At 37.6% G+C, this 57,671-nt stretch carries 52 protein-coding genes and 3 pseudogenes (1 of these 55 running past the window's edge); 6 read left to right on the forward strand and 49 right to left on the reverse strand.

Going from position 1 to position 57,671, the window contains the following annotated elements; all coding sequences use genetic code 11:
* Nucleotides 1–347 precede the first annotated feature (347 nt).
* The 5 genes from yjeM to lepA all read right to left on the reverse strand — a co-directional run bounded on the left by yjeM (nt 348) and on the right by lepA (nt 7,390).
* Nucleotides 348–1,856, reverse strand: a complete 1,509-nt coding sequence (yjeM, locus tag EJK17_RS00865) for a glutamate/gamma-aminobutyrate family transporter YjeM (protein WP_103661780.1) — start codon at nt 1,854–1,856, stop codon at nt 348–350.
* A 116-nt stretch (nt 1,857–1,972) separates the two neighbouring features.
* Nucleotides 1,973–2,500 (reverse strand): adenine phosphoribosyltransferase, encoded by a 528-nt coding sequence (locus EJK17_RS00870; RefSeq protein ID WP_103661781.1) that lies wholly within the window; start codon nt 2,498–2,500, stop codon nt 1,973–1,975.
* A gap of 81 nt (nt 2,501–2,581) precedes the next feature.
* Nucleotides 2,582–4,861 carry a single-stranded-DNA-specific exonuclease RecJ gene (recJ, locus tag EJK17_RS00875; protein WP_103661782.1) on the reverse strand — a complete coding sequence of 760 codons (2,280 nt, stop codon included), beginning with the start codon at nt 4,859–4,861 and terminating at the stop codon, nt 2,582–2,584.
* Entirely contained in the window at nt 4,861–5,550 is a 690-nt protein-coding gene (locus EJK17_RS00880) for a class A sortase (protein WP_103661783.1), read from the reverse strand. Before EJK17_RS00880 ends, recJ begins: the two co-directional genes overlap by 1 nt.
* 1 nt (nt 5,551) lies before the next feature.
* Entirely contained in the window at nt 5,552–7,390 is a 1,839-nt protein-coding gene (gene lepA / locus EJK17_RS00885) for a translation elongation factor 4 (protein ID WP_103661784.1), read from the reverse strand.
* Between the two features lie 116 nt (nt 7,391–7,506).
* Here lepA and EJK17_RS00890 point away from each other — a divergent pair, with 116 nt between their 5' ends.
* Nucleotides 7,507–7,818 (forward strand): hypothetical protein, encoded by a 312-nt coding sequence (locus EJK17_RS00890; protein WP_103661785.1) that lies wholly within the window; start codon nt 7,507–7,509, stop codon nt 7,816–7,818.
* Between the two features lie 33 nt (nt 7,819–7,851).
* On the opposite strand, the gene dnaJ is transcribed toward EJK17_RS00890, so the two are convergent.
* From dnaJ to EJK17_RS01000, 22 genes are all read right to left on the reverse strand, one after another.
* Complete coding sequence (gene dnaJ, locus EJK17_RS00895) at nt 7,852–8,994, reverse strand: molecular chaperone DnaJ (protein ID WP_103661786.1); 1,143 nt, start codon at nt 8,992–8,994, stop codon at nt 7,852–7,854.
* Nucleotides 8,995–9,076: 82 nt separating this feature from the next.
* Nucleotides 9,077–10,927, reverse strand: coding sequence for a molecular chaperone DnaK (dnaK, locus tag EJK17_RS00900; RefSeq protein ID WP_127796134.1), 1,851 nt, complete (start codon nt 10,925–10,927; stop codon nt 9,077–9,079).
* A 17-nt stretch (nt 10,928–10,944) separates the two neighbouring features.
* Nucleotides 10,945–11,523, reverse strand: coding sequence for a nucleotide exchange factor GrpE (gene grpE / locus EJK17_RS00905; RefSeq protein WP_103661788.1), 579 nt, complete (start codon nt 11,521–11,523; stop codon nt 10,945–10,947).
* A gap of 21 nt (nt 11,524–11,544) precedes the next feature.
* Complete coding sequence (gene hrcA / locus EJK17_RS00910; RefSeq protein WP_103661789.1) at nt 11,545–12,588, reverse strand: heat-inducible transcriptional repressor HrcA; 1,044 nt, start codon at nt 12,586–12,588, stop codon at nt 11,545–11,547.
* 169 nt (nt 12,589–12,757) lie between these two features.
* Nucleotides 12,758–13,702 carry a riboflavin biosynthesis protein RibF gene (ribF, locus tag EJK17_RS00915; RefSeq protein WP_103661790.1) on the reverse strand — a complete coding sequence of 315 codons (945 nt, stop codon included), beginning with the start codon at nt 13,700–13,702 and terminating at the stop codon, nt 12,758–12,760.
* Nucleotides 13,703–13,722: 20 nt separating this feature from the next.
* Complete coding sequence (gene truB, locus EJK17_RS00920; protein WP_103661791.1) at nt 13,723–14,616, reverse strand: tRNA pseudouridine(55) synthase TruB; 894 nt, start codon at nt 14,614–14,616, stop codon at nt 13,723–13,725.
* A 46-nt stretch (nt 14,617–14,662) separates the two neighbouring features.
* On the reverse strand, nt 14,663–15,028 hold the full coding sequence (locus tag EJK17_RS00925; protein WP_103661792.1) for a ribosome-binding factor A: 366 nt from the start codon (nt 15,026–15,028) through the stop codon (nt 14,663–14,665).
* 20 nt (nt 15,029–15,048) lie between these two features.
* Nucleotides 15,049–17,685, reverse strand: a complete 2,637-nt coding sequence (infB, locus tag EJK17_RS00930) for a translation initiation factor IF-2 (RefSeq protein ID WP_103661793.1) — start codon at nt 17,683–17,685, stop codon at nt 15,049–15,051.
* A 4-nt stretch (nt 17,686–17,689) separates the two neighbouring features.
* Nucleotides 17,690–18,001, reverse strand: a complete 312-nt coding sequence (locus EJK17_RS00935; RefSeq protein ID WP_103661794.1) for a L7Ae/L30e/S12e/Gadd45 family ribosomal protein — start codon at nt 17,999–18,001, stop codon at nt 17,690–17,692.
* A 2-nt stretch (nt 18,002–18,003) separates the two neighbouring features.
* On the reverse strand, nt 18,004–18,300 hold the full coding sequence (gene rnpM, locus EJK17_RS00940) for an RNase P modulator RnpM (RefSeq protein WP_103661795.1): 297 nt from the start codon (nt 18,298–18,300) through the stop codon (nt 18,004–18,006).
* Nucleotides 18,301–18,314: 14 nt separating this feature from the next.
* Nucleotides 18,315–19,514, reverse strand: a complete 1,200-nt coding sequence (gene nusA / locus EJK17_RS00945) for a transcription termination factor NusA (protein WP_103661796.1) — start codon at nt 19,512–19,514, stop codon at nt 18,315–18,317.
* 18 nt (nt 19,515–19,532) lie between these two features.
* Nucleotides 19,533–20,012, reverse strand: a complete 480-nt coding sequence (gene rimP, locus EJK17_RS00950) for a ribosome maturation factor RimP (protein ID WP_127796135.1) — start codon at nt 20,010–20,012, stop codon at nt 19,533–19,535.
* 111 nt (nt 20,013–20,123) lie between these two features.
* On the reverse strand, nt 20,124–24,425 hold the full coding sequence (locus EJK17_RS00955) for a PolC-type DNA polymerase III (RefSeq protein WP_103661798.1): 4,302 nt from the start codon (nt 24,423–24,425) through the stop codon (nt 20,124–20,126).
* A gap of 5 nt (nt 24,426–24,430) precedes the next feature.
* Nucleotides 24,431–26,128 carry a proline--tRNA ligase gene (locus EJK17_RS00960; protein WP_103661799.1) on the reverse strand — a complete coding sequence of 566 codons (1,698 nt, stop codon included), beginning with the start codon at nt 26,126–26,128 and terminating at the stop codon, nt 24,431–24,433.
* 15 nt (nt 26,129–26,143) lie between these two features.
* The gene (rseP, locus tag EJK17_RS00965; protein WP_103661800.1) at nt 26,144–27,400 is read right to left on the reverse strand and encodes an RIP metalloprotease RseP; all 1,257 of its coding nucleotides are present in this window, start codon (nt 27,398–27,400) and stop codon (nt 26,144–26,146) included.
* Nucleotides 27,401–27,409: 9 nt separating this feature from the next.
* Complete coding sequence (locus tag EJK17_RS00970; RefSeq protein WP_103661801.1) at nt 27,410–28,207, reverse strand: phosphatidate cytidylyltransferase; 798 nt, start codon at nt 28,205–28,207, stop codon at nt 27,410–27,412.
* Between the two features lie 12 nt (nt 28,208–28,219).
* On the reverse strand, nt 28,220–28,954 hold the full coding sequence (locus EJK17_RS00975; protein WP_103661802.1) for an undecaprenyl pyrophosphate synthase: 735 nt from the start codon (nt 28,952–28,954) through the stop codon (nt 28,220–28,222).
* Nucleotides 28,955–28,956: 2 nt separating this feature from the next.
* Entirely contained in the window at nt 28,957–29,514 is a 558-nt protein-coding gene (gene frr, locus EJK17_RS00980; RefSeq protein WP_103661803.1) for a ribosome recycling factor, read from the reverse strand.
* Entirely contained in the window at nt 29,507–30,241 is a 735-nt protein-coding gene (pyrH, locus tag EJK17_RS00985) for a UMP kinase (protein ID WP_103661804.1), read from the reverse strand. Before pyrH ends, frr begins: the two co-directional genes overlap by 8 nt.
* A gap of 140 nt (nt 30,242–30,381) precedes the next feature.
* The gene (tsf, locus tag EJK17_RS00990) at nt 30,382–31,407 is read right to left on the reverse strand and encodes a translation elongation factor Ts (protein WP_103661805.1); all 1,026 of its coding nucleotides are present in this window, start codon (nt 31,405–31,407) and stop codon (nt 30,382–30,384) included.
* Nucleotides 31,408–31,442: 35 nt separating this feature from the next.
* Nucleotides 31,443–32,219, reverse strand: a complete 777-nt coding sequence (gene rpsB, locus EJK17_RS00995; protein WP_103661806.1) for a 30S ribosomal protein S2 — start codon at nt 32,217–32,219, stop codon at nt 31,443–31,445.
* A gap of 155 nt (nt 32,220–32,374) precedes the next feature.
* A complete protein-coding gene (locus EJK17_RS01000; protein ID WP_103661807.1) occupies nt 32,375–33,406 on the reverse strand; it encodes a GIY-YIG nuclease family protein in 1,032 nt (343 codons plus the stop codon).
* 57 nt (nt 33,407–33,463) lie between these two features.
* Here EJK17_RS01000 and EJK17_RS01005 point away from each other — a divergent pair, with 57 nt between their 5' ends.
* Together EJK17_RS01005 and EJK17_RS01010 are read left to right on the forward strand one after the other, a co-directional pair.
* Complete coding sequence (locus EJK17_RS01005; protein WP_103661808.1) at nt 33,464–34,078, forward strand: lysophospholipid acyltransferase family protein; 615 nt, start codon at nt 33,464–33,466, stop codon at nt 34,076–34,078.
* An 11-nt stretch (nt 34,079–34,089) separates the two neighbouring features.
* Entirely contained in the window at nt 34,090–34,485 is a 396-nt protein-coding gene (locus EJK17_RS01010) for a hypothetical protein (protein ID WP_103661809.1), read from the forward strand.
* A gap of 39 nt (nt 34,486–34,524) precedes the next feature.
* Here EJK17_RS01010 and EJK17_RS01015 read toward each other — a convergent pair whose 3' ends face one another.
* Nucleotides 34,525–36,105 carry an ATP-binding cassette domain-containing protein gene (locus tag EJK17_RS01015; RefSeq protein WP_103661810.1) on the reverse strand — a complete coding sequence of 527 codons (1,581 nt, stop codon included), beginning with the start codon at nt 36,103–36,105 and terminating at the stop codon, nt 34,525–34,527.
* Complete coding sequence (locus EJK17_RS01020; RefSeq protein ID WP_103661811.1) at nt 36,105–37,688, reverse strand: ATP-binding cassette domain-containing protein; 1,584 nt, start codon at nt 37,686–37,688, stop codon at nt 36,105–36,107. Before EJK17_RS01020 ends, EJK17_RS01015 begins: the two co-directional genes overlap by 1 nt.
* A 497-nt stretch (nt 37,689–38,185) precedes the next feature.
* Here EJK17_RS01020 and EJK17_RS01025 point away from each other — a divergent pair.
* Nucleotides 38,186–39,015: pseudogene (locus tag EJK17_RS01025) on the forward strand (AAC(3) family N-acetyltransferase).
* A 37-nt stretch (nt 39,016–39,052) separates the two neighbouring features.
* On the opposite strand, the gene EJK17_RS01030 reads toward EJK17_RS01025, so the two are convergent.
* From EJK17_RS01030 to EJK17_RS11950, 5 genes and pseudogenes are all read right to left on the reverse strand, one after another.
* Nucleotides 39,053–39,454, reverse strand: a complete 402-nt coding sequence (locus tag EJK17_RS01030; RefSeq protein WP_103661812.1) for a type II TA system antitoxin MqsA family protein — start codon at nt 39,452–39,454, stop codon at nt 39,053–39,055.
* A gap of 13 nt (nt 39,455–39,467) precedes the next feature.
* Nucleotides 39,468–39,761: a type II toxin-antitoxin system MqsR family toxin gene (locus EJK17_RS11360; RefSeq protein ID WP_161494905.1), complete on the reverse strand. Its 294-nt coding sequence runs from the start codon at nt 39,759–39,761 to the stop codon at nt 39,468–39,470.
* Between the two features lie 182 nt (nt 39,762–39,943).
* On the reverse strand, nt 39,944–42,694 hold the full coding sequence (locus tag EJK17_RS11690; protein ID WP_236629351.1) for an SLAP domain-containing protein: 2,751 nt from the start codon (nt 42,692–42,694) through the stop codon (nt 39,944–39,946).
* Nucleotides 42,588–43,166 (reverse strand): annotated as a pseudogene (locus EJK17_RS11945) (S8 family serine peptidase); the annotation flags it as partial. The pseudogene EJK17_RS11945 and the gene EJK17_RS11690, both read right to left, overlap by 107 nt.
* 26 nt (nt 43,167–43,192) lie before the next feature.
* The gene (locus tag EJK17_RS11950) at nt 43,193–44,173 is read right to left on the reverse strand and encodes a S8 family serine peptidase (protein WP_161494906.1); all 981 of its coding nucleotides are present in this window, start codon (nt 44,171–44,173) and stop codon (nt 43,193–43,195) included.
* A gap of 315 nt (nt 44,174–44,488) precedes the next feature.
* Here EJK17_RS11950 and EJK17_RS01055 point away from each other — a divergent pair, with 315 nt between their 5' ends.
* Nucleotides 44,489–45,916 carry a hypothetical protein gene (locus tag EJK17_RS01055; protein ID WP_103661816.1) on the forward strand — a complete coding sequence of 476 codons (1,428 nt, stop codon included), beginning with the start codon at nt 44,489–44,491 and terminating at the stop codon, nt 45,914–45,916.
* Nucleotides 45,917–46,090: 174 nt separating this feature from the next.
* Here EJK17_RS01055 and EJK17_RS01060 read toward each other — a convergent pair whose 3' ends face one another.
* The 3 genes from EJK17_RS01060 to EJK17_RS01070 form a co-directional block, all read right to left on the reverse strand.
* The gene (locus tag EJK17_RS01060; protein ID WP_369823607.1) at nt 46,091–47,455 is read right to left on the reverse strand and encodes an ATP-binding cassette domain-containing protein; all 1,365 of its coding nucleotides are present in this window, start codon (nt 47,453–47,455) and stop codon (nt 46,091–46,093) included.
* A gap of 346 nt (nt 47,456–47,801) precedes the next feature.
* Nucleotides 47,802–48,425, reverse strand: coding sequence for a non-canonical purine NTP pyrophosphatase (locus EJK17_RS01065; protein WP_103661817.1), 624 nt, complete (start codon nt 48,423–48,425; stop codon nt 47,802–47,804).
* Nucleotides 48,426–48,806: 381 nt separating this feature from the next.
* Nucleotides 48,807–49,622: a Fic family protein gene (locus EJK17_RS01070; RefSeq protein WP_168180700.1), complete on the reverse strand. Its 816-nt coding sequence runs from the start codon at nt 49,620–49,622 to the stop codon at nt 48,807–48,809.
* Nucleotides 49,623–49,935: 313 nt separating this feature from the next.
* Here EJK17_RS01070 and EJK17_RS01075 point away from each other — a divergent pair, with 313 nt between their 5' ends.
* Entirely contained in the window at nt 49,936–51,159 is a 1,224-nt protein-coding gene (locus EJK17_RS01075; protein WP_127796136.1) for an MFS transporter, read from the forward strand.
* A gap of 55 nt (nt 51,160–51,214) precedes the next feature.
* Here the strand turns inward: EJK17_RS01075 and EJK17_RS01080 are convergent, their stop codons facing one another.
* The 12 genes and pseudogenes from EJK17_RS01080 to EJK17_RS01130 all read right to left on the reverse strand — a co-directional run.
* Nucleotides 51,215–51,505: a hypothetical protein gene (locus EJK17_RS01080; RefSeq protein ID WP_103661016.1), complete on the reverse strand. Its 291-nt coding sequence runs from the start codon at nt 51,503–51,505 to the stop codon at nt 51,215–51,217.
* A 382-nt stretch (nt 51,506–51,887) separates the two neighbouring features.
* Nucleotides 51,888–52,280: a histidine phosphatase family protein gene (locus tag EJK17_RS01085; protein WP_236629296.1), complete on the reverse strand. Its 393-nt coding sequence runs from the start codon at nt 52,278–52,280 to the stop codon at nt 51,888–51,890.
* The gene (locus EJK17_RS01090; protein WP_103661015.1) at nt 52,277–52,774 is read right to left on the reverse strand and encodes a kinase; all 498 of its coding nucleotides are present in this window, start codon (nt 52,772–52,774) and stop codon (nt 52,277–52,279) included. The genes EJK17_RS01085 and EJK17_RS01090 overlap by 4 nt, the downstream gene beginning before the upstream one ends.
* 49 nt (nt 52,775–52,823) lie before the next feature.
* The gene (locus EJK17_RS11955) at nt 52,824–53,168 is read right to left on the reverse strand and encodes a histidine phosphatase family protein (protein WP_255409164.1); all 345 of its coding nucleotides are present in this window, start codon (nt 53,166–53,168) and stop codon (nt 52,824–52,826) included.
* On the reverse strand, nt 53,134–53,421 hold the full coding sequence (locus tag EJK17_RS11960; RefSeq protein WP_255409163.1) for a histidine phosphatase family protein: 288 nt from the start codon (nt 53,419–53,421) through the stop codon (nt 53,134–53,136). Before EJK17_RS11960 ends, EJK17_RS11955 begins: the two co-directional genes overlap by 35 nt.
* 111 nt (nt 53,422–53,532) lie before the next feature.
* Nucleotides 53,533–54,258: a coenzyme F420-0:L-glutamate ligase gene (locus EJK17_RS01100; protein ID WP_103661014.1), complete on the reverse strand. Its 726-nt coding sequence runs from the start codon at nt 54,256–54,258 to the stop codon at nt 53,533–53,535.
* A gap of 15 nt (nt 54,259–54,273) precedes the next feature.
* Entirely contained in the window at nt 54,274–54,543 is a 270-nt protein-coding gene (locus EJK17_RS01105; protein ID WP_103661013.1) for a hypothetical protein, read from the reverse strand.
* A 36-nt stretch (nt 54,544–54,579) separates the two neighbouring features.
* A pseudogene (locus tag EJK17_RS01110) lies at nt 54,580–55,340 on the reverse strand (nucleoside phosphorylase).
* Nucleotides 55,341–55,354: 14 nt separating this feature from the next.
* Entirely contained in the window at nt 55,355–55,987 is a 633-nt protein-coding gene (locus EJK17_RS01115; RefSeq protein ID WP_103661012.1) for an SAP domain-containing protein, read from the reverse strand.
* Nucleotides 55,988–56,029: 42 nt separating this feature from the next.
* Complete coding sequence (locus EJK17_RS01120; RefSeq protein ID WP_103661011.1) at nt 56,030–56,791, reverse strand: nucleoside phosphorylase; 762 nt, start codon at nt 56,789–56,791, stop codon at nt 56,030–56,032.
* A 65-nt stretch (nt 56,792–56,856) separates the two neighbouring features.
* A complete protein-coding gene (locus tag EJK17_RS01125) occupies nt 56,857–57,480 on the reverse strand; it encodes an NUDIX hydrolase N-terminal domain-containing protein (RefSeq protein ID WP_103661010.1) in 624 nt (207 codons plus the stop codon).
* A 2-nt stretch (nt 57,481–57,482) separates the two neighbouring features.
* Nucleotides 57,483–57,671, reverse strand: partial view of a nucleoside phosphorylase gene (locus EJK17_RS01130; protein ID WP_103661009.1) — the final stretch only. The gene runs 573 nt beyond the window's last position; the window shows 189 of its 762 coding nt (coding positions 574–762); the start codon falls outside the window, past its right edge; its stop codon occupies nt 57,483–57,485.

Below are 57,671 nucleotides of genomic sequence, written 5' to 3' on the forward strand. Positions count from 1 at the left end.
ATTATAAAACTAAGCTTACAAAAATTATAGATTTGCAGGCTTATTTGTCATACTTTCGTTTAAAAATAAATCGACACAATTTTAATTAAGTCGTTAAATTATACAAAATAATAAAGCAAAACATACGATGATGCTTGACTTTACGTAGAAAAAAGTGTCAGATCATGAATCCGTCGATTCATGATCCAACACTAGGTTAGTATGTTTTGCATTCTCCATTCCAGAATTATCGTGGTCAGAAACAGAAATAGCCGACTATAGCTACAACATGACTTGAATACTTCGTATTCTAAGTCAGTTGTACGCTATCTCGGCTATTTCTCGAGAAGTTTCTTCCCACTCACTTATTATTCTTCTAAAGCGCGATCTTTGCGGGCTTGTACGTCATAATAGATCCAAGCGACAACTCCAAAGGCAACTGGTCCAATTGCCGTCCAGAATGAAGTCTTGTAGTCACCTGTAAAGAGTGGCTCGATACAAGTAAAGATAATTCCGATCGCAACAACTAGCCAGACCACAATGGTCATACTCCAGATCTTCTTTTTACCATTGATAAAGACAAATGGACGATCCAAATCCTTCTTCATCTTAAAGAATGGAAAGGCACCAATTAAGAACAAGTAAGGTGCAGCTGAAGAGACATTCATCATATCCATTAAGATGGTATAGAACTGACTAGCAGCATCCCCACCAAAGGAAATAAAGAGAATGATCAAACTAACAATCACCGCTTGGGTCCACATTGAACGCTCAGGCATGCCATGCTTATTCAATTTAACCAAGTTCTTTGGCAATAAGCGCGGATCACAACCTTCAATGAAGGACTTAATTGGTGAATAAACCATCAAGAAGGCAGCTGAAATACCTGATAACACATCAGCCAGTCCAGCAAACCGTGAAAAGGCCGCACCCAGACCGATTGCAGCTGAATGTGACAAACCTAAGCCCTTACCAGTTTCTACCCCTAAATTATTAATCAAAACATATTCAACATTAGCTAAGTTGACATTTTTACCACCCAATTGACTATGCCAGTTAGCGGCAATCCCACACATTAAAATGTTCAAGACATAAAAGCCAGTCATGGTAATCATGGCAATAATCAAAGCCTTGGGGAAGGTCTTCTCTGGTTTATCAACTGAGTCAATTACTCCAGCTGAAGTTTCCAAACCACCATAAGCGAACAAGGCATACACAATGAAGGATACCACGGCAATTGGTGACTGAAAGGCTGGATTGGGTGAGTGCACTAAGGATTGAGCCGTAATTGGTTCAGCTAATTGACCGTGCTTTAAGAAAAAGACGATCACTGAGACCAAAGTAAAGCCAATGGTTACTGCTAAAGTAAAAATCCCACCGATGTTGGAAACAGCAGCAATCTTATCAACCCCTTTGGCGGCAAAAAAAGTAACAATTACTAAGAAAGCTACTTCTAAGATCCCTAATAATTGCGTTGAGCTTAAGAAGCCTAAATGCCAATTTTGGGTCGTATCATGACCATAAATCGCCGTTGAAACTGACACCAAGAAGAACTGGGTTGAGGAAACTAGCCAAACTACCCAAGCAGCTAGCCAGATAAAGGTCCCGATAAAGGCTGTCTTTTCGCTAACTGATCCCTTTAACCAGGAAAAAATCCCACCACGTACACCTTTAAACGCAGCTCCGTATTCAGCAAAAATCAATGCTGAAGGTAAGAAAAACAAGAGAGCGGTTAAGATATACCAAATGATACTGGCATACCCCATTTGGTAATAGGCCGTGAGTGAATTACTAAAGCCAAAAATGGCCGAAAAAATCATTAAGACTAAACTACCTAGTTTAATCTTAACCGAATTACCAGAATTATCTGATTCCATACTTTCAAAAACTCCTTTTTAATCAACAAACATGTTCTATTATGAACTTTTTTAAAGGAGCATGCAAAAAAGGTTCTGGGAAATTCCCAGAACCCCTAATTTTTTAATTCAGATATTTAAGCACCGTGATATTTTACAAGACTGTAAATGTCAACGTCTGGTAACTTTTCGCGACCCTTAAGATCAGGCAATTCAACATAAAAGGCTGCCCCAACTAGCTTACCACCTAAGTTTTCAATCAATTCCTTAGATGCTCTTAAAGTCCCAGCAGTAGCTAATAAGTCATCACAGACCACTACTCTTTGGCCTGGTTTAATGGCATCCATGTGCATTTCCAAGCTGTTAGAACCGTATTCTAGGTCGTAAGAAGCACGTTCAACTTCACGAGGCAACTTATGAGGCTTTCTTGCAGGAACAAAACCAATTCCTAGTTCTGCTGCCACTGGACAACCGACAATAAAGCCACGAGCTTCTGGACCAACAATGACATCCGCATTTCTGCTCTTAGCGTATTCAGCTAGTTCATGAGTTGCAGCACGAAATAGTTCGCCATCTTGCAAAATAGGTGTAATATCACGGAAAACAATTCCCTTGTTAGGGAAATCTTGAACACTAGCAATGTGTTTACTAAAATCAATTGCCATAAGAAGAAAAAACCTCCATAATTTCTGAGCTGATTAATAATTTCTGCCCTTGACTCGTCTATTTTACCAAAAAACAGAACATTAATCATTTGATTTCATCAAATTATTAACATAAGTAATCAATTGTTGACTTGGCATATTGCGTAATTGCCGAACAAATTTAATTTGGGAATTAGTGGCCATTAAATATTTAGAAGCAGTTAAAGGCTTATTTTCCGGATCTTTAACGCCCATTAATTTACCTTGATCTAAAGTCACAAAGTCTAATTCAAAGAAGACTCTTAAAATAAACAACACACTATCGTAGTCAAGCCCGAGATAAGGAGCAACTGTCCGGTAATCTTCTGGCTTCAAAGTCGGATGAGCATAAATATACTTCAAAACTTTGGCAAAATAAGACTTAGCAGGAATACTTTCAACTGGTAAATTGTCCAGTAAAAACCGTAAATATAATTGTTGGTAATTATTGGCCAAGGCTTGATCTAATTGCATTTGATTCTTTGGTACATCAAGTAAGACGGCCGTTTCATCACTTGCTTGATAGTCTTCAACTAACGAAATCTTCTTAGGATCGATGCCATAGCTATTTTGCACATATGAGAGATTGTTTTTATCAAAGAGCAAATAGCGGTCAGCAAAACCCATGACATAATCTTCAGAACGCAGATCAATGATTGAAGTTGGGACTGCTAATTTCGGTGCAGCAAAATCAATACCATCCATAATCCCTTGCAGCGTGACCTTATTACGAAAAATATTTAAGGACAAGGTGACAAAGAGCTGGTTCACAAACGGTAATAATTGATTATTTAAGAAGCCTTTGTTAAAACCTACAATGCTAAGACTACCGCCATTCTTATTAGCGGTAAACTTGACATGATTTTTGGTCTTTCCCATCTTGAAGAAGTGGGTAATTTGCGGCTCAGTAATACTAAAAATTGGTTGCGGATCACCTGTGCCAAAGGGACCAACTTGCTTAATTTCAGTCATCGTCTCGGCTGACAGGTTTTGCATCGGTAATTCCATATCAAAATCTTTTGTTTCTAATTCGCCATCAACCTGGAAATTATCTTCAAAAGTCTTTCTTAATAAGTTGATCTTGTCTTCCGTCATCGATAAACCACAAGCAAAATCATGCCCGCCAAACTTGGTAAAGAGTTCGTCTTTTAACGGGTTTAAGGCATTAAACAAATTAAATCCACTAATGGACCGGCCAGAACCCTTGATTTCGCCAGCTTTATTCTTCGTCAAAACAATCGTTGGCTTATGTGTAGCTTCGACCACCTTGTTGGCAACTAAACCTAAGACCCCTTCATGAAAACTAGGATCGTAAATCACCAAGGTATTAGCGCGACGCCAACTATTTTCCTTAATTTGCTGCAAGCATTTTTCATAAACTTCGGTTGTTAATTCCTTGCGCTTTTCATTTAAATCTTCAATCTGATCAGCAATCTTTTGGGCAGCGACATCATCATCACTCAGTAATAATTCAACGGCTAAATTGGCATTGGCCAAACGGCCCACGGCATTCAATCGCGGAGCAATGTTAAAACCAACATCAGTTTCATCAATTTGTCCTAAAGTCAGCCCCGCATTTTTAATTAACGCCCGTAAGCCCGGACGATCAGTCTGGTTCAGTACTTCTAAGCCCCGCTTAACAATAATGTGCCCTTCACCGGTAACTTTAACCATATCGCCAATCGTGCCAATCATCGCCAAGTCAAGTAGTTCTGGCATGGTATCTTGCATAAGGCAGCGACAGATCGTATAAGCTACCCCAGCACCGCAATAGTCATCAAAGGGATATTTTTGTCCAGGATAATTACAGTGCACGAGCGCTACTGGCTTAGGTACTTCTTCTTGGAAGGTGTGGTGATCGGTTAAAATGACATCCACACCATGTTCTTGGGCATACTTAACTTCTTCGACCCCAGTTACCCCATTATCAACGGTAATGATCAATTTTGTACCATCAGCGACAATGTCCTGATATCGCTTGAGATTCGGACCATAACCATCCTCAAAACGATCGGGAATAAAATAGTGTACGTCCGCGCCTAAAATACTGAGCGTTTCCGTCATAATCGTTGTTGCCGTAATGCCATCTGCGTCGTAATCGCCATAGATGGTAATTTTTTCACCATTGTCAATCGCCTGATTGATCTGCTCAACGGCTTTGTCCATATCATGCATTAAAGAAGGATCAGCTAAATCTTCTTCTGTTGCATTAAACCAGAATTCTAGCTTTTCGTCTGTATTAATTCCTCGCAAAGAAAACAACTTAGCCGCTAATGGACTAAGTTGATATTTTTCAATTAAAGTTGGATCTAACTCTTCTGCAGTTTTTTCTTTCCACTTCATTATTTAAGATTAAACACCTTTATATTATCTGCTGTTGCTTTTTCCGTCTTAATTAGTTTACCACGAACAGCCCAGCGATTAGTACCACCGTCAGCACAAGTAATCAAAGTTACGATTGGCTTTTTAGTATTGTTAACGAGGTAAACGGCATAAGGATTAACAACCTTTTTCATATAAATCTTGTAAACAAAAACCTTTTTCAAGTTAGTTAGGTAAACCAATTGGCCCTTTTTCGTATCTTCTAATGGAGAGAAGAGAATTCCTTTAGAAGTCATATAGTGACCAGCAAGCGGGTAATTGCCCTTACCCATCTTTTGATCAGGACGCATTGTCCCACCACCAGTGGCCATCGCGTCATCTGACATCCCGAGCAAAATCGGCAAATGCATATTGACATCAGGAATGGCCAAGGCCCCAATAACGTGAGCCCCATTTTTGGTCCGCGATTTAGCTACCTGACCAAAGTCGACTTCTTTGACCTTGCTGAAATTGAACATCCCCTTCTTCTTTTGGTTCTTTTCAATTTCTTTTCTCGTTAAAGAGGTCATCGCTTGCGTTTGGTTCTGCGTAATCAAATGATTGCGAATCTGTTTATTAAAAATTAAAGCCAATCCGACTAATAACAGAATAACTGCTATTACTCGCATCACAATGGTCTTCACATCACGTTTTTTCTTTTGTTCAGCCATGTTACTTTCCTTTGATGTCATCGTCGTTCATCTTCAAAACGGCCATAAAGGCATCTTGTGGTACTTCAACCTTACCGACAGCCTTCATCCGTTTCTTACCACGCTTCTGCTTTTCTAGCAATTTAGCCCGCCGGTCAGGGTCACCGGTGTGAATCTTCCAAGTAACATCTTTACGATATGGCTTAATCGTTGCCCGCGAAATAATCTTAGCGCCGATTGCCCCTTGGATATCAACTTCAAAGTTCTGCCGTGGAATCAACTTCTTCAGCATTGAAGTCATCTGTCGTGCTCGGTCTTGGGCTTCTGAACGGTGAGCAATAAAGCTCAAAGCATCGATCGGTTCCTTGTTAAGCAGGATATCAATCTTAACTAAGTCAGTTGCCCGGTAACCAGTAATATCATAGTCAAGGGAAGCATAACCCTTAGTAGAAGACTTCAAGTCATCGAAGAAGTCAAAAATAATTTCAGCTAATGGCATATTATAGATGACATTCACGCGATACTTATCGAGGTAATCCATGGTTACGAATTCGCCTCGTTTTCTTTGACAAAGTTCCATTACTGGACCAACGAAGTCATTTGGTACCATGATTTCCGCCTTAACGTAAGGCTCTTCAACTTCTTTATATTCACCTGCACTTGGCAAATCTGATGGGTTATCAATCACCTTAGTTGAGCCATCGTTCATAATTGCGTGGTAGTCAACACTTGGGGCCGTCATGATTAAATCCAAATCAAATTCTTGTTCAAGTCGCTCTTGAACTACGTCCATATGCAATAAACCAAGAAAGCCACAACGGAAACCAAAACCTAAAGCAGTTGAAGTTTCAGGTTCAAATTCCAACGCCGCATCGTTTAATTGCAATTTTTGTAAGGCTTCCTTTAAATCTTCGTAATCACGGTTATCAACGGGATACATCCCTGAGTAAACCATTGGTGGAATCTGCCGGTAACCTGGAAGTGGCTCTGCAGTTGGATTTTCAACTGAAGTAATCGTGTCACCTACACGGGTTTCACGAACCGACTTAATGTTAGCCGTGATATAACCTACATCCCCGGCAACTAAAATGTTCTTTTTAATTGGATGCGGACTAGAAACACCGACTTCGGTTACTTCATATTCCTTACCGGTGTTCATAATCTTGATCTTGTCACCTGGTCTGACATAACCATCTTCGATCTTCACTGACATGACTACCCCGCGGTAGTCATCATACTTAGAGTCAAAAATCAAAGCCTTAAGTGGAGCTGATAAGTCGCCCGTTGGTGCCGGGATGTACTTAACTACCTTTTCCAACATGTCTTCGATTCCTTGACCAGTTTTACCAGAAACTTCGGCTGCTTCAGAAGCATCTAGTCCTAACATTTCTTCAATTTCTTCCTTGGTCTTAGGAATGTCAGCAGATGGTAAGTCAATCTTATTGATAACTGGCAAAATTTCCAAATCATCATCAATTGCCAAATAAGTATTAGCTAAAGTTTGCGCTTGGACACCTTGTGAGGCATCAACGACCATTAATGCTCCTTCACAAGCAGCAAGTGAGCGTGATACTTCATAAGAGAAGTCAACGTGCCCTGGGGTATCAATTAAGTGAAAAATATAATCTTCCCCATCCTTGGCATGATATTTTACTTCGACAGAGTTCATCTTGATGGTAATTCCACGTTGACGTTCAAGTGGCATATCATCAAGCATTTGATTTTTAAGTTGGCGTTCACTGACAGTATCAGTTAATTCAAGAATTCGGTCAGCAATCGTCGATTTACCATGGTCAATGTGGGCAACGATGGCAAAGTTACGAATGTGCTTTTGATAATCTTTTAGTTTTTCTAAATCCATAAAATTTTTCACCCTTTACTATCTTAATTATTATAGCAAAGCTCACTAATCTTATAAAACGAATAGGTGCAGAAAAATCGAAAGTATTTTATAGTAAATTGAGTGAGGTTAATATCATGAAAATCAGGTTTGAAAGTAGTTGTAAGTCTTTTTTTAAAAAGCATCCCCATACGCAAAAATTAGCTGAACAGAAAATCGCTGCTGCAATTGATAAAGAAATCAAAACTGGCATGACCAAAGTTAAATTAGCTATCAGAGAGAAAATAAATGGCTTAGCTTGTTATGAGTTCAGACTAAATTTAGGCAAAATAGGTTCTGTACGAATTGCTTTTACTTTTCATCAAGAATTAGCTACAATCTATTTCATTACGACCGATTTACAAAAATCTACTTTTAGTAATGAAATTCAACACGTTTTTAAAAAATAAAAATGGCACTGCACTACTGCAATGCCATTTTCTTTAATCTTCGCCACTTAACTTATCTTTAAGTCGTTCAAAGAAGCCCTTGCCTTGTGGTGTAATTGATTCACCACTAGCCTTGACAAAGTCAACCAAAGCTTCCTTTTGCTTTTCATTAACTTTCTTAGGAATCTTAACTTCAACGGTCGTGATTTGATCACCATTACCGCCGCCGCGAATATATGGAACCCCTTCACCACGTAAAGTGAATTTCTTATTAGGCTGAGTTCCGGCTGGAATCTTCAATTCCTTTTCACCGTGCACAGTCTTAACCTTAATTTCGTCACCTAACGTAGCTTGAGCAAAGGAAATTGGAACGGTAGTGTAAATGGTATTACCACGTCTTTCAAATTCCTTAGAAGGCTTAATGCGGTAACTAATGTACAAGTCACCATAAGGGCCGCCATTCTTACCAGCTTCACCTTGACCTTCATAACGCAATTGTTGGCCATTATCGATACCGGCTGGAATATCAACTTCAATGGTATTCTTCGCTTCAACCACACCAGCGCCATGACAAGTCTTGCATGGATGTTCAATAATGACACCTTTACCATGACATTTATCACAAACAGTTTGTCTTTGAATCATCCCAAAGGCTGATTGTTGGGTAACTGTCATATAACCACTACCGTGACACTTGTCACAAGTGATCGGATGGGTACCTTTTTCAGCACCAGTACCATGACAAGTACCACAAGTTTCATTACGAGTGTAAGAAACTTGCGTCTTCTTACCGTTAATGGCATCCATAAAGTCAATTGTTAAAGTGTAATCTAAGTCTTCACCACGTTGCGGTGCAGTAGGATCCACTCGTTGTCTTTGGCCACCAAAGCCTTGACCAAAGATATCACCAAAGATATCGCCGAAATCACCAAAGCCGCCAAAGCCTTGGCCAGCGCCATTAAAGCCACCTTGGCCATTGACACCAGCAGAGCCAAATTGGTCATACTGTGCCCGTTTTTGCTTATCATGCAAAACTTCATAAGCTTCGTTAACTTGCTTATATTTTTGCTCAGCCCCAGGCTCATGATTCAAGTCGGGGTGATACTTTTTGGCTAATTTACGGTATGCTGTATTAATTTCTTGCTCACTGGCATTACGATCAACGCCAAGAACTTTATAGTAATCTTCTTGTGCCAAAACCTAAACTCCTCACATTTAAAAGAAAAGAACTACCCTTAAGCAGTTCTTTTCTTAATAGGTTATTTAAATTATAAACCCTTTACTTGTCTGGGTCTACTTTGTGGAAACTACCATCTTGAGCTCCACCATTGTTACCTGGGTTTGGATTACCACCTTGCGGGCCTTGAGGACCTGCTTGACCAGCAGCACCCTGGGCACCACCATTTTGTTGGTAAAGCTTAACGGCTAAATCTTGAGCAGCCTTGGATAAGGCATCCTTCTTTTCCTTCATTTCATCCAAGTTGTTGTCCTTTTGAGCCTTCTTCAAAGCTTCAAGGGCATCTTCAACTGGCTTGCGGTCACTGTCAGAAAGTTGATCCTTAGTGTCCTTCAAAGTCTTGTCAGTAGTGAAGATCAATTGGTCAACTTCATTTCTAAGGTCTGCTTCTTCCTTACGCTTCTTATCTTCGTCAGCGTGTTCTTCAGCATCCTTTTGCATCCGCTTGATTTCTTCATCTGACAAACCGGATGAACTCTTAATGGTAATCTTTTGTTCCTTACCAGTACCCATATCCTTAGCAGATACGTTAACAATACCGTTCTTGTCGATATCAAAGGTAACTTGAATTTGAGGAACACCACGTGGTGCTGGTGGAATATCAGTTAATTCAAAGCGGCCAAGAGTCTTGTCGTCAGCAGCCATTGGACGTTCACCTTGCAAAACGTGAACATCTACAGCTGGTTGGTTATCAGCAGCAGTTGAGAAGATTTGACTCTTTGAAGTTGGGATTGTAGTGTTTCTGTCGATTAACTTAGTGAAGACACCACCCATGGTTTCAATACCAAGTGACAATGGAGTAACATCAAGCAAAACGATGTCCTTAACATCACCTGAGATAACCCCACCTTGAATAGCTGCACCTAAGGCAACAGCTTCGTCAGGGTTAATTGAGTGGTCTGGTTCCTTGCCAGCCCATTCCTTAACAGCCTTTTGAACTGCAGGAATACGAGTTGAACCACCGTTTAAGATAACTTTATCAATGTCGTTAACAGTTAAACCAGCATCCTTTAAAGCATTGTCAAATGGGATCTTAGTCTTGTCAACTAAGTCACTAGTCAATTCATCAAACTTAGCACGAGTAAGGTCTGCTTCAAGGTGTAATGGACCAGCTTCACCAGCTGAGATGAATGGAAGTGAAATGTGGGTTGAAGATACACCTGACAAGTCCTTCTTAGCCTTTTCAGCAGCATCCTTTAACCGTTGCATTGCCATCTTGTCCTTAGACAAGTCAACACCATTTTCATCCTTAAAGTTCTTGATTAACCAATCCATGATCCGGTTATCAAAGTCATCACCACCAAGGTGAGTATCACCGTTAGTTGACAATACTTGGAAGACACCGTCACCTAATTGAAGAACAGAAACATCGAAAGTACCACCACCAAGGTCGTAAACTAAGACCTTTTCATCTTGGTCTTTGTTCAAACCGAAGGCTAAAGCTGAAGCAGTTGGTTCGTTAATAATTCTCTTAACGTTTAAGCCAGCAATCTTACCAGCATCCTTAGTAGCTTGACGTTGAGCATCGTTAAAGTAAGCAGGTACAGTAATAACTGCATCAGTTACTTCTTCACCCAAGTAGTCTTCTGAGAACTTCTTGATGTATTGCAAAATAAAGGCTGAAATTTCTTGTGGAGTGTATTCCTTGTCGCCAACCTTTACTTTGTAATCAGCTTCACCCATGTGACGCTTGATAGAAACGATCGTGTTAGGGTTAGTAATCGCTTGACGCTTTGCAACGTCACCAACTTGGATATCGCTATCTTTGAAAGCAACTACTGAAGGAGTAGTCCGGTTTCCTTCTGGGTTAGTAATAATCTTTGGTTCTTTACCTTCAAGAACTGCAACTGCTGAGTTAGTAGTCCCAAGGTCAATCCCAATAACTTTTGACATGTATATTTCTTCCTCTCTTATTGTGCAACTACAACCATTGCTGGTCTTAATGTCCGATCTTTATACTGATATCCTTTTTGCAAAACCTGAACAACGTGATCTTTTTGATCATCATTTTCGGCTGCAACAGTTTGTACAGCTTGATGTAATGTCGGATCAAATTTTACGCCGTCAGCCTCAATCTCAACAATGCCATGATCCTTCATTGATCTGACAAGTGATTCCAGGGTCATTTCGACACCCTTCTTCAATTGCTTAGAAGCATCATCATCTGCTTTAACACCTAAGGCCCGTTCCAAATTATCCATTGCTGGCAAAACGTCCTTAGCTAAGCTTTGAGATTCATACTTAATCAGTTGAGCTCGTTCTTTTGAATAGCGATTTTGCGCATTTTGAATTTCTGCTTCGCTACGCAAATATTTATCTTCAAGCTCCTTATTCTTAGCTTCAAGTTCTTTGATTTGAGCTAAAAGCTTTTCCTTGTCGTCAACTTCTTTTTTGGGCTTTTCCTCTTTAGTTTCAGGTTTAGCCTTCTTTTTAGGAGCAACGTCTTTTTCATCTAAATTCTTTTCGCTAGGAAATTCTTCCTTACTCACGCGGCTAACCTCCTTTTATTTTTATTGAAATTTTCCGTAATAATCGAGCAATTTCTTGGCTAGCTCGTTTCTAAAGTATTCAAGTAATCCAATCATCTGCGAATATGGCATATTAGTTGGACCAAGTAAGGCAATTGTTCCTTTTCCGTGCTCACCGACATTATAAGTAGCAGTTAATAAACTGTAATTCTTCAGCAGTTCATTTGGTAATTCTGAACCTAAACGAACTTGGACTGGAAAATCACTGTCTTTACTTTCGCTATTCAGCAAGCTTGGAAAGAGATCATTCTTGTCAACTAATTCATAAAGCGACCGTAAATCTTGGACATCCTCTTTAGAACTATTGTTAAGCAAATTAATTTGACCATCAACATACATCTGCTCACTAGCGGCATCTTTTAAAACATCTTCCACTAAGCTTAACAATTCACCGGTATGTTCACCACCAATTTGGTAATTAGACAAACCTTGTAATAGTTGAGGTGTAATTTGCTTTAAGCTCTTACCGACCAACTCATCATTAATCATGCGAACGGCTTTTTCAATTTCATCCCCATGAATATTGTGTGGTAAGGCATAAACTTGATTCTGCACATTACCATCATTGGTTACCAGAATCGCCATCACCTGCCGATTAGACAAAGGGACAATTCTAAAACCTGTAACAGTAACATTGTGGCTCTCCGGTCCTTCCGCAAAAGCAGTATAATTAGTCAAATCTGACAAAATCTTAGCTGCTTCTTGGACTATTTCATTTACCTGGTGGAAAGGACGATCCAATTGATAACCAATTTGATTATAAATTGAATCTGGCAACTTTAAAGGTTCAACTAAGTTATCTAGATAATAGCGATAACCTTCAGTTGAGGGTACCCGACCACTTGAGGAGTGCGTCTTTTCAATCAAGCCTTTTTCTTCCAAGACGGCCATTTCATTTCGAATGGTTGCACTTGAAACTTTAATTGGTAATTGTTTCATCACTGTCTTTGAACCAACAGGTTCATGCTCTTGTGTGAAATCTCGAATAATTGTTTTTAAAATTAATTTTTGACGCTCGGTCAACATAAATATCGCCCTCACTTTTAGCACTCGAAATTCTCAGGTGCTAACAAATAATATTATACTAAAAACTAGCAGAAATACAAGACGAGTGCTAATTGTTTTTGAAATTTATGCAAATTGACCAAAAAAAGAGGAACAGTAGCCTTTTCAGCTCTGTTCCTCTTTAAAAATTCTATTTTTTATCTAATCCTTCAGCGAAATTCTGTTTGATTTCAGCTTGATCTTTTTGAAGTTGTTCTTTTAACTGTTCCAGACTATCAAACTTAATTTCACCACGCGTATATTTATACCATTTGATCGCAATCGGTTGATCATAAATGTCTTCATTAAAATCAAAAATATTTGATTCAATATAGATTTTACGTTCTTGATCAATTGTGACATTATAACCAACACTGGTCATCGAGTTGTACCAATGATTGTTAACTTTGGTCTTGGTAGCATAAACACCAACTTTAGGAATGGCCTTTTTATCAGTCCAAACCAAGTTAGCCGTTGGAAAGCCCAATTTATGACCATTGCGCTTGCCATGGCCAACCGTTCCACTCATCACATAGTGACTGCCAAGTAGATCATAAACTTCTTCCATTTTACCCTCAGTAATCGCCCGACGAATTTCAGTTGAACCAATCTTTTCGCCGTCCACCGTTTGCTTGGCAACTTTCACAATTTCAAAGCGTCCCTTAGCAAAAGCAGGTAAATGATCCATATTAGCCAAGTCTTTTCGGCCATAAGTATAATCAAAGCCAGCCACAACTGTATTAGCCTGCAGCTTGATAATCACATTATCAACAAATTCTTGCCCAGATATTTGACTAAAAGCAGTCGTAAACTTCATCACTACTAAATAATCTACGCCTAACTTTGCCATTTTTGCAGCTTTTTCTTCTAAGGTATCAATATAAATGAAACTCTTATTTTTGGCATAAACCTCGCTAGGATGGCGATCAAACGTCATCACCATTAATGGTAAGTGTTTTTCATCAGCAAGTTTGCGGGCAGTGGCAATTAAGTGTCGATGACCTAAATGAACGCCATCGAAAAAGCCTAGGGCTAAAACAACTTGACCCGTAGTAATTTTATTTTTAACTGGATAAGTTAAATGGACAATTTCCATCCTATCTTCCTTCGTTTCACTCATTCATTTGCTAGTAACATTAAATCGGGGCGATATCCATCTTTAGTTTTCTGATAAATCGCCTTAACTTTTCCATTGTACCGTAATGCTACTTTTTTTGCATCCGTTTTCAGGTCTATTCTGGCACCATTTTTTACTTTTAGCCACTTTCCTGCATTCAAATCAATCATTTCATAGTCTTTAAAGAAAGCATCAATCGGTTGAATCAAGGCACTGGCTTGGTCGGGATTTGCTTCAATCGTACTTAATTTAACTGCCTGACTTAAGTCAAAACCAGAACTTGCCGTACGACGTAACTTAGTCATGACAGCGGGAACATTAAGCTTTTCACCCAAGTCATTGACTAATGATCTGACATAGGTCCCTTTACTGCATTTAATTTCAAAATCAAAGCTTTCTTGTCCTTTTTCTGCATCAAAGCTTGGATCATTGATTAAACGATAATCATAAATGTCAACACTTCTTTTAGGACGTTCAACGGGAACTCCTTCCCGTGCATATTCATAAAGGTGTTTGCCATTAACTTTGACGGCTGAATAAATTGGTGGCACTTGTTCAATTTTTCCTTTGAACAAGTCCATCCCTGCTTGAATTTCCGTTGCAGAAAAAGCCGTAGTTAACTTCTGTTCACGCAAAATTTTGCCATCAGTATCATAAGAATCTGTCGCAAAACCAAACAAGCCTTCACCTCGATATGCCTTTGGTCTAGTATGCATCAATTCGATTAGTTTAGTGGCTTGCCCAATGGCAATTGGTAATACCCCAGTTACTTTAGGATCTAAGGTGCCAGCGTGACCAATTTTTCTAATATGTAGCGCCTTACGTAGATGATACACAACATCAGCACTGGTCATGCCCTGATCTTTATCAATTACTAAAATTCCATTTAACATAAATTATCCCTGTCTATAACAAAAAAGCGCCTTAACAGCGCTTTTTTTAATTACCATTTCTTTCAGCGTCTTGCTTCTTAACTTGAGCAATCAACCGATCAATCTTGCTACCGTATTTAACTGAGTTATCTCGCTTAAAAATTAATTCAGGGACTTTATAAACCGTTAACACTTGTCCTAGCAAGTGACGGATCATACCCTTAGCTTTTTCAAAACCTGCAGCCACTTCTTCTTCTTTAGCTGCATCTTCAGTTAAAAGACTGTAGTAAATCGTGGCATAAGATAAATCATTAGTGCATTCCACCGCTGTGATTGTAACTTCACTTAAACGGGGATCACGAATGTTCTTTTGCAAGATTTTAGTTGTTTCGCGGAGGATTTCTCCTTCAACACGACCAATTCTGTGTTTCATGTTTTCCTCCTTAAAAAGGTCTACTTAGGTTCAACTTGTTGCATTTCGTAAACTTCGAATTCGTCACCGATCTTAATATCGTTGTAATCCTTGATGGTCAAACCACAGTCGTTACCTTCTTTAACTTCCTTAACGTCATCCTTGTAACGCTTAAGAGAAGCAATTTCACCGTCATACTTAACGATGCCGTCACGAATAACTCTAATCTTAGCATCGTTCTTAACTAGACCCTTATCAACGAAGGAACCAGCAATAGTACCAACCTTGGATACCTTCCAAGTTTCACGAACAGTAAGGTTACCAATAACTTTTTCTTCGTAAGTTGGTTCAAGCATACCCTTCATAGCTGAAGTTACGTCGTCAATTGCCTTGTAAATAATACTGTAAAGACGAATATCAACGCCGTCAGTTTCTGCCTGACTCTTAGCAGTAGCAGTTGGACGAACATTGAACCCAATGATAAAGGCATTTGAAGCACCGGCCAAAGTAACATCTGATTCATTAATGGCACCTACACCAGAGTGAATAATGTTTACGCGAACGCCTTCAACTTCAATCTTTTCAAGTGATTGTTGCAAAGCTTCAACAGAACCTTGAACATCAGCCTTAAGGACAATGTCAACTTCCTTCATATTTTCCTTCTTCATAGTATCGAAGAGGTTATCAAGAGTTACGTGTTGAACATTTTCACGAGACTTTTGCAAAGCTTGTTGAGCTCTAGCTTCACCAACTGAACGAGCAGTCTTTTCGTCTTCAAATTCAACTAACTTATCAGCTGATTCTGGGACATCATTTAAACCAGTAATTTCGACAGGCATTGAAGGAGTTGCCTTCTTAACTTGACGACCACGGTCGTTAGTCATAGTACGTACCCGGCCAAAAGTATTACCAACAACGATTGGATCACCAACATTCAAAGTACCTTGTTGAACCAAAAGGTCAGCTACTGGACCACGTCCACGTGACAAACGTGCTTCTACAACCGTACCAATAGCCATTTGAGTAGGATCAGCCTTTAATTCCATTACATCAGCTTGAAGCAAGATCATTTGTAGTAAATCATCAACGTTTTCACCAGTCTTGGCTGAGATCTTAACGAAGATAGTGTCACCACCATAATCTTCTGGGATCAAACCGTACTTCATTAATTGTTCAGTAACGTGTTGTGGGTTAGCACCTGGAACATCCATCTTGTTGATGGCAACAATGATTGGCACATTGGCACTCTTGGCGTGGTCAATAGCTTCGATAGTCTGTGGCATAACCCCGTCGTCAGCAGCAACAACCAAAACAACAATATCAGTAATTTCCGCACCACGGGCACGCATGTTAGAGAAGGCTGCGTGTCCTGGAGTATCAAGGAAAGTAATTAGGCGATCATCAAGACGAACTTGGTAAGCACCGATCTTCTGGGTGATACCACCAGCTTCATGTGCTGAAACATGAGTATGACGCAAACGGTCAAGTAAAGTAGTCTTACCGTGGTCAACGTGACCCATGATCGTAACAACAGGTGGACGCTTAACTTGCTTATTAGATTCCTTAGCAGCTTTCATCCGCTTGTCGTAAAGCTTATCAATATCAGAAATATCTTCATGAACTTTTTGCTTTGCATCAATTCCGTATTCGGCAGCTAATAATTCAATCGTATCCTTATCCAATGATTGGTTTTGGTTAGTCATAACCCCAAGCATGAATAATTTCTTAACGATTTCTGCTGGTTCACGGTGTAAAAGCTTGCCTAAGTCTTGCGCGTTCATTCCTTCTTCATAAACTAAAGTTTCTGGTAATGGACGTTCCTTACGCTTAGTTGGTTGCTTCTTTGGTTGTTCATGTTGACGCTTCTTATTCTTGCGACGTTTTCTTTCTTGACGATCTGAGTGATCGTTATGAGAATTAGCAAATTGGTTTCTGCCCTTACGTCCTGGCTTACCAGTATTACGGCCATGACCATTGCCGTTACGTCTTTCTTCCTTAGGCGCTTCATTTAAACTAACTTTAGGAACCACTGGTTCATTATTACGTCTAGGAGTTGAAGCGTTATTCCGATTTTCAGCTGGTTTATTCTTCTTGAAACGAGCTGGAGATGGTTTTAAGATCTTTGGACCAATTGTCTTCTTTTCCACTTTTTCGGCCTTTGGCTTTTCTTTAACTTGATGACTTTTTACTTCTTTATTTGGTTGAGTATTCTTCTTAGGATTCTTCAATTGTTCGTGATATTCTTGCTTAACCTTTTGTGTCTGTTTGTTTAAAGTAGTTTCTTCTGCACGTTGCTTTTGCTTAAATTGCTTGAGCAGGTTACGTGCATTAGTGCTTGATCTACCTTGCTTTTGCGCTTGATCATTATTAGAGTGATCATGACGCCGCTGATTATTGCGCTTTTTTGGTTTATTATTTTTCTTATTTTCAGACTTCTTTTCATTCTTGCGAATAGAAGATACTGAAATCTTGATCTTACTACTCTTTTTAGCAGTATTCTCTTGCTTTTTAACGGGAGCGGAGTTTTGGAAACTACCCTTTAATTTCTTCACCTGTGCATCATCAATTGATGACATATGATTTTTCACATCAAAGCCAAGGTCCTTTGCTTTTTGAACCACAACTTTGTTATCGATGCCTAATTCTTTTGCGACTTCGTAAATTCGTTCTTTAGCCATCCAATCACACTCCTTCATTAATATTCTTTGCTAATGCCTTAGCAAAACCTTGATCGGTAATTCCGATGACTTTCCGCTTTTTGCCAATTGCATGTGCTAATTCATCCGCTGTAAAAAGATCAACTAACTGTACATTAGCCTTGCGGACTGCCCGGTTAACTTTTTCAAGTGAATTTTCATGTAAGTCACTAGCAATAATTACTACTTTTACCTTTTGCTTAGCTAAACCCATAATTACGGTTTCAGTTCCCGCAATCACTTTGCCAGCTCGCATCGCTAAACCTAATAAATTTAGCGCTTTTTGTTTATTTTGCAAAATTATTTATCACCAAATAATTCTTTTCTAGCCTTTTGGTGGTCAACATATGCATAAAGCTCTTCATAAAACGATTCTGGTACTTTTGCACCAAGACTACGTTCTAAGACGCCCTTTTCTTTAGCTGCTTCAATTTTAGTTGGATCTAAAGAAACATATGCTCCACGTCCAGGCTTTTTACCGGTTGGATCAACCGCAACATTTTTCTCTTTATCAATGACAATACGCACTAATTCTTTTTTAGGTTGCATTGTATTAGTCAAAAGATCCTTCCGCATTGGGATTTTTCTTTTTTTCAAAAGATCACCAATCCTTACTCTTCAGTATTATCTTCGCCGTTATCAGTATCTGCTGCTTCAGCTTCATCATTAGCTTCTTCTGCAGTAGTGTCTTCAGCAGTGGTATCTTCAACTGCAGTATCAGTCGTTGATTCATTATCTTCATTGTCATCAGACTTAGCGTCTTCATCAACAAATTCAACTTCTGATTCAGGACGAATATCAATCTTATAGCCAGTCAAACGCGCTGCTAAACGAACGTTTTGGCCTTTCTTCCCGATTGCCAAAGATAATTGATAATCTGGCACAATGACTAAAGCGCTCTTTTCATCTTCGTCTTCACTAAATTGAACCGCAATAACTTCTGATGGGTTCAATGCATTAGCGATAAAGTCTGATGGATCTTCTTCGTACTTAACGATATCGATATTTTCGCCGCCTAATTCGTTAACGACGTTTTGGACACGGGCACCACGTTGACCAACACAAGTACCAACTGGATCAATGTTAGGGTCACTTGACTTCACAGCCATCTTAGTTCTGTCACCGGCTTCACGCGCAATTGAAACAATTTCAACAGTGCCATCATAAATTTCTGGTACTTCTTGTTCAAACAACCGCTTAACCATATCTGGAGCAGTTCTTGAAACAACGATTTGGGCACCCTTAGAATCAGAACCAACGTGAGTTACTAAAACCTTAATTTGATCTTGTGGGTTATAGGTTTCATTTGGCATTTGATCACGACGAGGCATAACTGCTTCAACGTTGCCAATTTTAACATAAACAAAACGGTTGTCGCTACGTTCAACTGTACCAGTAATCAATTCATCTTCATATTGTGAGTATTCGTCAATGATGTGATTTCTTTCAGCTTCACGTAAACGTTGCATGATTACTTGCTTAGCAGTTTGGGCAGCAATCCGGCCGAAGTTCTTTGGTGTTACTTCAAAACGAATTTCATCGCCAACTTCATAAGCACGGTTAATTGCTAAAGCATCTTCCAAGCTAACTTCTAAACGATCATCTTGAACTTCATCAACAACCGTTTTAACAGCCATTACCTTGAAATTACCTTTGGCAGGATCAAAGTCAACTTCAACATTTTGTGCTTGATTATAGTTCTTTTTATATGCAGCTACTAAAGCGGCTTTAATTGCGTCAACAATTACATCTTGCTTGATGCCCTTCTTATCTTCTAAGGTAGCAAACGCTTCTAGCATTTCTTTAGACATAAGTTTTAATCAGCCTTTCTAAAATTCAATTGCAAAACGGACATTTGCAATTAACTTACGGGGAATCGTCAATGTCTTGCGTCTTGTTTTAATTTTAACTTCTAACTCAATTGCCTCATCATTGTAGGATTTGAGTGTTCCTTCATATATCTTTTGGCCATCGATTTTTTGATAAAGACCAACATGAATATAATCATCCTTGGCCTTTTCCCAATCTTTAGCCGTCTTAATTGGCCGCTCTGCCCCTGGAGACGAGAGTTCCAAAACATATGGATCAGGTAACGGATCAGGATCTAAGGAATCGAGTTTTTCTGAAACTAATTCACTTAAATCAGCGATTTCATTAATATCAATACCGCCGGGTTGATCCTTATCAACGTAGACCCGTAGATAATTTTGACCCTTTTCTTTTACATATTCAATATCAACGAATTCATCATTACGTTCAGTAATAATGGGTTCGATTTCTGAACGAACAAGATCTGTAACTTTAGACAAAAACTTTCCTCCGTAATAAAAAGAGTGAGCATTACTGCTCACTCGAATTTACCTATTCGAACTTCAAGACTTAGTATATCATGTTTGCCGGCTTTTTCAAAATTTTAGTCACTAAAATAATGAAAGTTGATTTTGATCTGGCAAACCTTCTAAGACACCGTTATCTTCGAAGTAATTCATAATTGTTTGCGATACTTTACCACGCTTAGCTAAATCTTCTTTTGATAAGAATTTTTGCTCAGCACGAGCAGCCACGATCTGCTTAGCAGCGTTATCACCAAGACCTGGCACAACATTAAATGGTGCCAAAATTGTATGTTGATCCAAAATCTTAAAGTTAGTTGCTTCTGATTGATCAACATCAACCATCTTAATTTTAATACCACGTTCCAAGCATTCGTTAGCAATTTCCAGAACCGTTAACAAACTCTTGTCCTTAGCGGACGCATCATTACCTTTATCTTGAATTTCTTTCATGGCTGCTTTGACAGTGTTTTTGCCGTGACTCATCGCTACCAAGTCGAACAAGTCAGCACGCACTGAGAAGTAAGCAGTGTAGTAGATTTCTGGATAATAAACTTTAAACCAAGCAATTCTCAAAGCCATCAAAATATAAGCTGTCGCATGGGCCTTCGGGAACATGTACTTGATTTTCAAACATGAAGGAATGTACCAGTCAGGAATATTTTTATTCTTTTTCAAAACTGCCATGTTTTCATCACTGATTCCGCGACCGTGACGAACTGATTCCATTGTTGAGAAGGCAATTTCAGGTTTAACGCCCCAGTGAATCAAGTCCATCATGATGTTGTCACGACAACCAATTACATCCTTCAACTTGCAAGTGCCGTTATTAACCAAGTCTTCGGCATTTCCTAACCACACGTCAGTCCCATGAGACAAACCAGAAATTTGCAGTAATTCAGAGAAAGTGGTTGGCTTTGTTTCTTCAAGCATCCCACGAACAAAACGGGTTCCGAATTCTGGTACTCCCAAAGTCCCAGTCTGTGATTGAATTTGGTCAGGGGTTACACCTAAGATTTTTGGACTTGAAAACAGTGACATAACGCCAGGATCATCCGGCGGAATCGTCAAAGGATCAACTCCAGATAAATCTTGCAACATTCTGATCATGGTTGGATCATCGTGTCCCAGAATATCAAACTTCAAAATGTTATCGTGAATTGAGTGGAAGTCAAAGTGAGTGGTTAACCAAGCCGCATTCACATCATCGGCTGGATATTGAACTGGTGTAAAGTCATAAATATCCATATCATTTGGCACCACAACAATTCCGGCTGGGTGTTGACCAGTTGTCCGCTTAACTCCTGAAACACCAGCCGCTAAACGATCAAGCTCAGCATTTCTTAACTTCAAATCGCGTTCTTCGTCAAAGTGCTTGGCATACCCATAAGCAGTCTTATCGGCAACAGTGGCAATAGTTCCGGCCCGATAAGAATTATCAGGGCCAAACATAACCCGAATAAAGTTATGAGCCACTGGTTGATAGTCACCTGAGAAGTTCAAATCGATATCAGGAACCTTGTCTCCGTGGAAGCCCAAGAAAGTTGCAAACGGAATATCTTGACCATCTTTAACTAGCGGCGTACCACATTCTGGACAATCTTTATCAGGCAAGTCAAATCCTGAACCATATTCACCGTTAGTAAAGAACTTAGAATATTTACACTTAGGACAACGGTAGTGTGGTGCCAACGGATTAACTTCTGTAATCCCAGACATAGTCGCAACTAAACTTGATCCCACGGATCCACGGGAACCTACCAAATATCCATCTTTATTTGACTTGGCTACTAGTCGTTGTGAAATCAAGTAAATAACCGCATAACCATTAGAAATAATGGAATTAAGCTCCAAGTCAATTCGATCCTTAACAATCTTAGGCAAAGGCTTGCCATAAAGCTCATAAGCCTTATTGTAGGTCAGATCTTTCATTTCTTGATCAGCGTTATCAATATGAGGTGGATACAGACCATCCTTAATTGGAGCAATTTCTTCAAGTGAATCAGCAATCTTGTTGGTATTATCAATGACAATTTCCTTGGCAGCATCCTCACCTAAAAAGCTAAAGGCATCCAACATTTCTTGAGTGCTGTAGAAATGCAAATCTGGTTGTGGCTTATTCCGGTTAGGATTACTCCGTTGAGCGGAAATTAAGATTGTCCGATAAATTGCTTCGTGCGGATCAACATAGTGCGCATCACTGGTAGCCACAACCGGCTTACCTAGTTCTTTACCTAACTTATAAATATTAGTCAGAATTTCTTCTAGTTCATCTTCATCAGCAATCAAATGATCTTCAATTAACTGCGCGTACGTTGCTGGTGGTTGCACTTCAAGGAAATCATAGAATTTTGCCTTTTTGTGAGCTTCATCATAGCCTTTTTGCATCATGGCAATGAAGACATCCCCTTGCCAGCAGCCTGAACCATATAATAATCCTTTGTGAAGACGGCGTAAGTCAGATTTTGGCGTCCGCGGAATGCGGTAAAAATCATCCGTGCTGGCAATCGAAACCAGTTTATACATATTCTTCAGCCCAGCTTGATTCTTAGCTAAGATCGTCATATGCATTGGACGAGCACGTTTATAAACTTGCCCATACTTGGCATAATCATTTAACTTGCCCAAATTATCTTCATCGAAGCGATCTTTGAAAGCATCAAGTAACTTAAACATTAAGTAGCCCGTAGCTTCGGCATCCTGGTTGGCCCGGTGGTGATGTTCCAAAACAACGTCATACTTTTTGGCTAAGGAATCCAAAGTATGACGGGTTTGTTCTGGGTGCAAGAGCCGTGATACTTCCAAGGTATCAACCACTGGCTGCTTAATCTCTTCAAGTCCACTGTGGCGCAAAGCTGCGTTAACAAAACCGACGTCAAATTGAACGTTATGACCACACAAAGGATCATCGCCATAAAAGTCTTTGAACTGCTTAATCACGACATCTTCATCATCGGCAGCGCCAACCATTTCATCCGTAATAGAAGTTAAGTTGATTGTTTGATCACTCAATGGATGGTGTGGATTGATGAACTTGTCAAAGCGTTCAATTACTTCCCCATTTTTCATCTTAACGGCACCAATTTCAATAATCGTGTCATAAACTGATGATAAACCAGTCGTTTCAACGTCAAAGATAACGAATTCACGGTCTTCATACTTCATATCCGCTGGATTAAGCACTAACAAAGCATGATCATCAATCATATTGGCTTCGACACCATATAAGATCTTCACGCCTTCATTTTTACCCGTGCTATAAGCCTCAGGGAAGGATTGCACATCACCGTGATCTGTAATGGCAATCGCAGTTTGACCAAATTTCTTAGCCGTTTTAATAAAATCAGTTGGTGTATTAGTAGCATCCAATTGACTCATATTCGTATGCAGGTGCAATTCAACTCGTTTCTTGTCACCTTCATATTCTTCTTGCCGACCAACATGCTCAACCGTTTCAAAATTATAAATGTTGAACACAACATCGTGTTCCCATTGATCATCTGCAGCAGAACCTTGCATCTTAGCCCAAGTACCTGGCTTAATAGCTGCAAGTTCAGCAATTTGATCTTTTTGAGAGACAAACTTCTTGAACATGATTGAATCAGAGTAGTCAGTAATTTCACCGGTAAAGACAACTGAGCCAGACTTTAATTCACGTGATTCAATGTTAAAAATGTTACCTTCGATAACAACGTTTCTTGTACCATCTTCAACATCATTAATCTGAGTAATTTCAGCATCTTCGGCAATTTTATTGTTGCCATAACTCCGTCTTTTAGTTGGATACTGCTTTGGTTGGGGCTTATCAGGGATTGCTTCGTAAGCCTGCTGCATATTCTTCTCATGTTCTTCTTGAAGCTGTTGCAGACTCAGCAAATTACTTTCTGAGCTGGCTTCATCGACTTCCGTCATGAATTTCAAATTGAAGAAACCATATTTACGCATTTCTTCAGCCAGATCATCCAATGCCTGTTGCTCAATCATATTGTCAATGACTGCATTATCAACCGGAATGATCCAGCGACCGTTCTTCTTTTCAGGTTTTTGACCTGCTAAAAATTCTCGGGCTACTGGTTGCAAAACTTGTGAATTCTGCACTACGTAGTGCCAGTAGTCATTTAAATACTGGTCAGAACCGTCAGCTGTACTAACCAACAAATTCGCATTTACAAAATCATGAAAACTTTCATGAATTGCCTTATTAAGGGCATTATACGTGTCAAACTTTAAAGGCGTATCAAAAAGAACGTGGATATCCCACTTATGTTCTTTAGCGTATACATCCACGTTCTCAATTTTCCCTTTTTGTAAGAGATCATTATCTTCAAACTTATCAGGGAACTTGATTTGCTTTAAAAGTTTTAAGAATAACTCGTTTTTATCAGTCACAAAAATTATCCTAACTCTTTATTTACAAATTCATCTAACTTGTCAACTGAAATTTCAGTTGCTTTTTCGTCTGTTGGGCGCTTAACTTCAACAATCCCATCAGCTGCTTTACGTCCAATAGTAATTCTAATTGGAGCACCAACTAAATCGGCATCGTTGAACTTAACACCTGGACGTTCTTTACGATCGTCATATAAAACATCATACTTAGCTGACAAATCTTTTTCAAGTTTTTCAGCTAAAGCAGTTTGTTCATCATTATTTATCTTCATTTGAATAATGTGAATTGCAAACGGAGCAATTTCCTTTGGCCAAGCAACACCATGTTCAGTTAAGTGTTGTTCTACTGCAGCTGAAAGCATTCTAGTAACACCGATTCCGTATGAACCCATGATAACTGGTTGAGCTTTACCATTTTGATCTAAGAAATCAGCACCCATCGTAGTTGTGTAGTATGTACCAAGCTTGAAAATGTGACCAACTTCGATTGAAGTAGTGAATTTAAGTGGTAAATGATCAACTGGATCTGGTTCGCCTTCATTGGCAGTTCTAAGATCAGCAAATTCATCAACCTTAAAGTCACGATCCAAGTTAGCATTTTGGAATTGATAATCAGTTTCATTTGCGCCAACAACCACGTTGTAAAGATTCTTCACAGTTTCATCAGCAACAATCTTATCAGCCCAATCAGCCTTAACTGGACCAACACCACCCTTTTCACTGCCAGTGATTTCTTTTAATTCTTCTGCAGTTGCTTCGCGAACTTCATCAGCATCAAGCACATGACCAAGTTTAACTTCGTTAATTTGCTTATCACCACGAATTAAAACTAAAACTTTTTGATCATCAGCAATGTAAAGAATACTCTTCACAATTCTAGTAGTTGGAACATTTAAGAACTTAGCTAATTTTTCAATAGTGTCACAATCTGGAGTGGCAACTTTAGTTAATTCCTTAGCATCTTCTGGTTCTTGCTTAAAGGTATCGATACTTTTTGCCATTTCAAGGTTAGCTGCATAAGTACCCTTTTCGTTAGTAGCAATGGTATCTTCACCGATTGCAGCCGGAGCTTGGAATTCAGTTGAATTCTTACCTCCCATTGTCCCTGAGTCAGCAATAACTGGGTGAACGGTAACACCGGCACGCTTAAAAATGCGCTTATAAGCATTCTTTTGATCATCAAATTGCTTGTCTAATTGATCACGGGTTGCGGCAAAGCTGTAGCCATCAAGCATCACAAATTCACGACCACGAAGAAGACCAAACCGAGGACGGTTTTCATCACGGAACTTAGTTTGAATTTGGTACAAAGCAAGGGGCATTTGCTTATAACTCTTCAAATTCTTGGCAATAATTTCAGTAAAAGTTTCTTCGTGAGTAGGTCCAAGCAAACTTTCACGACCGTGACGGTCCTTTAACTTGAACATTTCAGCACCGTACTTCTTATAACGGCCTGATTCTTGCCATAAAGTAGCTGGCAGTAAGTGAGGCATAATCATTTCTGGAACGTTAATCCGATCCATTTCTTGTTCAATAATGTTTTCTGCCTTACGTAAGACGCGATAGCCAAGTGGTAAGTAGGCATAAACACCAGCAGTAACCTGGCGAATATAACCACCACGAATCATTAGCTTGTGACTTTCAGCTACAGCATCAGCAGGAGCTTCCTTCAATGTTGGCATGAAGAATTTTGATTGACGCATTCTTTCCTCCAAAAACTATTTAATAAAGTAACGATAAATATCATTACCAGTAACTGCAATAATTAATAATAGTAACAATCCAAAGCCAATTAGCTCAACAATTGCTTCATGATCTTCAGAAATTGGCTTACCGCGAACCAATTCAATTAAATTAAGTAAAAGTTTTCCTCCATCAAGTCCAGGAATCGGAATTAAGTTAACAATCCCTAAGTTAATAGAAATCATTCCCAAGAAGGCTAACAGATAACTGAAGCCCATCTGTGAGACTTGAGAAGTTTGCGAATAAATTCCCACTGGACCAGATAATTTATTCAAACTAAAGTGACTAAATAAATTACCAACTGCTTGGAAAATTAAGCCAGTGGTTGAAACAGCAGTATTCCAACCCCGCTTTAACTTAACCCCAGCATTTTCATCGCTCTTTGCTTGAATTCCAATTTGGTAAACCTTTTGCTTTTGAATAACTTTAACTTTCGGTTTAACGATAACGTCTTTAATCTTACCACTTCTTTGGACTTTCATCGTAAGATCTTTACCCTTACTTTGATCAATGGCAAGTGAGATATCTTGGAAGCTAGTCATTTTGTGATTATTAATCGCCAAGATCTTGTCTCCTGGCACAATTTGGGCTTGTTTAGCTGGAGAAGCTGGCGTTACTTTGGCAACAGTAGTTGTTGCTGGACCAGGTACAGTAAAGGTCCAAATTAAAAAGACGACAAAGCCTAAGACAATATTCATAAACGGACCAGCAAAGTTAGTTGCTAACTTCTGCCAAACCTTGGCTTGTTGAAATTGCGTATCACGCGGTGCAATAATCAACTCTGTTTTATTTTTATCGATAATTGTAGCATCGTGGTTGACATGGTAAGTAACTGGCTTGTCCTCTTCCCCATTTTCATAACCACTGATGGTTAAATCGTCAACTAAATCTGCTTTAGTGACTTGAATCGGAATCCCTTCAATTGGCATGTCAGATTCAGAGGCATCAATTCTAACCACTTCATCTTGATCATTTAATTGAACAATCACTGTCATTCCTGGGTCAAGTTTACTTTCATCATCAGCTCCGGCTAAACGGACATAACCACCCAGCGGAAGCCAACGAATAGTATAAGTTGTGGGATTTCTTCTAATTTGAAAGAGCTTAGGACCCATTCCAATTGAGAACTCTCTAACTAAAATACCAGACTTCTTAGCAACGATAAAATGCCCGAATTCATGAACGAATACGAGCAAACCGAATACTACTAAAAAGATTAATATACCCTTCAATATTATCTCCTAGTGTACAATTCCTAAGACAAATGCCATGATTGGTAAAACAAAAAGCATACTATCAAATCTGTCTAGGATACCACCGTGACCTGGTAAAATTTTACCAGAATCCTTTACACCGTAGAATCGCTTATAAGCTGATTCCACTAAATCGCCCATTTGACCAACAATTGAAAGGAAGAAGGCCAAAACAATCATCATTACTTGTGGTTGCTTCATTGGCACTAAGGCCACATAAATAGCCGTGAAAATTAAAGCACAGATGACTGCACCAATTGAACCTTCCCAAGTCTTGTTAGGGCTGATTACTGGCCATAACTTATGACGACCTAACTTACGTCCGATCATGTAGGCACCAATATCGGTTGACCAAACTACGACAAAGACGTAGCACAGAAGTGCTAAACCATTACTGTCACTTCTGATAGCTGCCATGTAGTGGAAGCCAGTACCAATATAAAGTGAAGCTAAGGTATAAACACCAACGTCATCAAAGGTTGTCTTATTCTTTGATAACACAGTCCAGGTCAACATCAACATAATTAAGGCAAAGTAAGTGCCGAACTTAGTCCAATGCCAAGGCACATTATTAAAGGCAGCATCAGGTACTGTCCAAGTCAAGGTTGCCAGTAAAGCAAGGACAAAGTCTACAGACACTAAAATTTGTTTCTTCATTAAGAAGATTTCAGCGATTCCAACAGCTGCAAAAGCAACTGTTAACCAATCCATCCAAAGTCCGCCTGCAAGGACAATCGGAATAAATAAGATTAAGGCAATAACTGCCGTGATTACTCTTTGTTTCATATTTCAATCAATCTAACTATCTGATTCATCAACTTTACCAAATCGACGATTGCGTTTTTGGTAATTTTCTACAAATTCTTTTAAATCATTTTCAGTAAAATCAGGCCAGGCTTTTTTACTAAAGGCAAGTTCTGAATAAGCGATTTGCCATAGTAAGAAATTAGAAATTCTCTGTTCTCCTGAGGTTCTAATTAAAAGATCTGGATCCTGATAAGGGCCAAGTTTAGCAGTCATTAAATGTTGTGACAATAACTTCTCGTCAATTTGATCACTGCTTAAACTGCCACTTTCAATCATGCCGCCTAATTCACGGACAGCAGAAACAATTTCACGCCGTGAACCATAATTAAAGGCAAAATTAAGGACTAAGCCAGTATTATTGGCAGTTTCAGCCATAGCTCGTTGAACGACGTCGTAGGTCTTGGCTGGTAATTCATCCAAGTAACCCATGATATTAACTTTAACGTTATTTTCCATTAAAGTTGGCATGAAATGATCAAAAAAGCGAACTGGTAAATTCATTAAATAAGCTACTTCTTCTTTTGGTCGAGCCCAGTTTTCAGTAGAAAAAGCATATAAAGTTAAAACCTTAATTCCTAATTTATCAGCAGCTAAGGTTATTCTTTCAACGTTTTCCATACCTTCACGATGACCAAAAACACGTGGCTTATGTTGCTTACGTGCCCAACGACCATTACCATCCATGATAATGGCTAGATGATTTAATTCATTCTTCTTTTTCACCATTATTAAGCTTGAGTAATTTCCTTACGCTTAGCTTCAGCAAGTTCATCAATCTTCTTGGTAGCATCGTCAGTTACCTTTTGCACTTGCTTTTCTAAGTTACGTTGTTCATCCTCAGTAATTTCATCGTCTTTTTCTTGACGCTTAAGGGCGTTCATCGCGTCACGACGAACATTTCTAACAGCAATCTTAGCTTCTTCAGCTTCCTTACCAACTTGCTTGGCGATTTCTTCTCTTCTTTCACCAGTAAGTTGAGGGATTACTAGACGAATTACTTTACCATCGTTAGCTGGAGTCAAGCCCAAATTAGAGGCAAGTAAAGCATGTTCAATATCATCCAAACTGTTTACATCGTATGGTGTAATCAAAAGAACTCTTGGTTCAGGAATAGTTACACTAGACATTTGAGTCAAAGGAGTTGGTGCACCGTAGTAGTCTACTTTGACGCCTTCCAATAAACCAGCGTTAGCAACACCAGCACGGATGGAAGCTAAATTCTTTTGGAAAACCTTGATTGATTTTTCCATGTTTTCTTTGGCTTTATTAATTGTTTCATTATTCATTTTTCTTACCACCTTCAATTACAGTACCAATGTTTTCACCTAAAACAACCTTCTTGATGTTGCCTGGAGTATTAACATTGAAAACAACCAATGGGATATCAGTATCCATTGACAAGGAACTTGCTGTACGGTCCATCACCTTCAGGTTCTTGGCAATTACATCAAGTTGAGTTAATTCTGAATACTTAGTTGCTGATGGATCAAGTTTTGGATCAGCTGAGTAAACACCATCAACACCGTTCTTAGCCATTAAAATGACATCGGCGCCAATTTCGGCAGCACGTAAAGCAGCAGTCGTATCAGTTGAGAAGTATGGGTTACCAGTACCACCACCGAAGATTACTACACGGCCTTTTTCAAGGTGACGAATAGCCTTTCTCCGGATATATGGTTCTGCTACTTGACGCATTTCAATTGAAGTTTGCAATCTAGTTGGCACACCAACGTGTTCCAAACCATCTTGCAAAGCCAAACCGTTCATGATCGTAGCGAGCATTCCCATATAGTCAGCTTGAGCACGTTCCATGCCCAACTTAGCTCCGGTTTCACCGCGCCACATGTTACCGCCACCACAGACGATCCCAATTTGAACGCCTAAATCATGCACAGACTTAATTTCTTTTGCTAAGTGTGCAATAACTGTTGGGTTTATGCCTTGGCCTTCATCACCGGCTAAAGCTTCACCAGAAATTTTCAAAATGATGCGTTTATATTTAACTTGACTCATTAGTGAACCTCCTATAATAGCTTTAATTATTCTACCATATAAACTTACATAATGTAGAGTCTCACAGGGTTACAAATTATATTTTTAGAAAAAATTAGGTAAAAAAATAGAGGACTTACGTCCTCCATTTTTAATAATCATTATTTCATTTGTTCGCGAACTTCGGCAGCAAAGTCTTCTTGCTTCTTTTCGATACCTTCACCAACTTCATAACGTTGGAAAGCAACTAACTTAGCGCCCTTTTCTTTCAAGAATTCGCCAACAGTCTTGCTGTCATCCATGATGTAGTCTTGTGATAAAACAGCAAATTGCTTATCAACTTGAGTGTTATCATCGATGAAACGTTGCATCTTACCTGGAATAATTCTGTCCCAGATCTTTTCTGGCTTACCTTCTTCTTTAAGTTCAGCCTTGATGTCTTCCTTAGCCTTAGCTAAAACATCATCAGTTAATTGCTTTTCTGAACCGAATTCGTGGTGTGGCAATGGCTTCTTGTGTACCAAAGCACGACTTTCGTTATCTTGATCAATCTTGTGGTTCATCACAGCTAATTGATCAGCGATGAATTGGTCGTCCAATTCTTCAGGTGAGATAACCTTAGGCTTCATTGCAGCGATGTGCATTGCTAAGTGCTTAGCTGTAGCAGCGTCAGCACCTTCTAAGACAGTGATAACACCGATTTGGCCACCATTGTGTTGGTATGCACCAAATTCTTGGTCATCATTCTTTTCTTCCAATGCGAAACGACGCAATACAATCTTTTCACCGATAGTGGCAGTAGCATTAACAAATGCTTGGTCTAAAGTTGAACCATCGTCCATCTTTAATTCCTTAGCTGCTTCCATATCAGCAGGTTGACCTTCAGCAATGGTCTTAGTAGCTGCCTTTACCAAGTTAACGAACTTGTCGTTTGAAGAAACAAAGTCAGTTTCTGAGTTAACTTCAGTAATAGCTGCAACATTACCGTCAACATAAACACCAGTTAAACCTTCAGCTGCAACACGGTCTGCCTTCTTAGCAGCCTTAGCCATACCTTTATCACGAAGGTATTGAACAGCCTTGTCCATGTCACCGTCAACTTCAACCAATGCCTTCTTAGCGTCCATAACGCCGGCACCGGTACGTTCACGTAATTCTTTAACTAATTTTGCAGTAATTTGTGCCATTAATATAGACCCTCCTACGGAACTAATAGTAAAAACTAGTCTTCGTCGTGTTCTTCAGCACCAACGATTTCATCCTTACCGTCAGCACCTTCAGCAAAGTCAACTTCAAGACTTGAATCAGCATCGTCTTTACCTTGCTTGCCTTCGATAATGGCATCAGCCATTGCGCCAGCGATCAAACGGATAGCACGGATAGCATCATCGTTTGATGGGATAATTACATCGATTGGGTCTGGATCAGTGTTAGTGTCAACCATAGCAACAACTGGAATACCCAAGATGTTAGCTTCGTGAACAGCGATCTTTTCCTTCTTAGGATCTACTACGAACAATACGTCTGGAATTCTAGGCATATCTTCGATACCACCTAAGAATCTTTCAAGCTTGTCCATTTCCTTAGTTAAAAGAGCAACTTCCTTCTTTGGAAGAACATCAAAGGTACCGTCTTGTGACATTTCCTTTAATTGCTTTAATCTCTTAACACGGCTTTGAATAGTAGTCCAGTTAGTCAAAGTACCACCTAACCAACGTTGGTTTACGTAGTATTGACCTGCACGGGTTGCTTCTTCAGCAATTGAGTCTTGAGCTTGCTTCTTAGTACCTACAAACAAGAAGACACCGTCTTCTTGAGCAACGGCCTTCATGAAGTTGTAAGCATCATCTAACATCTTGATAGTCTTTTGCAAGTCAATGATGTAGATACCATTTCTTTGAGTAAAAATGTAAGGAGCCATCTTAGGGTTCCAACGACGAGTTTGGTGACCAAAGTGGACACCTGCTTCAAGCAATTGCTTCATAGTAACAACTGACATAAATAAATTCCTCCTAGGTTTTAATCCTCTCAAGCGTTCATTTCGATATCTGACCACTACCCTGGGCACCACGATATCGATCGCTCTTGATGTGTTTTCTTTGTATGCACGCAGCATACCTAAACATCATACAAAAATCACGTTTTAAATGCAAGCTAAAATTTTACATTATGTTCGCGCAAGAATTTTTTCTTCCATGCTCTCGTATGATGCTTAAACCAATATTCACGCTTCAAGGCCAAACGCTTATCATCAAACTTCTCGTGATAAATCATTTTAACCGGCCGGCGCGATTTGGTGTATTTTGCTCCTTTACCGCTATTATGCATTTTTAAGCGGTGAGCCAAATCATTGGTAAAACCACCATAAAAACTACCATCATTGCAAAGTAAAACATAGAAATAATAATCCCCTGCATTATCATGCTTTGCTTTATCCTCAGGTGTCTCACGCAAAATTCGCTGTAACTCTGGCTGATATGCTCCCGTTTTGTCATGCACTTCGATTGCATCCTTAATTACCGTTCCATCAAAAGCAGTATGCTTAACTGCCTCGATAATCATTAAATTTGCATCTTCACCGCGATGAGACACAAAAGGCTGCACCATTTTGACGCTCAAGTCATGCTTCATACAGTAGTAGCAAATTTCTCCTAAACGCTCAGGGCGATGAACCATGAACATTTTGCCTTTCATCTTGAGTAATCGACTTGAAACTTCAATAATTTGTTCTAAATTAATCAAAATCTCGTGGCGAGCAATTGCCTTCTTTTCATCTGGGTTCACCTCATGACCCTTCGGCACTTTGAAATATGGGGGATTTACCACAACCACGTCATACGAATCTTTGCGTAAAAACTTCGGCGCATTTAAAACATTGTCTTCATGAACTGTAATCCTGTTTTCCATATGATTGAGGGCAATTGAACGCCGAGCTTGGGAAGCAATTTCTGGCTGAATTTCAACCGCATCATATTTTGCCCGATTAAAATAAGCCATATACATGGTGGCAGCACAATTCCCTGAACATAATTCCGCCACTTTATTGCGATCATGAATCGCCTTTTTTGCCCAATGGGCCAGGAATAAAGTATCTGAAGAAAAGCTAAAAGCTGTCTTATCTTGAATTATTTGTAGGCTATCGCTATACATATAATCAATGCGTTCATTTTTACCAAGTTCAACCATAAGATTTTATCCTCTCAAATTCTCTGCTATAATATCTTACAACAATTGGAGGAAATTATGTTTTATCGATTTATACGTCCGATCGTCAGATTCATCATTTGGGTCTTGAATGGACACTTACACGTTCATCATAAAGATCGTTTACCAGAAGGAAATTATATTTTAGTTGCACCACACCGTACTTGGTGGGAGCCTGTCTTGTTTGCCTTAGCTGCCAGCCCAATGGAATTCATGTTTATGGCAAAAATTGAATTATTTAAGAATCCAGTTTTACGTTTTATTTTGAACCATTCACATGCCTTTCCAGTGGATCGAAAGCATCCCGGTCCATCAGTGCTAAAAATTCCAGTTAAAGGACTAAAAGAAGGAAAACTTTCATTAATTATTTTCCCTTCAGGCACACGCCACTCAGCTAAACTAAAAAGTGGTGCCTTAGTGATTGCCAAATTATCAAAAAAGCCACTGGTTCCGGTTGTTTATCAAGGACCATTAACCTTTAAGGGATTACTCAAGCGTGAGCCGATGGAAATTTGCTTTGGCGAACCAATTGAAATTGATCGGAAGATGAAAATGACCAAGGAAAATGAAGCTAAGTATGACCAAATCATGCAAGACGCTTGGAATAAACTTGATCAAGAACAAAATCCAGATTTCCACTACGTTGCTAAATAGGAGAGAAAACTATGACAGAGCAAAACAATTCCAAAGAACTCGCAAGTGCACTTGAAGCTGAAAAGCACGAAAGTCCTCAAATGCTTGCAGAGGCACTGCGAGAAGTGATGCTTTATCTTCATGATGAGAATAATAATCCTGTTTCACTAAGTATGGAATTATATAATCTTGGAATCAGAGACGAAAAAGTAAAAGATAAATTGCTTTTAAAAACAATTGAAGTTTATAATCATACTGAAAATCCTGAGAATTTGACTTTAGCTGATTTCACTAAGGAATTTAAAAAGATTCATCCTTTTTTAAATTTTGATCCAATTACTGCTTACATTTTAAATTGGATCGGACGATGGCAAGCACCAAAGATTTATCCACTAGCACAAGATTTAATGAGTGAGCTTGAAAACTAATAATTAACCAAAAAGACCGAGAAAAATCTCGGCCTTTTTTTACTTTTCTAAAAATATCTCACGATCAAATAAATCTCGCATTCTTTCGCTAAAATTATGAGCAATAAAAACGATAGTTGCATCAGTTTGCACTAACTTTTGCAAAATTTTCATCGTTGCTTGCCGATCAATTGCACTAGTTTCCTCATCAATTAAGAGCATTTTGCTACGGTGAATTTGTCCACGGGCAAGGACAATCTTCTGCCGTTGACCACCTGAAACATTCAGCTGATCTAAATTGATAACCGTTTCTTTTCCTTTATCAAAACTATTTAAATCTTTTTTCAATTCTACTTTAGCTAATGCCTGATCAACTTGTCCTGTTAGGCTTTGATCAAACATGGTGACATTCTCACTAATGCTAGCTGGAAACAAAACAGGTTCTTGGGGCAAATAAGTGATTTCATTGAGTTTGGGAGTAATCTCCTCATTTTCTTGATCAAAATAATGAATTTTGCCACTAGAAGGTGTAAGTTCACCTAACAACAATTTAAATAAAGTCGACTTTCCTGCACCTGAATCACCGGTTAGTAATATTTTTTCACCAGGATTAATTTTAAGATCAGGAAAAGTCAATTTCTCACCATTAGCGAAGTTAATTGCAAGTTTGTCGGTAGCAATTCCCCAAGGTGCCTGTCCAGCAGCATTCTTTTTAGGAATAATTTTACTTTTTTCGGCCATAATCGTTTGCCGCAATGACTGGCTAGAATTAATCCTACCCAAGTTATCAGCAATCCCCTGCAAAGAGCCAAATAAATCCGAACTAAAATTACCGATACTAGCCACAAGGCCAAAACTAGCTAGGTTATTGACTACTAAAAAGGCAGTTAATAAAAAGATCAAGGCATCCCCGATGGAATATGCCAATTGATTGAGATAATCCAATTCCTGATCAACCTTTTGCTTCTGCACATTAGCCTGCTCTACTCGGTTAGAACTAGCAGTAACGACCGCAAAAAGATGATTAAAGGCTAAGTATCTTCTGACCTCAGAAAAACCAATTAACCAATCCCCCAAAGTCTTCAAATAGTTTTCATTAGCAGCTGACACCCTTTGGGTAGCCTTTTGCAAAGCTTTACTCATAACTTTGGGCAATAAAATTTGTACTGCCGCAAAAATCAAACAAGCAACTAATAATGACCACTGAAAAGTAAACAAACTAACCGCTACAACCAAAATACTTGCTAACATTCCGGCAATCTTTCTGATTGATAGTAAATAATCCTGTGCCAATAAATTGAGATCATTAGTCATTCGACTCTGCACTTTAGCAATTTTAAGCTCTTGCTGCGTTTCAAAATAGTGATCTGTTAGCTCTTGTCGAATTAAGTGCAAATAGTCTTGAGTATGCCTTTGCCATAGAATATTTGACCATGTAAGGACTAAGTAAGACACTACCCAGCAAGCTAATTGCCCACCAGTCCAGATAAAGAACCAAGTTAGTTGCTTTTGCCGAACGGCATTGAATTGCCAAGTCAAAAACAAACTAGCTGACACACCCGCTAAGGCGCCTAAAACTTGGAACGACAAACTAACAATAAAGCGGAACGGATTTAGCTTAAATAATTCTTTTAAGTTCATTATTTTTGTCCTCTCTCCAAGTGAATTTCGCGCGCAAATAAATTTCGCTGTTCTGGCGTCAAGTTATGAGCAACCATCATTACTGTTGCCTGTGAAAGCACGATTGTTTGCAAAATCTCGGTTGTGGCCGTTTGATCAATTGCGCTGGTTGCTTCATCAAGCAAAAGCCAGGATTTGTTTGCAATTAAAGTCCGCATTAAAACCACTTTTTGTCGTTGACCACCTGAAAGGATATTTTTCTCAGGATCAATTTTAGTTAATAAGCCTTGTTGCAATTTATCTTGATCTGATTTAAAAGCAGTCTCAGTAACTACGTGGGGGACAGCTTTTTCTAAATCAGGCTTAAACATTGTGATATTGTCCTGGATTGTTCCCGGAAACATGATCAAATCCTGTGCTAAATAATCAACTTGCGCTAAATTCGGCTTGATCAAGCAATTATTTTTATCCAAATAAGTCACTTGCCCGGTCTCCGGAACAAGCTGTCCAAGTATCACTTTTAACAAAGTTGATTTACCAGTCCCACTGTCGCCTGTGAGCAATACTTTTTCTCCACGTTTAATTGAAAAATCAGGATAAGTAATCACTTCATTATTCTCATATTTCACACTGAGATTTTGCACCCGAATTGTCTCAATTTGGTCAATTCCAACTTTTTTACTTAGTTGAAGTTCACTTTGAAGGGACACTAATTTATCTCTGAGCTTTTTGGTTGACCGCAGTTCAGTATAGGTATTAACGTTTTGCGTTACTGTATAAAAAACACCATTGGCAAAATAGCCTGCGGTTAAGATTGCACCCAAACTCACTTGATGTTGATAGAATAAAAGCCCGGCGATTACTGGGACACCAATTCTGCCCAAAATATCAAATGCGCCACTGACAATTGAGAGATAACTCATTAAGCGCTGTTCTTGATATGACTTCTCTTCCAAGTCACGACTAGGTTGTTCGATCTTCAACTTGAGAATGTGTTTCTTCTCAAAACGCCGCAATTCATCTAGTCCCTGGAACCAATGCGCAATCGTCTGAAGAAACTTACTATTAGCAGCTGAAACGGCAGCCGTTTTTGCACTAGTATATTTTTCAAAAAATTTAGGTACCATAATTGCTAAAGTGGTAATCAGTAATGAATACGCAACTAACAGCCAGTGAAAAGTGAACAAGGTTCCAATCGTTAAAATGACATAGATCGAATCACAGGCAAAAAAGAATAAACGATCAAAATAGCGTTCTTGCACCATTTGTAAGTCATTTCCAAGATTATTTTCCATCGTCGAAAGTTCTGTGGGCTGACTATAATAATGCTTAAGAATTTTTGCTCTAACTTGATGGAACAAGGCTTGCGTCTGTTTAGTAGATTGCACACTAGCCACATTGAAGCTAACGTTACAAATCTGCCCGCAAATAAATTGCACTAAGAGCAACAGCAAAAAATAATTAAACTTACCTTGACTGATAGCATTCAGTTGCGGACTGGTTAAATATGTATAAACTGTTGTCATGACTTGCGTCAACGTGACTGTCATTAAGACAAAAAGAGCACGCCGAGGATTAGTCTTAAAGTATTCTTTTAAACCCATTATTTTCTTTTTCCTTTTCTTTGTAGATCTTAATTAGGCGAAAAAATAATCTCTAACTCGATTTGTTGCAAAGAAAAAGCACTGTTAATTAGCGTCATCTTCTAATTAGCAGTGCCACAAATAATGGTTAGTTTCGGTGAGAAGACTAGCCAGAATTCATTTACTGCTAATATCAGATTTAAAAATGGGTACACTAAATAAGCTTAATTAGGTACTTTCATTTAAACAACAAATCAGATATTAGAGATTCAGTAAACGAATCATATGGCAAATTCCTCTTATTTCTATTAATTGTTGTTATTAGAATATCATATTCTTTTAATTTTGCAACGCTATGAAGAAAATATTTTTCATGTTACACTACGAATATCATTTAAGACAGAAAGCTGAACAATAAGATGAGTAACAAAAAAATTAAAATCAATGATTGTCAAAGTAAAGCAAGAGTAATTTCATTCAGACCAAGTCAATAACGTTTTTATAGAAAAGGAAACAAAATGTCTGAAAAACAAATTACTACAATTACTAGCAAAAACGACTTTAAGCAAGCCTTAAAGCAATTAGATGTGAAAGAAAGCGATGCGTGCATCGTTCATACTGCTCTTAGCAAGTTTAACTATGTTCCTGGTGGACCTGAAAGCTTAGTTAGAGCTTTAAAAGAAACACTAGCTCATGGAACCTTGATGATGGTGTCTGAGGTTTCGACAAATTGTGATCCCGCAACTTGGGAATATCCACCTGTCAGAAAAGACTTAATCCAAGTTGTTCGTGATTCAATGCCACCTTATGATCCCTTAACTTCAGTTACTGATGGAATTGGTATCACACCTGAATACTTTCGTAGTTTAACAGGAGTTATCAGAAGTACTCATCCCTACTTGCCGATCGCTATTTGGGGTAAAAATGCAACTGAAATTGCACACAAACAACCTTTAAACATGCCATACGGGATTGACAGTCCACTAGATTACCTTTATCAACACAACGGAAAAATTATTTTTCTCGGAACTGATTACGAAACTTGTACGATATTTCATTACGCCGAGTCTACTATTCTATTAATCGTAAAACTGAAACTTGTTCTGCTGCAACTGGTATTGGTAAAGATGGTAAAACAACTTGGACTAACTACCAAAACATTGATATGGATTCATATGATGATTTTAATGAACTAGGAGCTGCTTTTGAAAAAGCACATCCTAACGCATGGCAAGAAACGCAATTAAATCATGGATTAATCAAAGTGATTGACGTTAAACCTCTGGTTCAATTTGCTAGAAAATGGTTTAAAGACAAAGATCAAAAATTTGGTAATAGTTTAGACTAATTTAAAAGGAAGAGCTGTTTTAAGGCTCTTCCCTTTTTTATAATTCTTTTAAATTATCATCAGCTTTACTTTCAGCAATAAATGCTTCCATTACCTTAGGATCTTTGATCATGACCTTGAGCAAGCGATTGTTACTCTTGGTCGGTATTTCTCCCACTTCATACAAGGCTACCGTTGACGGACTCCAACCAATAACCTTCGCAAATTCTTTTTGCGATAGCTGCCATTTTTGCCGTAATTTTTTGATATCTTCCGGGCCAACAAAGTTAAACTTCTTCCGATATTTATCTTGTGCCATCTTGATAGCTGTATTATCAAGCTCCATGTCAGGAACAACTTCTCCTGTCGCATTATTAATCCGAGCAGGCGCAGTAATTTCAATTTCAGTTCCTCTGATGTTAAAAGTATTAGTGTAGTTTTTAATTGATGTAGTGGTCATGAGAGTGTCCTCCTTAATAAATTGATGGATGAAAAGAAATAAATTTCACACAACTTAGATCCGAAGCGAATTTACATTTGATGTAATAAATAATACCAACATCAGTTTCATAAACCCATAAATACTCATTGGGAAAAGCTCTATCCTTAGTTACTTTAACAAAGTCATCACTTGTTAATTGTGCTATTACAACTTTTGCCACTTCATTTGAAACGCCTTTGGCATGCGCTACACGCCTATTAACAATGACAAATTTATCCTCAGCAACTAATCTCTGTAGGATTTTCAAAGCAAATTCCTGGTTCACATTTTTCACCTTAATTATAAAATATTTCACTATGAATTCATAGTAAGAATTACCTTTCCATTTATTAAATTCGCAAAAAAAGTATAATTTTCTTTTATAATCTGAAATTTTACGTTTTCTTAAATATTTCCATAGTTTTAGAATCAAAAAAAGAACGTCATTCGACGTTCTTTTTTTAACAACTATTTCAATTTATCTGTATCTAAAGCAACTTTAGCATTTGCTACCACGGCTTTATTAGCACGTACATAACGATTCTTACCTACTCGGTAATACTTCTTGCCACGAATCTTAACAATCTTAGCATTGTTCCAAGCCCAGTAATATTTGCCTTTAGTCAACTTCATACGCTTATTGAGTTTCTTACCTTCACTATTGTATAAACGAGCACGATAGTGAGTAACCTTAATTGCCTTAACTGACTTCAAATTGGTAGCCTTAATAAATTTGCAGTTAGCTAAACGATAGAATCTCTTACCATTAATCACAAATTCTTGGCCATTATTCCAAACGTAGACAAATTTACCATGCTTAAGAACTGAAATCTTGCCATTTTCACTGATGGCATGCCCAGTACTGTCATACAAGTATGAATTATGAACTACTAACTTCTTCAACAAAGTATTAAACAACTTGACATAAGCATTGTCGCCGATTTGAACATACTTCTTACCTGCTAAAACAGTAATTTGAGCATTATTCCAAGTTGAAATGACTGAGCCCTTAATTAATAAGTCTCTCTTGCCATCTGGAGTCACTACGACTTTACCATCCTTATCATAAACAAAGGCATTGTGAGTCAAAGTCAATGGTAAAAGTTGATAATCAGGAGTTTCAGTAGCAGGTTGAACTGAAGTTGAAGTAGTTTCAAAGTTAGAGATCAATGGACGTTCTGGTTGAATATTGACATGAGGTTCTCTATGCTTGCCTTTTACATCTTCACCAGTAGTCGATTCAGATTTTCCATTGAAGTTAGGATCATAGTGAATCTTGAATTGCTTAAGGGTAGAGTTATTATATCCATCTAATACTTCAACGGTTATTATATGATCCGTTGGCCGTCCATTATTATCATCTAGATTAATATCATAATCAATTTGGTAAGAGCCATATGCATTTGCAGGCTTGCCAGATTCAGGATAATAAGTGCCGCTGTTATCACTCTTTTGAGTAAAAACATTATTTCCGTCAATTAATACTTGATATCCACTGAGATTGTCGTTGGCAATTCCGGAAAGATGAAGAATTGGTTTATTAGTAACTCTTGGCACTGGATTCATTTTAAGGGTTGGACTAATCATATCAGTTCGTACACCAATCACACCTCTTACTGTTTTTCTATCATTTGTAGTATACACGTATTCAATATTCTTAAAACCAGTTTGAGGAGCAACGAACTTGAATGAGAATTTGCCATCTTTATCAAACGAAACATTTTTTTCTTTTGCGGTTTCTGAACCAATACTACTAAAGATACTCAAAGATTCAACCTTTTCAGGGTTAACTGAACCAGTTACTGTAAATTCATGCGTCTTTGGATTATAAATATTCGCTTCATCATCTTTATTAAAGTACGAATCTCCATTGTTAACAAAGTTATCAAACTGAATATCTGGTTTCTCCGGTTCTTCAGACCCGTCAGTTGAAATCAGCCTAAAGATTATATTCTTTCCATCCTTATCTGAAGTAAAATCAATTTCATCTTTATTTGCATCGACACTAACTGCATAAGTCCCATTCGTTACTTTAACTAATTTGCCATCATAATAGAAGTCGTGAGTTGCACCACCTCTAATGGTAAAAGTATCTGAATCTGCATCATAATCATCCGTATCCGTACTGAAACTATCATGATCTAAAGTATTCCAAACACTAATTGCTTTATGACCTGGCACACTTGCAACATCAATTGTTTTATCAGTTGCATTATCAGCTACATCGGCAATAGCAATCGTCATTTTGTTTTTAGCTGCTGATAGAGCATTATACTGATCTTCATTTAAATGAATTGCAAAATGACCTTGAGTTTGATCAGCATTATCAAAGCCACTTTGATCTTCATCATCTAGCTTCACATCAAATTCATGATCGTTAATAGTTAAAGTTGCATGTGAGTACTTTGTAAAGCCAACCCCTGTATCAGAATATTTTCCAGATAAAGTATGTGTTTCTGGATTATATGTCATCTTATCAACAACTGGTGCGGTTGTATCAATTATAATTGGCATTTCATGTGTTTGAACCTTATTGTCTCCATTACCATAAAGAGTAGCAGTGAAGCGATAAGTGTATTCACCATCAGGAGCATTTTCATATACACCAGTTTTAGAATTATAAATTTTACCATTCCAACCAAATCTGCTATCTTTGTTTGGACTGATTATCCCCTTACTATCTTGAGAGTTAAAACTCTTTGATAAATCTGGTACATTTACAATTTCTTGGACGACTTCTCCCTTATCATTAAGGACATCAATTCTTAAGCTTTTAATATTTTGTTTCAAATATACTACTGGGTAGAAGGTATCATTATCATCGTCTGGTGAAAAAGCAACTTTACCTGTTTCATATTCGTAATAAATTTGATCCCAATTATAATTTCCTTTATCGTCGGGAACAAGTTCCTTTTTCAAAGAATCCTCATCAGCTATTCCTAGCGGAGCACCATCTATTCTTACATCACTAAATACACCTGTTTCTTCATCTCGTTGCTCAGTATAGCTTCCTCCAAAATCATCAAAATCATGAGCTTGATCTACATCACTTAAATTATGAAAAGTAAGCGTGAACTTAGTTGTGTTGCCAATTTCTCTTAAACTAAGAGAACTAGTGCCATCTCCAGTTGTAATGTAAACTGGTGAAGAAGTTGCTGCACCAGCATTTATCCCACCTGCACCTTGACGTCTTGGTGAGACAATTGCATCTCCATCCATTTGAGGGGGTTGCAGTGTTCATAATTAATCCTTTGACTGGTTGCACTAAAGCTGCACCTTTTAATTCAGGATTAGTTCTCTTTAAGCGTTCAATAACTAAGGCAGCAACTCCAAAAGTAAATGGCGTAGCCATTGAGGTCCCGTCACTTCGAAAATAGCCATCTTTACCATTGACAGTAGAAATAACGTCAACTCCAGGTGCAGCGACATCTGGTTTTAAAGTATAGTCCGGAAGCGGACCCCATGAGGTAAAATCAGCGAGGCCACTACCTTCATCCGTGCGAGAATTTTCGGCTGCAACTGTTGTTGCATTTTTTGCAACTCCTGGATCATCAAATGTTCCAGAATTTATTGGTTCATAAGTACCATTATTTATACCAAATCCCTTATCTTGTACAGAAGCTGAATGACCATCATTTGAAGCAGCGACAGCCACAAAGACTCCGTGTTCAGTTGCATACTCAATTGCAGCTTGTGTTGCACGATTTAAATCCTGATTTACAAGTTACCACCTAAAGAAATTGAAATGACGTCTGCACCTACTTTAACAGCATCATAAATTGCAGTTGCAATTTCAGCACCTGTCTTTTTTTCAGATTTTCTTAAAAAGATCAATTGGGCCTGAAGTGCAACACCCTTTACATACCAATCGTGATCGGAATCAGGATGACCATCAGCTACAATGGTACCTGACACATGTTGTCCATGAGGTATATCATCTTTTTCAGGATGTTCTTTCATATCACTATCATCGTTTGTCACAACATTATGAACGTATGGAATTTTAGAACTTACATAACGTCCATGACCTAATTTCTCAATGATCTTTTTCATCTCTTCTTCAGAGAATTTAGGATCAATAGAAGCTGCTGCAAAGTCTTGATGGTCAACGTCTACTCCAGTATCGATAACAGCCACTGCAATATGTTCTCCGTGATAACCATTATCCCCAGCTTCAAATACATTGCCTTTAGCGAGATCAGGTGTATTTACCGGACGATCATTTTCACTATTGTAATCAACATTTTCACTATCTGTTTGCTCATCCGTACGTTGTTCAATTTTTGGAACGTTATCTTCATCTTGATCATCATCGTCTTTTGAAGAAACATCTTGTACTTTATCAGAAACAACTTTAGAAGAAGAATTTACTTGATCATTAGTATCATTTGTTTTTCCAGCTGTTTGAATTTCCTGACCAGCAGCATCCTTAGCATCTGACTTCTGCTGATCTTGTTGCTTTGATTCTACTTGTTCAGTTTGAACATTAGAATCAACATCTGCAGCTTGTACTTTTCCATTAGGAGTAAATAGAACCACAGAACCAGAAGCCATAGCAATCGCTGCCGCAACAGCTAACTTGTTCTTCATTCTCTGGGAGGCGTTATGCCCCTTCTTACCACTTTCTAATTCCAATCTCTTCTTAGCAGAAAAAACATAAGAATAATTTGCTGGATTATAGTCATATTTTTCTCTCATCATTTTCCTCCAAATATATTTTTATTTTTTGACATTCATAATTCTATCATATTCAAGTTGGAAAATGATTTGTATATTTGGCCAAGTCATATGCTGCTATCTGTATATTATATGGCTTTAAAAGCTTAAGATTCTGTCAATTTTTAGTTTTTACTTATACTAATAGTATTTTAATTATATATATTATAAGCATTTATTTTTAGCTCTTATTATATATTTTTTGATATTTAGTGATCGGTATTTTTATTGTAAAAATCATGTAATCCAAGATTAACTGCTATCAATGTTAAAATAAAAATTATAGGAGGCCACATCATGAACGCTAAAAACATTTTGCTTGGGCTGACCGCTACCGCAGCATTTCTTGGATTTAGTGCCAATCAAGCTCAAGCCGCAACCAAATCACTACCAACTAAAGGTAGTCATTACATTCAAAAAGGCAATACTTATAAATTACACTTAAAAGTCCCTGGTAAAGTAACTTTGAATACCAAGGCCAAATATACAATCACTAACAGCCAAAACTGGAAATGCATCCCTTACCGCAATTCCAGCAAGAGCAGTCACAGTTTCTATTTAAGAGCTGGGAACTACAACTTAACCACCACGAGTAAAAAGTCTCAGGTCAAAACTAGTTTCACCAGTCTCTCCAAATTGAAGAAATCGCTGGATACTTTTCCAATCAGTAAAACTGAAGATCCCGCTCAAAATCCACCACAAGTCAAGATGGGACAAGCAGTTAACGGTTTTCTCGATTTATTCAAAACCTACCCATATGGTAAAACTCACGTCTACCAATTCACATTGACGCAACCACAAAAAGTTGATCTCACTTTCTCATCAATGCCAATTTATGACGTTAGTCAAGGCGCTACTACGACAATCAACCTTACGCCAGTGACGGATTACGACTATAAGTTAGATGAGTTTACTGTTAACGACCATGCGACAAATAAAAAGCACGCTTGGACCTTAACCAAAGGAACTTATAAGATGACAGTTACTGGTTTGCGTGGTCGTTTCAACTTTAAAATGACTAGCAAGATCATCAATGGTGCCCTAGCTCCCACTAGTATCACTGGTTTAACTCCAACTAGCAAGGGCCTAAAGATTAGTTATGGCAAGGCCGATAAGGCGACTGGTTACGAGATTTATGTCAAAGATCTGCATAGTAAAAATCTCGGTGAAACTGAGCCGGTGGGAATTAACCAAGATAAGGGCAGTTATCCGAAGACTCTGAGTCAAGTTATTCCAAGCAAGTTCTTAATTAACGGTAACACTTACGAAATCGCTGTCCGTAGCGTTAATACTAATGATGGTCCAACTTTCAGTGGTGTTTCTGCTCCAATTAAATATACTTACTACCTTCCTAGTAGCAAGAGGAAAATCAAGCTAAAGAAACCTAGTTTAAAGGTCAGCTGCTTAATTGACCCTAGTCAGAACACGCCTTACATAAATTTAACGTGGAAAAAGGCTAAATCAGTAAACAGCTATGAAGTTGCCTACCGTGTCAAAGGTTCTAAGTCATGGCATACTTTCTTTACTAAGAATAAGACCAGTGAAAAAATTACGAGTCCAACCGATCCAAATAGTCCATTTTATTTTGTCCAAGGCAAGAGCTTCGAAGTGAGAATTCGTGCTTTGCACAGTGATCAGAAGAGCGCTTGGTCGAAGGTACATAAAGTAAATACCAACTGTTCAATAGAAGATAAAACAAAGCTCATTACTATCTACACAAACTGATAGTAATGAGCTTTTTATTTACTCTTCAAAAGTATTCAACTTGTTCCTTTTCTCAGCTACTTGCTTAATAAAATACTGATCATGTTCAATTAACAACATCGCTGGCCTCGTCTTCTTCAGTAATTTAATCAGCTGATCTTGATTAAAAACATCTAAATAGTTAGCTGGCTCATCTCATAAGTACAAATCTGCTGGCTCTACTAACGACTTAGCCAAAGCCACTCGCTTTTGCTGGCCCATACTCATTTCTTCAATCGGCGTATTAAAGCTAGCTCGTGGAAAACCCATCTTCTTGAGATTATTAAGTAAGTCTTCATAAGAGATTCTTTGCTTGATAGCAAAACTTTTCAAATCACCAGTATATTCGGTGAAATCCTGTGGTAAATATGAAATCGCCAGTCCGTTGCTCAAGACAAATTTACCCTTGTAACTAGTATTCTTACCTTTACCTAGTAACAATTTTAAGAAAGTGGACTTACCCGAACCATTTTTACCTTCTAACGAAACAACACCGTGGTTCTTAATAACCAGGTTTAAATCTCGGAATAGTTTTTTATCACCAATTTGTAAATCCAAATGCTGCGTCTCTAATATAGTCTGATGATAATTAGGTTGAAAATTCATGCTCAATTCTGGCACTTCTTCAATGTTAGTCATCAAGCCCTGCTTAGCTTGAATATTCTTTTCTAAGCGATGTTCAATATTCTTAGCTCGTCTCATGTCGTTAGCAGCAATCTTGGTTACATCAAAGCTTAAAGGATGAAAAGCGCGATGATTTGCCTTTCCTTTATATTTTCTTCCCGTATTCTTCGTACTCTCTGAGCGCTCAGCAAACATTAAATTCTTTAGTAAAGAATCATTAAGTCGTCTAACTTCACCCTTTAATTTTAGATTCTTCTCGCGATTAAAGTTATCTCTCTTATTCTTAGTATCTTCATAAGCAGCGAAATTGCCTTGATACAAATGAATTTCAGTATTTTCAATCGCTAAAATATGATCAGTGACTTGATTTAAAAAATCACGATCATGACTAACTACGATATAGCCCTGACCATGTTTAGCTAAATACCGGCTAATTTCTCGCCGACTATCTTGATCAAGATGGTTCGTTGGTTCATCAATCAAAGGAAACGAATCCCTATCTGTAAAAGACAGAGCCAATAAAATTTTGGTTTGTTCTCCTCCACTTAAGGTTTCGAACGGTTGCCACAGAATATTAGGATCAACTCCCATTACGTTGAGTTCACGCTCTAATTCCCATTGTTCAAAATCAACCTGTTGCTGCAGTTCATACAAGGTGAGGCTTGACGTATCCCGAATCGTAAGTGGATAGTAGGAAAAATCAAGTGATGTTTGAATCTCGCCAATCCCTTTTAGTTTTCCGCGAAGAAGATTAAGAAAAGTGGTCTTACCACGTCCATTGCGGCCCACCAAACCTAACTTCCATGAACTGTCTAAGTTCAAGTTTAAATTACCGAAGATATTTTCACTACTATCTTCATATCTGAATGACAAGTTTGAAATTCTAATGTTGCTCATTAAATCGCCTCGCAAAAAAAGAGCCCACACTTTTGACAAGTGCAGACTCTCCCTCGATATTTGCGCATAATAAAAGAAGGTATTTGCCGCTACTAATCTTGCCAAAAGTGCATAGTCTCTCCGTCTAAAATCTGGAATAACTATTCAACTATGCTTGAGTTTGCAAGGTTAAAGACGCAACAGCGATCCTTCTTTCTAAAAATGAATTTCAATTGATGAAATTAGAATAACATGAAAGAATATAAATTACAATCTTTTTGGGTATTTTAATTTAAATTTTAATTTAAAGCAAAAAAGACATCCTTCTCGGGAATGCCTTCTTCAAAAACGCGATTTTCAAAGTTGTCTATCTAGTAATCATTTCGATTTTTTCTTGTGAACGCCACCAGTCTGGCATATCACTTAATAACTTAGAAAGAACCTCACTGCGGTGAGAAACAATATTTCTTTCATCAGTGTTCATTTCACCTAAAGTCTTGCCCAATTCGGAAACTACAAATAATTGGTCATAACCGTAATTACTTGAGCCAAATGGATATTTGGCAATCATCCCACTAATGCGACCAGCACTTACAATATCGTTACTCTCTTGACCAGGCCAAGTGAAGATGAAGGTTGTGTAGTAACTAGCTGTTCTGTGTTCACTGTCAACACCACCAAGAGCAGCTAACAATCTGGCACGATCGTCTTGACCATTGTGATGATATGGCAAGATACCTTGTGAGTTCAGTAAGTAATCAACGCTCAAGCCAGAACTTTCAGATAAAGTTGGTAAGCCTGTAAACTCAGATAAACGGTGGGCGGTCTTTCTCGCATTATTCAAAAAAGTAGCTTCTGAATAAGCCTTCATTGGTGCGTAATTAACCTCACCCAATCCTAGAACCTTGATTTCAAGACCTAAATCATCAATCGCTGCTTGTAAATCTTCGATTTTGTTATTGTCATAGGTTGTATATAATAATTGCTTCATTGTTTCTCCCATAGAATTCATTTCACGCGGTGCATTATAAATTAGACCAATTATAATGCATCCGTTTTCAAGCTGATATGCTTATTGTGCATCATTTGTGAAAAGATGTCAACAGTTACCATCTTGTTTTTCTTGAAACCACGTATTAAATAACGTTTATCGCAATTTTAACACTTCTGTAAAAATATAATTTGTGAAATTAATCACGGCAAAAGTATTATCTTTTGCCATCAGCTTTAACCTAGACCAATTTTGCTTTTTGAGTAAAAAAAGACTGCAAAAGTATCTAACTTCTGCAGTTTAAGCTAATTTCGTGTTAGTTTTTTTATCAAGTCGGAATTGATTTTGGCGCAATCACTTGCGAGTACTTTAACAAGCAAATTAAGAAAAATCGACATCATTCAATCTTGTTTGTTTTTCTGCAATTCTTCTTTCTTCCTCAATTCTCTTTAGTAATTGAAGCCGATCTTTTAGCTCATAGAGTTCATAATCTGCAACTAACTTTAAAAAATCTTCATTATGATTTTCTACTTGAGCTAACCGCAATGCCTCCATATATGCACTACGACTATCTTTATCCGGTTGAATATTAATAATTAAATAGCCATGCTTAATTAATTCAAAATTCATTAACAAGCGAGCAGTACGCCCATTACCATCACGAAAAGGATGAATTGTCACGAACTTCAAATGCAATAATGCGGCAATTTTAACGGGATGTTCCTGTCCTTCTACTGAATGATACCATTTCAATAATCCTTGCATTTTACTTTTAATTTCAGTCGGTTTAGCATAATGAACTTCTGGAACCCCATTTGGCCATACTTCAATTTGGCGATATTGTCCTGCAGCTTCACGCTTTACTGGATCATCTGAATATGTAACCAACCGATTAATATCTCGAATAGCTGTTTCATCCAAAGGAATTTTTCCTGTCGCCAATTCTTGCACATAATCATATGCTCGACTTAAGTCAAGCGCAGCTAAATGATCAGCAAATGGTTTTCCATGCACAGTTAAACCGGTTTCTAATAGTGCTGCTGTCTCATACTTCGTAAGTGAACTACCCTCGATGGCATTAGAGGACCAAACATGATCAATTTTCTTTTCTTTTTCGATTGCTGTAACTTCTTCTTGGGTTAGAGGTCTATATCGATTTATTTCTTCTTTTAAATCTGTTAGTTGTGAATATTTCATTATGCTCCACTCCACTTTAATATCTATAGACATATTTTAAACCAGATATGATCAATTATATACAATTAAACACCATGGTTTTGCTATAATAAGTCTATCTCAAAAAAAGAAGGTGCAATTCTAAATGACAACTGATCATTTAGGTTTAAGCTTACGGCTTAACTTTTTCTTACAAGCCGTTAAGCGCTACTTGAGGCTCTACCCCCAACTTTTTCTGAAAGTTTGGGGTTTGTTAACTACAACTGAATAGATAACTTTTCCCTGACTTTCAGAAATGCTAATTAATAGTATTTAAAGAAAAGGAAAAGGGAAAATGTTCAAAAGATTTCATTGCAAAAATTTTAATGTCCTAGATCTATTAACAGGGCGAGTAGCTACCAACATTGCTGATTCACTCTTTTACATGACCATTTTATGGTTCTTCAAGAGTAAATTTCACTCGCCAACAATCGTGTCATTGATTTTCATCGCAGATTCAACGATTGACACGCTGGCTTTTGCTTTTGGGCCAGTGATTGACCGGATTAAGATTAAACAGCTGCTTCAAAAGGTTAACATAGCACAAACTCTTCTTAGTCTAATCTGTATTTGGCTGTTTCAATTCAAAAATTGTCAAACAATTGCCATTGTAGCTTTAACTGGAATTTATGTTTTTTCTACAATTGGCTCGACATTGATCTACCCTGCTGAAAGCAAAATTTTACCAGTAATTGTAACTAAAAATAAACTACCGAAAATTAATGGGCTGTTTCAGATGACCTATCAAAGTTTAGATTTATTCTTAGATGCTTTAGCCACCTTACTAATTACTCTTTATTCTTTCAGTGCAACGATGGCTATTTCTGCGTTATGTTTTGCTTTAGCAATCATTTTTTATCGGCAGTTACATCTACCAAAAATAGAAAATACCAATCACGCTGATAGAAATCTTTTAAAAAACTATCTCTTTGATTTAAAAGAGGGCTGGCAAACTTTGCAACATGAAGAGCAAATCTTTGCTTTAATTTTACCTTTCGCAATCACCAATCTTTTCTATGGGATTGCTGCAGTGGGTTTACCATATTTTACCAGTAAGTATATTAGTCACACTGCTTTTGGGTATGGTAGCTTAGAACTGATTTCTTCAATCGGTGGCCTAATTGCGAGTATCGTGATTCAGCGATTACATTTCAAGCAAAAAAAGCTTCCAAACTTAGTTACACTTTGCTTATTTCTAGCAGGAGCATCAATTATTTTTGAAGTTCTAACTGCTAAGTATTTTTTATTACTGATTCTAATCTTTGCTTTTAGCAGCAGCTTTTGGATTGGCTTGATGAACATTAATTTCGAAATTCTAGTCCAGGAAAGTTTTGCACCTAAAATTCTAGGCAGAATTGCTACAATCAACAGCAGCATTATTAATTGCATGATTCCGATTGGTTCTGCTTTGGGTGGCATAATTGTGCAGCATTTAGGTGCTAATTTTGCAATCATGTCACAAGGAATGGCTGAAGTAATTACGGCTATCTTCTATCTGATTATTTTTGCAAAATTTTAATTAAAAAATAAAGGTTGATCTCATACGTGTATTTACACGATAGATCAACCTTTTTCTATAGCAAAAACAAATAAGAAATCGCATTAAGCAGCATCCCTGCAAATGCCCACAATACACAAGATTTGGCTTCTGCCTTATTATGTTTTCCTAGCTCAAACCACAGAGCGATAATAAATCCCAGCAAAGGAAAGAAAAATGCACAGATTTTAGCCCAAACTTGCCCATTACTTTGGTCAACTTGGCGATTGTTCTCATCGGGATATTTACGATAACGGAATTGGTTGAAGAAGTAAACAATAAATCCCGCTGCAATTAATGCAATAATGATAATTAGCCACTCACGCATGAAGATCGCTCCTACTATTTTGAAGATTCTCTATTTTAGACAGTTTAATTTTTGATCGTCCTATCCAACATAGCGGAAATCACAGCTTTTTGCAACATTAACACTTACATATTAGTTTCAGACTTTATAATTTTGACGATTTCAGTTACAATTAATTCCATAAAAGACCAGCTTCTAATGTGTTTTTGTTCTTAACATCAGACTACTGGTCTTTTTGTTTTGGAGTCAAGTCCTAAAATGGATTTGACTCTTTTTAATTTGTAACTAAGCGTCACCGCAAACTATTTTACACTTAGGAAATTTTCATATTTAAAGTTGTAATCAAAATAATTAATAATTGTTCCAATCGCTGTACCATGTCCACCAATAATAACAGTCTTGCCTAGATTGTGTCTTTTATAACCTTTATTAAGGCTTGCATATTCCTCTGCTGAGTTTCTGCTAATGATTCACCATTTACTAATTTATAATTAAAATTCTCCCACTGCTTTTTACAAAACTCATGAAAATTAGGAATCCAATTATCGCCTATTTTACGTTCTCTAAAATCACTTATTATTTCCAATGAAAGGTTTTTGTTTATAACAATTGGTTCAATAGTGTCAATTGCTCTTTTAAATGGACTAGAATATGCAGTATCTACCTGCTTATCTTCAAAATAATTAACTAACTGTTTCCTACTTTTTAATCCTTCTTTTGTTAGAGGTCTTTTTAAATCATCGTGAATAGATAGATCAGGCTGAGCATGTCTGATAAAATAAATAACTGTTTTCATTTTTTCTTTCTTTCGTCATCCATCACAACTTCAAGTTCATCTTCCAAACTCATCTCACTCGTGAATTTCTTTTCCGGAATAAAACCAATGTAATCCTTTTCTAGCCACCATGAACACATTTTTTCTTCACCAAATGAGGCGATATGCCGTTCCTGATGTCTTTTCATCGTTTCTTCAAAAGGAATATCAAAATAATAAGCATTAATTCTGTCTCCAAATAATTCTTTTGCTCTTTCAAATACGGGTAAATACCATTTAGCATTCAAAATGCCTTCTAAAATAACGTAATCACAATCTTCGTGGCCATATTCAAGCAAATTAATTAATAAAGGGATAGATGGATTAGTAGCTCCATCTTTTGCATTAAGCATTTCTCTTCTGACGGTATCCTGAGGGATGAGTAAGGTGTTTTTGCCTAATCGCTTTTGAATCCTTTTAGACAGAGTGGTCTTACCACTTCCTGAATTACCTCTAAGAATGATTAAATTAGACATAGCGTTAACTCCTTAATTAATAGCATTTTTTGATACTATTATTTTCTCATTACTTATAGACACAGCAATTAGCTTTATTTATAAATCGTTGTCCATTAGTCAATTCCCATTCGTGAAAACAGGCATCTCCAGAGGTAAATTTAACATTTGAATTCATAGGTAATTTTAGAAAAGATTCATACAATCTCATGATCATTCCACCATGAGAGACAATAGCTATTGTACTTTTAGAATCATTCTCTGTTATAACTTTAGATAAAAATGATTCCGCCCGCATTCTAAAATGCAATTCGGTCTCCTGTTCATAATTCGAGGTATGAATAGGTGTCGGAACATTAGGATACTTAGTGTAAGCTTCATTATATGGTATATGGTAACTTTGCTCTAAGACCATTGTTAAATTCCTTAAGTTCAGCGATTTTATTCAAAGAAAGATGTGTATTTGCCGCTAAATACTCAGCGGTTTGAATTGCCCGATTTAAAGTACTGACATAAATTTTGTCAAAAATATAGTTTTCAGCGAGATAATTGCAAGTGGTCCGAGCCTGCTTACGACCTAACTCCGTTAGATTATAATTTGCCCAACCTTCACACACTTTCAAAATATCCGCTTCACTTTGACCATGACGTAGCAGTATTAATTTCATTCATATCACCTTTATCTCAACATCCCTAAACTAAATATTTTTTCATTCTGATCGTTAATTCAAAATGAAAGTTACAGGAACTAGTAAGCTCCTTTTATATTCCTTAATTTACTAATTAACTGTGTCCTCGACAGTTGCATCCCTATCAAATTCATATTCAAATCCACAGATAGTCACTATCGGAACCATATTGCCTCTTTGTCCCATCAATAATCCGGCAGATGCAGCCAGCATATCACAGATAGTTTCAACATTAATTTTTCCGTTACTCTGTGTTTTTCGAAGACCATTTAATCCATAAAGGCCAACGGCAATCTGTGTTGCACCTTTCTTATCGATTCGGCCATCACTGTCTGTAATAACTATGGCAACTCTCTTCCCCATTTTTTCATAAATCTTTTCTGCTATTTGCTTTGCAATTTCATCACAATTATTAGGTAAAACAATAGCCATATCTTCGCCTATCTTATCAACTCCTGCACTTGTTAAAAATAGACCATTAGTCAGCCATCCGCCAATGAAATTAGGAGAGATTTGTAATCTTTTTCCACTTAAATCTTCAGTTTGATTAATAATCAATTGAATGATGCGTGGATCTTTGCGAGGAACCTCATGATGAATTTTTAAAGCCAGTCCCGATGGTTTAATCGTATTAAGATCAACGAATAATCCCTGCGACTTAGATATTATTTTTGAAGCAATACACAAAATATCGCCATCTTTTAAATTCGCACATTCTTTTTTACAAAATTTCATTATTACTTCCGCAAGATCACATTTTTTAGAAATTTGTGGGAAATTTAACCAGGGATAGATTGAAATCGTATTTTGGAACATACAGTATGCACTTTCTTAAATATACTGTGTTGATCGCTGTTGAAAATTTTCATCAAAATCGATCACCGTGATTTGATAATCGGTAATTTTATTAGGATCTTCTTCATATCCGTAACCTGCATTAAATTGAGCTGCCATATGACCAAGTAAATTTAGAACTTCCATAAAATCTTGAAAATTATAAACATAAAGTGTATAACCACTTTGACATTCTTCAATTTCACCATTATAAGGTTTACCAAAAGCATCAGACATTTTTGGCTTAAAGAAGCTATACCATTTCAAAAATCTTTTTTCTTCTCAGCATTCATTATTTATCACTTAAATCCTACTTATAATCTCCGACCCAATATTCAAACTTGCACCATATGAACTTCTCCCCCAGCCACGACGATCATAGTTATTCATATCTGCTAAAGAATCACCAGTAAATAAAATCTGAGCAAAATCAATATTTCTGAATTGTGCACATGCTGCTAATGCCGCACACTCCATCTCAACAGTAGCTGCTCCTAATTCTTTAAACTGGCTGACCTTTTTTGAAGTCTCTCTAAAAAAGCCATCTGTGGTCCAAGTAACTATTTCATCATAGTTATAACCTAATTGTTTTATTTCAGCTTCAACGACCGACAAAAATTTTGACTTCAAATCTACAAAATTACCCGATTCCTTATAGTGGAAAGACATCCCTTCATCACGAATGGCTTTAACCGGAACGAACATGGCATTTCAGGTAGTTTCTTTAATGCACCGGCATTACCAAATGCCAATACTCTTTTAACACCATAGGCAATTAACCAATCAAGTAGCTTAACAGCGGCAGGTGCTCCCAATGGAGCTTGACATAAGGTCAATTTTTGATTATTAATTTCCACCTCATAAACTTGAGGTCTAAAAGAAATAGTTTTAAATTTACCTAGAACTTTATGAGGATGTCGTTTCAAAAAAGAATTAACCTCATCTTCTGGAACAAAAGCATATAAAAGTCTCGAGTGAAATTTATAAGGTAATTTTTCGAAAGTTGGTTCAAGCACTGCATGTTGGTCATTATCGAATTCTAAAATAAATGGTTTTTCACTCATCTCTATCCCTCCAACTATTCATTTTTCAAATAAACTTTTATATCGTTTTTACTATCTAACAGTAGTTTCTGACTGTATTTTTTATCTTTTGAAGATTCTTTGATTTTTTGCCACAAAATGGCGGCTACTTTCATTCGAGAGATATATTCTTTGCTTAATGGATCAGCATTAAAATCCTTAACAAAATTATTCCATTGATAAGTCGACTCCTCATTTGCTTTAAACTTATTCGGATTTTCATATGCATCAATTAAGTCCTTAATAGTTGCATTTCCGTTTTGTGTTCTTTCAATTTCTCTCATTTTAATTCCCATTGCTTTATTAAATGAGAATTTTTCAACATTATAATACTTACAAAAGAAGTTTCTTGCTTCTTTATTTAATCTAAATCCACTTGATAAAATTCTTGTTTCCGGAGTGATATCTTTAGCACACAAATTTACATTTTTACGTCTTTTACGATTAGGTTTAATTTCAGAAATATTTTTTCCAGATAGGTACTGACAAATGTATTGAGTTAATTCATATTTCGTGCCATAAGTTGGCAATCCAAGATTATGACAAATCATTTGTAAGTCGGTCTTATACCAATATTTTTCTTTAAATTCTTCGATAGATGAATTTCTATTAAAACCATCTTTTTCCATGAAACTAGTCTTTCTCTTAACAGGCAACTTCCTAATTTATTGCTAAATCTTACTTAAAATCTGCGAACAAACATCTAACCCTACAGCATGCGATTCATGTCCCCAACTGCGATAATCATAATTTTCAATATTAGCTAGTGAATCTGCAGTAAACAGTATTTGTGCAAACTCAACTTTTCTAAATTGAGCACACGCCGCTATTGCTGCACACTCCATCTCAACCGTCGTAGTTCCTAATTTTCGAAATTGATTAACTTTTTTAGATGTTTCTCTGAAGAAACCATCTGTCGTCCAAGTAGTTATTTCATCATAGTCCAATTTCATATCCATAATTACTTTTTCAATTTCATTAAGATAATCAGATCTCATATCGATGAACTGTCCTGGTTCCTTATAGTAAAAGGAGGTACCTTCACCTCTAATTGCTTTCACAGGCAAAAACATAGCATTTTCCGGTAACTCTTTAATAGCACCTGCGTTTTCAAAGGCTAAAACTTGCTTTACCCCATAAGTAATTAGCCAATCAAGCAACATCGTAGCAGCTGCCGCTCCTAAAGGAGCTTGACATAAAGTCATCTTTTCATGATTAATTTCTATTTCATAAATATTAGGTTGAAAAGATATTGTGTCATATTTGCCCAATACCTTATGAGGTACAGACTTTAAGAAATTCTCGATATCAGAAGCTGGAACAAACGCATATAGTAATTTTGAATGAAATTTAAAAGGTAAATGCTCAACTTCTGGCTCAAGCACTGCATGTTGGTCATTATCAAAATCTAAAATAAAAGGTTTCTCACTCATCGCTATTCCTCCAAATTATAACTACCATTTTAGCTGCTCGGAATAACTCTTCTCCGTATTTATGACTAATCACACTCGACTTGAAAACTAGGATCTTTATATGCCTCAAAACAAGCCTTAATTTCATCTAATGAATTTCTATCTGTACTCAAATTCTTTGGTAATTGATCATAAGCAAAATACTTACGAGTTGTAGTCTCAATATTCTTCTTGAATTCACCACCGAGCGGTTTGCAAAGAAAGAAAACGTGAATGACATTGTATGGGTAAATGGCTTCGCTATGCTTATTTTGATCATAGATGCCAATAATTCTTTCAACCTCAATATCAAGACCTGATTCTTCTTTGGCTTCCTTAATACAGTTTTCTTTCACAGCCATATTAACTTCACACCAACCACCTGGAAGAGACCAACTACCATCATTTTCTTGAACTAATAAAATTTTATCATCCTTAAAAATGGCAGCTCGTGTCCCAAGCTTGGGAGTTTGATAACCAATTTCATTGCAAAATAAATCCTTCACTTTTTGCAAAGGTAAATCTGATTTATACGCCATCATTTCTGCAGAAATATCACGAATTTCTTGATAACGTTCTAAGTCAAAATCATCTTTGCCATAAATTAATCCAGCTTGTGCCAAGCTTTGCAATCTTTTCGCCCATTCAATTAATAAATCTTTATCTTCCACAGTTACACCCTACTTAAAATCTGTGAACAAATCTTCAATCCAGCAGTGTGAGAATCACTGCCCCAATCACGTTCGTCATAATTATCAATGTCTGCAAGAGTATCTGCAGTGAATAGAATTTGTGCAAAATCTATCTTTCTGAATTGCGCACAAGCAGCCATTCCGGCACATTCCATTTCAACTGTCGCCGC

Source organism: Lactobacillus xujianguonis (assembly GCF_004009905.1).
GTDB classification, from domain to species: Bacteria; Bacillota; Bacilli; order Lactobacillales; family Lactobacillaceae; genus Lactobacillus; species Lactobacillus xujianguonis.

Bases quoted from the DNA above. Each gene is read 5' to 3' on its own strand.
- nusA (WP_103661796.1), bottom strand. From the start codon at position 19,514: ATGTCTAAAGAAATGCTAGAAGCGTTTGCTACCTTAGAAGATAAGAAG.
- EJK17_RS01020 (WP_103661811.1), bottom strand. From the start codon at position 37,688: ATGGGTTTAAAAGAATACTTTAAGACTAATCCTCGGCGTGCTCTTTTT.
- EJK17_RS11950 (WP_161494906.1), bottom strand. From the start codon at position 44,173: ATGAGAGAAAAATATGACTATAATCCAGCAAATTATTCTTATGTTTTT.
- EJK17_RS01060 (WP_369823607.1), bottom strand. From the start codon at position 47,455: ATGAGCAACATTAGAATTTCAAACTTGTCATTCAGATATGAAGATAGT.
- ribF (WP_103661790.1), bottom strand. From the start codon at position 13,702: ATGGAAATTGTCCATTTAACTTATCCAGTTAAAAATAAAATTACTACG.
- recJ (WP_103661782.1), bottom strand. From the start codon at position 4,861: ATGAAGTGGAAAGAAAAAACTGCAGAAGAGTTAGATCCAACTTTAATT.
- EJK17_RS00975 (WP_103661802.1), bottom strand. From the start codon at position 28,954: ATGGTGAAAAAGAAGAATGAATTAAATCATCTAGCCATTATCATGGAT.
- lepA (WP_103661784.1), bottom strand. From the start codon at position 7,390: ATGGATTTAGAAAAACTAAAAGATTATCAAAAGCACATTCGTAACTTT.
- EJK17_RS01100 (WP_103661014.1), bottom strand. From the start codon at position 54,258: ATGTTCCAAAATACGATTTCAATCTATCCCTGGTTAAATTTCCCACAA.
- hrcA (WP_103661789.1), bottom strand. From the start codon at position 12,588: ATGTTGACCGAGCGTCAAAAATTAATTTTAAAAACAATTATTCGAGAT.
- EJK17_RS01015 (WP_103661810.1), bottom strand. From the start codon at position 36,105: ATGAACTTAAAAGAATTATTTAAGCTAAATCCGTTCCGCTTTATTGTT.
- EJK17_RS00870 (WP_103661781.1), bottom strand. From the start codon at position 2,500: ATGGCAATTGATTTTAGTAAACACATTGCTAGTGTTCAAGATTTCCCT.
- EJK17_RS01120 (WP_103661011.1), bottom strand. From the start codon at position 56,791: ATGAGTGAGAAACCTTTTATTTTAGATTTTGATAATGACCAACATGCA.
- EJK17_RS11690 (WP_236629351.1), bottom strand. From the start codon at position 42,694: ATGGATGGAGATGCAATTGTCTCACCAAGACGTCAAGGTGCAGGTGGG.
- pyrH (WP_103661804.1), bottom strand. From the start codon at position 30,241: ATGAGTCAAGTTAAATATAAACGCATCATTTTGAAAATTTCTGGTGAA.
- EJK17_RS00880 (WP_103661783.1), bottom strand. From the start codon at position 5,550: ATGGCTGAACAAAAGAAAAAACGTGATGTGAAGACCATTGTGATGCGA.
- EJK17_RS01065 (WP_103661817.1), bottom strand. From the start codon at position 48,425: ATGAAGCAATTATTATATACAACCTATGACAATAACAAAATCGAAGAT.
- frr (WP_103661803.1), bottom strand. From the start codon at position 29,514: ATGAATAATGAAACAATTAATAAAGCCAAAGAAAACATGGAAAAATCA.
- EJK17_RS11955 (WP_255409164.1), bottom strand. From the start codon at position 53,168: ATGGTCTTAGAGCAAAGTTACCATATACCATATAATGAAGCTTACACT.
- truB (WP_103661791.1), bottom strand. From the start codon at position 14,616: ATGTTAAATGGAATTTTAGTAATTGATAAAGATCAGGGCATGACCAGT.
- infB (WP_103661793.1), bottom strand. From the start codon at position 17,685: ATGGCTAAAGAACGAATTTACGAAGTCGCAAAAGAATTAGGCATCGAT.
- yjeM (WP_103661780.1), bottom strand. From the start codon at position 1,856: ATGGAATCAGATAATTCTGGTAATTCGGTTAAGATTAAACTAGGTAGT.
- rpsB (WP_103661806.1), bottom strand. From the start codon at position 32,219: ATGTCAGTTGTTACTATGAAGCAATTGCTTGAAGCAGGTGTCCACTTT.
- EJK17_RS01005 (WP_103661808.1), top strand. From the start codon at position 33,464: ATGTTTTATCGATTTATACGTCCGATCGTCAGATTCATCATTTGGGTC.
- EJK17_RS00970 (WP_103661801.1), bottom strand. From the start codon at position 28,207: ATGAAACAAAGAGTAATCACGGCAGTTATTGCCTTAATCTTATTTATT.
- EJK17_RS01010 (WP_103661809.1), top strand. From the start codon at position 34,090: ATGACAGAGCAAAACAATTCCAAAGAACTCGCAAGTGCACTTGAAGCT.
- EJK17_RS01055 (WP_103661816.1), top strand. From the start codon at position 44,489: ATGAACGCTAAAAACATTTTGCTTGGGCTGACCGCTACCGCAGCATTT.
- EJK17_RS01080 (WP_103661016.1), bottom strand. From the start codon at position 51,505: ATGCGTGAGTGGCTAATTATCATTATTGCATTAATTGCAGCGGGATTT.
- EJK17_RS01070 (WP_168180700.1), bottom strand. From the start codon at position 49,622: ATGAAATATTCACAACTAACAGATTTAAAAGAAGAAATAAATCGATAT.
- EJK17_RS00890 (WP_103661785.1), top strand. From the start codon at position 7,507: ATGAAAATCAGGTTTGAAAGTAGTTGTAAGTCTTTTTTTAAAAAGCAT.
- dnaK (WP_127796134.1), bottom strand. From the start codon at position 10,927: ATGTCAAAAGTTATTGGGATTGACCTTGGGACTACTAACTCAGCAGTT.
- EJK17_RS01085 (WP_236629296.1), bottom strand. From the start codon at position 52,280: ATGAAAACAGTTATTTATTTTATCAGACATGCTCAGCCTGATCTATCT.
- EJK17_RS01030 (WP_103661812.1), bottom strand. From the start codon at position 39,454: ATGACCACTACATCAATTAAAAACTACACTAATACTTTTAACATCAGA.
- EJK17_RS01090 (WP_103661015.1), bottom strand. From the start codon at position 52,774: ATGTCTAATTTAATCATTCTTAGAGGTAATTCAGGAAGTGGTAAGACC.
- EJK17_RS01075 (WP_127796136.1), top strand. From the start codon at position 49,936: ATGTTCAAAAGATTTCATTGCAAAAATTTTAATGTCCTAGATCTATTA.
- EJK17_RS01115 (WP_103661012.1), bottom strand. From the start codon at position 55,987: ATGGAAAAAGATGGTTTTAATAGAAATTCATCTATCGAAGAATTTAAA.
- EJK17_RS01000 (WP_103661807.1), bottom strand. From the start codon at position 33,406: ATGGTTGAACTTGGTAAAAATGAACGCATTGATTATATGTATAGCGAT.
- EJK17_RS00925 (WP_103661792.1), bottom strand. From the start codon at position 15,028: ATGAAACACAGAATTGGTCGTGTTGAAGGAGAAATCCTCCGCGAAACA.
- tsf (WP_103661805.1), bottom strand. From the start codon at position 31,407: ATGGCACAAATTACTGCAAAATTAGTTAAAGAATTACGTGAACGTACC.
- EJK17_RS11960 (WP_255409163.1), bottom strand. From the start codon at position 53,421: ATGAAATTAATACTGCTACGTCATGGTCAAAGTGAAGCGGATATTTTG.
- EJK17_RS00960 (WP_103661799.1), bottom strand. From the start codon at position 26,128: ATGCGTCAATCAAAATTCTTCATGCCAACATTGAAGGAAGCTCCTGCT.